Genomic DNA, 49,392 nt, shown 5'->3' with positions numbered 1-49,392 from the left:
CCCCTCCACCCACGATGACCGACGCCCCCCCGGCGCGCGAGGTTTTGCGGGTGCCCGGCCCCCGCCCCCCCCCCCCCCCCCCCCCCCCGGCCGCCGCCCCCCCCCCCCCGAAAACCCCACCCGAGCCGGCGTCAGAGACGGAACACCACGGCGTCGCCGACCTCCTCGCGGGTGATGCCGAGCTGGTCGACCGGCGCGTTGACGGTGACCTCCCACGGGGTGCCGACGATCTGGTCGCGCAGCAGCACCACGTTGCGGACGCCGAGCGTGCGCAGGTAGTCGACGCTGGTCTGGTCGGGGAAGGCCAGCGTCACCCGGCGCACGTCGTCGAGCTGGGTGGGGGTGAAGCCACTGCCCCCGTTGACCAGGTCCGGGAAGGTGCTGGTGGACCAGAGCATCACCGGCTGGTCGAGGTTCTGGCTGCTCGGCAGCACCAGCATCGGGCCGTCCACGGTCCGCATCGCCACCGGCTGCTCCGGGACCACCGGGTGCGGAGTGACGTTCAACCCCTCCAGCAGGACCAGCAGCACCGGTACCACCGCGGCCACCCGCAGCCACGGCGACGGCCGGTACGGGGCACGCTCCGCGGCGATCTCGCCGACCCGGTCGGCGAAGGCGCTCACCGCGCCGGCCGCGAGCAGGCCGAGCAGCAGCGTCGTCCAGAGCATCATCCGCCCCGGGGTGCGCAGCCCGTTCCAGCCCGGAAGGTGCTCGAAGAGCAGGCCGTAGGTGAAGGTGCCGTCGAAGAACCGGGTGCCCATGGCCAGCACCATGGTGACCAGCACCCCGGCGAGCAGCAGCAGCCGCTGCCGCAGCTTCCAGACCGAGAAGAAGAGGCCCCCGGCGGCCAGGGCGTAGAGCACGAAGCCGGGCAGCAGCGTCATCTCGGGGTGCCAGGGCAGCGTCGCGCGTGCCGCCTCGTGCAGCTCACCCCAGACCCGGGACTCCGACGGGGCGGTGAAGAAGCCCAGCGCCGGCGGCGAGTAGACCCCGATGTCGCCGAGCGTGCGGGCCGCGTTGGGGTGCAGCTCCGCGACCTTGAAGTAGGGGATGGCCAGCAGCGCGCCGACGCCGGCGAAGATCAGCCCGCCGACCAGGTCCGCGACGAACAGTCGGGTGCCGAACGGACGCTTCACCGGCCGGAGGACCCAGCGCCGCAGGAACCAGGTCGTGGCCGCGACCAGCACGATGCCGGCCAGGACGTACGCGAACGGCAGGCCGATCCCGAAGCCCAGGCTGAGCTGCCAGGCCGCCACCAGCCACCCGGTGTACGTCCAGCCCTCGTGCCGCCGTTCCGGGCGGTAGCCGTACCGCAGCGACCAGCCGTGACCCCGGGCCAGCATGGCCAGCGCCAGCGGGATACCGCCGTTGGAGACGATGTGCAGGTGCCCCGCCTGGGCGAGCAGCCACGGGGCGTACGTGTAGCTGACCCCGGCCACCGCGGCCCCCGCGCGGCCCGCTCCCAGCTGCCGGGCCAGCGCGTAAGCCCCGAGCGTGGCCAACGCGTGGGCCAGCACGAACATGATGTTGTAACGCAGCACGGCCGCCTCGGGACCGGTGCCGATCATGCCGGCCGGGGCGTAGCCGAGCAGCATGTCGGAGAAGGCGAAGCTCCACTGCTCCGGGAAGAACGTGTTGGAGTGGAACAACTGGGCCGGCTCGGTCCGCAGGGCGTGCCCCGACCAGGCCATCTGCCAGGCCTGCAGGCTCGGGTCCCAGTAGTCCTGCGGCAGCGTGTAGAGCGGGTAGCGCAGCGTCGGCCAGGTCATGCCGACGGCCAGGGCCAGCGCGGCCAGGGTGGCCAGCGTCCACTCGTGGACCAGGAGCCGACCGACGGCGCGCGCCGCGCGGCGCGGACGCCCCGGCACCGGGTCGGGCGCCGGAGCGAACGCCGACCAGCGGTCCCGCGGCTCTCCGTCGCCGTCCTTCTTCTCATCGCCGTCGCTCGCGGCCTTGGCGTCGGTGGCGCCGCTCTTCCCGGCGTCGCCGGTGGTGGTCTTGGCGGTGTCCGTGGTCGCGGGCTTCCCGTCGGTCGGGTCGTCCTTGGCGGTGTCGCCGATGGTGGTCTTCGCCGTGCCCGTGGTCGCGGGCTTCCCGTCGGCGGGGTTGTCCGCGTCGGTGTCGCCGGTGGTGGTCTTCGCGGCGTCCGTGGTCGTGGATTCCGCGTCGGCGGGGCCGCCCGTCCCTGAGGTTTTCGCGTTCGTGGTTGTCGACTTCGCGTTGGTGGCGTCGCCTGTTCCCGGGGTTTTCGCGGTGTCCGTGGTCGTGGACTTCGCGTCGGTGGCGTCGCCCGTACCCGGGGTCTTCGTGGTGGCCGTCGCGTCGGCGGCGCCGTCTTCAGCAGTGCCGCCCGGGGGCGTACTGCCCTGCTCGTCGGGCCCGTTGGTCTGCCCGGTCGGCTGGGCGCCGCCGGTCGCGTTCGTGGTCATCCGGGTCAGGCCCCCGTGGCGAGCTTGTCCCGCAGGAAGGCGATGTCCGCCCCCTGACCCGCGGCCCCGCCGGGCGTCTCCACGATCACCGGCGCGCCGGCGGCGCGGATCACCGCGACCACCAGGTCCGGGTCGATCGTGCCGCCATCGAGGTTGTCGTGCCGGTCCTGCCCGGAGTTGAAGCCGCCCTTGGAGTTGTTGGCGTGGACCAGGTCGATCCGACCGGTGATCGCCTTGACCCGGTCGACCAGGTCGAGCAGTTCCTCGCCGCCCGCGTACGCGTGGCAGGTGTCCAGGCAGAAGCCGACCTCGTGGTCGCCAACGGCGTCCCAGAGCCGGGCCAGTGCGTCGAGCCGTCGGGCGCAGGCGTTGTCACCGCCGGCGGTGTTCTCGATCAGCACCGGCACCGGGAAGCCACCGGAGTCCGCCGCGTACGCGAAGGTCTTGCGCCAGTTGTCGAAGCCGACGGCGAGGTCGTCACCGGCGTTGACGTGCCCGCCGTGCACGATCAGCCCCTTGGCGCCGATCTCCGCCGCCGCGGCCGCGTGCCCGAGCAGCAGCTTGCGGCTGGGAATCCGGATCCGGTTGTTCAGGGTGGCCACGTTGATCACGTATGGGGCGTGGACGTAGAGGTCCACCTCGGCGGCGCGCAGCCGGGCCGCGTCCTCGCGGGGTTTCGGGGCCTTCCAACCCTGCGGGTCGGAGAGGAAGAACTGCACCGCCTCGGCGGAACGGGCGGCCGCCTCCGCCAACGGGTCGGCCTGGTCGACGTGGGCTCCGATACGCATGCAGGCGAGCCTACGTCGCATCCCCGACGCTCGGGGTGACGGAGGCGGGGAGTCGGGGCACCGGATGCCGCCCGCTCGCGTCACCGTCGGGGCGGGCGTTCGTTTACCCGGGTGGGATCGATGCCGGGCTCTTCCGGCCTGCAGGGCCAGGGGCACCATGGTCGATCCCGGTGCGGGGTCACCCCCCGTCGTGCGGCCCGGCACGTCGGGGGCGGGACCCGCCCGATTTGGTCCACCGACCACCAACAGGAATCTCGGACTAATAGTTGCATTTCCACCAACTAGTGACGAGAGCCGTTGTACCGTCGGATAACAACAGGAAAGAGCTCCGCGGGGCGTCCTCGATCCAACCTCATCGGTGTGGTCGTTCCTCCCCAGGTCCCACCCAAGGAATGCGGACGGGACGCCCCGCGGTCCATGTGGACAGGGGTCCGCCACCGGCCTTCGGGCGTCGGGGCGGGCCCCTGTCGCCACGCCCGGCCGCGGGGTCCGACCTGCCCGGGCATGATCGTCCGGACCGGGTATCCTGGTCCGGTTGTCCGCGTCCGGCCGGGTCCCCCCGATCCCGGAAGCGGCAGCGACGCACGACCTCCTGCCACGGAAGGACCGTGGCCGCATAGCCCACAGGAGGTGAGCACGTCTTGCGTCATTACGAAGTCATGGTGATCCTCGACCCCAGCCTCGAGGAGCGCACCGTCGCCCCGTCGCTCGACACGTACCTGAACGTGATCCGGACCGCGGGTGGCTCGGTGGAGAAGACCGACGTGTGGGGCCGCCGGCGCCTCGCGTACGAGATCAACAAGAAGCCCGAGGGCATCTACGCCGTCATCGACCTCCAGGCGACGCCCGAGGCGGTGGCCGAGCTGGACCGTCAGCTGCGGCTCAACGAGTCCGTGCTGCGCACCAAGGTCATCCGGCCGGAGATGCGCTAAGCATTCAATCCCGGTTCGCCCGGATCAGCCTCATCGGCGCTGTCAGAGGGCTCTGAGAGCCTGTACGGCAGAGCAGATGAGTGCGCGAGGAGATGGTCATGGCAGGAGACACCACCATCACGGTCATCGGCAACCTGACCGATGACCCCGAGTTGCGGTTCACCCCGTCCGGTGCGGCGGTCGCCAAGTTCCGGGTCGCTTCGACGCCCCGGTTCATGGACAAGGCCTCCGGCGAGTGGAAGGACGGCGAGCCGCTCTTCCTGGCCTGCACCGTGTGGCGGCAGGCGGCGGAGCACGTCGCCGAGTCGCTCCAGCGGGGCGCCCGCGTGATCGTCTCGGGTCGGCTGCGTCAGCGGTCGTACGAGACCCGCGAGGGTGAGAAGCGCACCGTCATCGAGCTCGAGGTCGACGAGATCGGCCCGTCGCTGCGCTACGCCACGGCGAAGGTGCAGAAGATGTCGCGCTCGGGTGGCGGCGGCGGTGGCTTCGGTTCTGGTGGCGGTGGTGGCCAGGGTGGCGGCGGAGGCAACTTCGACGACCCCTGGGCTTCGGCCGCGCCGTCTCCGTCGCGCTCCGGTTCGGGCGGCGGCAACTTCGACGAGGAGCCCCCGTTCTAATGGCGCCGAGCGCCCGCGATCGCAAACCAGGAGCACGAGCAATGGCCAAGGCTGCGGCACTTCGCAAGCCGAAGAAGAAGGTGAACCCGCTCGACAAGGACGGGATCACCTACATCGACTACAAGGACACCGCGCTGCTGCGCAAGTTCATCTCCGACCGCGGCAAGATCCGCGCTCGGCGGGTGACCGGCGTGACCTCGCAGCAGCAGCGGCAGATCGCCCGTGCGGTCAAGAACGCCCGTGAGATGGCGCTCCTGCCGTACACCGCCACGGCCCGCTGAGAGGAGGCACCGACATGAAGATCATCCTGACCCAGGAAGTTTCCGGTCTCGGTGCCCCCGGCGACATCGTCGAGGTCAAGAACGGCTACGGCCGTAACTACCTGCTGCCGCAGGGCTTCGCGATCAGCTGGACCAAGGGTGCGGAGAAGCAGGTCACGGTCATCAAGCGGGCCCGCTCGGCCCGCGAGATCCGCGACCTCGGCCACGCCAACGAGGTCAAGGACCAGCTCGAGGGTCTGAAGGTCAACCTGAAGGCCCGCGCCGGTGACGGCGGTCGGCTCTTCGGCTCGGTCACCTCGGCCGAGATCGTCGACGCCGTCAAGGCGGCCGGCGGCCCGACCCTCGACCGTCGTCGGCTGGAGCTGCCCGGTCACATCAAGTCGACCGGCTCCTACCCGGTGCGGGTCAAGCTGCACCCCGAGGTGACCGCCAAGTTCGACCTCAACGTCGTTCAGGGCTGACACCCACCGCACGACGAAAGGGCCCGCACCGGACTCCGGTGCAGGCCCTTTCGCATGCGCCCTCGTAGCGGCGGGCTCAGCCGATCGGCTGGCCGGTCACCGCGCTGATCATGACGGTGGACAGGCCCCCACCGACCACCGCCGCGGCCAGCGCCACCGTCGCCGACCGCCAGGTCGTGCCCACCCGGCGCAGCAACCCCGCGACGACGAGGCTGCTCACCAGCGCCAGCCCGAAGCGCGGCGCCCCGGCCACCAGCGACGCGAAGGCGTGCGCCCGCGGCGAATCGCAGCCGCCGCCGCTGATGTCCGTCACGCACCCCGCCGGCGCCTGGCCGTCCAGGGTCAGCAGCCACCCGAAGACCAGCGCCGCCGGCACCAGATAGCAGGCGGCGGTGTAGAGCAGCGGACGCAGCGGACCACCCGGATCCGGGTCCAGCAGGTCGTCCTCCAGGCGCCGGTTCCACACCCCGCCGCCGACCGAATCGATCCGGTCACGCCACGACGCCGCGGCGACCGGCGCGGCCGGCTCCAGGCGACGACGGGGAGACGGGCGTGGCCGCGGTGCGGTGTAGGCAACCGCCGGCGACCGGGGCGCCGACGACGGCGGGTCCATCCACCGCGGATCGTCCCCGGCCAGCCGCGTGCCCGACCAGAACCCGTCCGGCTGCTCCGGCCACGACCAACTCTCACCGGTCACCGGCTCCGCCGACCGCGGCGGCTCGGTACGGTCCCAGCGGCTGACGTCGGTGCGGTCCTCCCACCGGCTCGGCTCCTCGTACCGGTCCCGCCGGGCCAGGTCGCCAGCGTCCCACTGCCCGGTGTCGGTGAACCGGTCCCACTGGCCGGTGCTGTCGCCCTGATCCCACCGGGTGGCCCCACCGGCGGCGTCCCAGCGGTCCTCGGGGCCCGAGCGCTGCCAGGCGTGCACCCCGGAGGCGTCCCACGGGTCCACCGCCGGCCGGTACTCCGGTTCCGGCTCCGCCACCGGCTCGGTACGGCTCCACGGGTCGACCGCCGGGCGGGACCAGGCGTCGGCCGAGGCGCGCCGGCTGCGCCGGGTCGGCCGCTCCACCTCCCGCGCGGCCGGCTCCTCGTCGGACTCCTCGACACCCGACCAGATCACCTGCGGACGGCGCGAGGCCGACCGGCGTGGACGGGGCGTCGGCGCGGCACCGGAGACCGGCTCGTCCTCCACGGAGTCGGCGCGCCGGCTCCCGACGTACCCCTGCTCCTGCGGACGGTCGAAGGTCCACTCCCGAGTGTGGTCGGACTCGGCCGCGGCGCCGATCGCCCGGGGCTCGCCCCAGCTGCGCCGCCCGCCCCCGGAGATCGGGCGGTCGTCGTACTCGTCGTCGTCCGGCGCGGCGTGCCGGCCCCGGCCGTCGGCGTGGGCGATGCCCGACTCGACGGCCCAGCGCGGCAGGTAGGAGTCGACCGGCTCCTGCTGGCCGCGCTCGACTGCTCGCCGTCGGCTGGGGGTGCGGTAGCCCTCGCCCGCGTACCGGTAGGGATCGGCCGGGACAGCCTCGCCGAAGTCGTCCCACGGGGCGACCGGCTGACGCTCGCGCGGGCTGCCCTCCCCGCGCTCCCAGTCCCGGTAACTCACGGCCGGAGCGTGACCCTTCTCAACCGAAAGCGCAATCCGCTGTCCAGGTGTAGCCGTTCCCAGCAGATAGTACGGGAAATCCGAACCCAAAGCCTTACCGGAAAATACCCGTCCACAGGGTGGGGACGATGTTTCCGCAGGTCAGCGCCGATCGGCCCAGAATTCCCCACCGGTTTTCCACAACCTGTGCACACGCTGCGCACATGCTCGTCCACTCCATCCACAGGTTGTCCCGAGGCTCGTCCACCGGCCTGGTTGGGGTCTGACCTCGGGTTCCGTATCGTGGGGCACCGACCGGTCGCGCGATCGCCCCCGATCGACCGGCCGGGTCGATCGGAAGTTGTCGCACCCGGCCGGTAGAGCTGGTATCGACCCGACGCAGTGGAGGGGGATCCGTGTCGGTCACCGACGACATGCGGGCGGAGCCCCGAGCCGGCGGGCAGGCGTCCGCACCGGCGCAGCGCGACGGGCAGTTCGACAAGACCCCGCCGCAGGACGTCGCCGCCGAGCAGTGCGTCATCGGCGGCATGCTGCTCTCCAAGGACGCCATCGCCGACGTCGTGGAGATCCTAAAGTCGAGCGACTTCTACCGGCCGGTGCACGCCACCATCTTCGACGCCATCCTGGACATTTACGGCCGGGGTGAGCCGGCCGACGGGATCACCGTCGCTGCCGCCCTGGCCGACTCCGGCGATCTCGCCCGGATCGGCGGCGCCCCCTATCTGCACACCTGCATGGCCGCAGTGCCGACAGCAGCGAACGCCGCGTACTACGCCCGGATCGTCGGCGAGCGCGCGGTGCTTCGTCGGCTGGTCGAGGCCGGCACGCGGATCGTGCAGCTCGGCTACGGCACCGCTGCTGGCGGTAGCCGGGACGTCGACGACGTGGTCGACCTCGCGCAGCAGGCGGTCTACGAGATCACCGAGCGCCGGGTCAGCGAGGACTTCGCGGTGCTGGCCGACATGCTCCAGCCGACGCTCGACGAGATCGAGGCGGTCGGGGCGCAGGGCGGGGTGATGACCGGCGTGCCGACCGGCTTCACCGACCTGGACCGGCTGCTCAACGGCCTGCACCCGGGGCAGCTCATCATCGTGGCCGGCCGGCCCGGTCTGGGTAAGGCGCTCGCTCTGGACACCCCGCTGCCGACGCCGGACGGCTGGACCACCATGGGCGAGGTTCAGGTCGGCGACCAGCTGATCGCCGCCGACGGGCGGCCGACGACGATCACCGCCGCCTTCGACGTCCGGTACGACCGTCCCTGCTACGAGGTCGAGTTCTCCGACGGCAGCGTCATCGTGGCCGACGCCGAGCACCTGTGGAAGACCACCACCCGGGCCAGCCGCCGTCAGCCCGAGCCGCGACTCCGGTCGCACTGGCCGCAGTCGTCCCTGGCGAAGGTCCGTGCGGCGGAGGCGGCCGCCGGTGCCGAGCCTCGGCGACCGGTCACCCTCGCGCAGACCCTCGAACTCGTCGGCCCCGAGTTCAAGAACGTGCTGCACACCGTCGCGCGTGAGGTCGGCGTCAACGGCCGGGTCAGCCGACCGGTCATCCGGGCGGGCAACACACGAAACTGGACGGCTCCGGGCTACCCGGCCGGCCCGCTCCTGACCAGGCTTCGGGAGCGCGCCGAACGCCCAGTCAACGCCGGTGCCCGGGTCCGGCACGACGGTGTCGTCACCACCGCCGAGATCGCGGCGACGTTGCGTACCGGCGGGGACGGCCGGCTCAACCACGCCGTCGAGAACGCCGCTCCGTTGCAACTGCCGGAGCGGGAGCTGCCGATCCCGCCGTACACGCTCGGGGTCTGGCTGGGGGACGGGCACTCCGACGCGAGCCGTTTCACCACCGCCGACCCGGAGTTGGTCGAGCACGTCGTGCGGGACGGGTTCGTGGTGCGTCCGAGCGGCCCGCTGATCTACACCATCGTGCTCCCCGAGGTGCCCGCTCCGGCCGACCGGCGCTGCGTCGACTGCGGCTCGTCCACCCGCGCCCTTCGGGAGAATCCGTCGACGCGGCGGTGCGCCGAGTGCCACGGGCGGCACGGATCGTTCCGCGCGCTGCTCCGGGCTCTCGGGGTGTCGCCGGAGAAGCACATCCCGCAGGAGTACCTGCGGGCGTCGGAGGCCCAGCGGCGCGCCCTGCTCGCCGGCCTGATGGACACCGACGGGACGGTCGCCCCCAACGGCAACCTGCAGTACACCTCGACGTCGAAGCGGCTGGCGGAGGGCGTCCGCGAGCTGATCGTGAGCCTCGGATACCGCTGCACGGTCAACGAGAAACCGGTACGCGGCCGCAGCGCCGCGTCGTCCATCGGGTACACGCTGAACTTCTCCACGCCCGACACGGTCTTCCGGTTGGAGCGGAAGCGGTCCGCCCACGCCGCACGGCGCCGGACAGCGTCCGACGTCCGGACCACCTCCCGCTACATCGTGGACGTGCGGCCGGTGCCCAGCGTGCCGGTCCGCTGCGTGACCGTGGACAACCCGGAGCACCTGTACCTGGCCGGCAGGTCGATGATCCCGACGCACAACAGCACCGCCAGCATGGACTTCGCCCGAAACGCGGCCATCCGCGCCAACCAGGCGGCGGCGATCTTCTCGCTGGAAATGAGCAAGGTCGAGATCGTCATGCGACTGCTCTCGGCCGAGGCGCGGGTTCCGCTGCACGTGCTCCGCAGCGGCCAACTTTCCGACGACGACTGGACCAAGCTGGCCCGCTGCATGGGCGAGATCAGCGAGGCACCGCTCTTCGTCGACGACACGCCGAGCATGAACCTGATGGAGATCCGGGCGAAGGCGCGCCGGCTCAAGCAGAAGCACGACCTCAAGATGATCGTGGTCGACTATCTCCAGCTGATGACCTCACCGAAGCGGACCGAGAGCCGTCAGCAGGAGGTCGCGGACCTCTCCCGTGGCCTGAAGCTGTTGGCCAAGGAGGTCGAGTGCCCGGTGATCGCGGTGAGCCAGTTGAACCGTGGCCCCGAGCAGCGCACCGACAAGCGGCCACAATTGTCTGATCTGCGCGAGTCTGGGTCAATTGAGCAAGATGCCGACGTTGTCATCCTGCTGCACCGGGACGACTACTACGACAAGGAGTCACCGCGGGCTGGCGAGGCGGACTTTATTGTTGCTAAGCACAGAAATGGGCCCACCGACAGCATCACCGTCGCCGCCCAGCTGCACCTCTCTCGCTTCGTCGACATGGCGATCGTCTGACCGTCGCCGCAGTTCAGCCGAGCAGCGGGAACCACCCGGCGGCCTCGCCCAGCGCAGCGCGGTCCCGGTCGGTGAGCCGCTCGCGGCCGGCGGCCTTGAGCAGGTACCCGGCGTCGTCCCAGTCGCTCGGGCGGACCGCGTCGTCGCTGAGCAGCCCGTCCACCGTGGTCACCGCGACGCGGCAGGCGAGCGGCCCGGGCGGCGGCGCGTCGGGCAGGTCGAGTACCAGGTCCAGGTGGTGGATGACGGCCTCGGTGGTCAGCGTGGCCAGGAAGTCGGGTACGCGCAGCACGTGCCCCTGGGTGCTGACGCAGCCGGCCGGGTCGGCGGCGGTGGCGGCGCGCACGGCGGCGGGGGCGGTGTCGGACCAGAGCCGGACCACCCCGCTGGGGCGGTCGAAGGCGGCGGCGGAGCGGCGGGCCCACCAGGCGTGCCGGACGGCGTCCTCGCCGTCCCCGCCGGGCGGGAAGGAACGCCAGTAGCTGACGTCGTCCACGTCGGGCGGCCCGTCGGCGGGGCTGGCCAGGGCGACCAGGGCGCGCTGGGCGTCGCAGAGCACGTGGAAGAGCAGGTCGGCGACGAGCCAGCCCCGGCAGCGGGTGGGCCGTTGCAGGTCGGCGTCGGCCCGCCCGGCGACCACGGCGGTGATCCCCTCGTACGCCTGAGCGAGCGCCTCGTGCTGCGCGATCGACGTCATGAGGGGGAGCCTGCCACGGGCCGCCCGGATCGGCAGGGCGGAAGGGCCGGGGCGGGTGCCCCGGCCCCGGTGGCGGTCAGCCGAACATCTCGTCGAGGAAGCTCTTGTGCTTCTTGCGCTTGTAGTGCCCGTGGTAGCCGTGGTGCTGCTGCTGGTGCCCGCTGTGGCCGTACGCCGGCTGCGGCGGGTAGGCCGGCGCGTGCGGCGGCGGGGGCGGCGCGGCCGGGTAGCCCGGCTGGTGCGGGGGCGGCGGCGGAGGCGGGGCGTACCCGCCGGCGACGTGGCCGGGCTGGGCGGGGCCGTGGCCCGCGGGCTGCCCGGGTGCCGGGGCGGCCTGCTGCTGGTTCCAGTTCGCCTCGGCCTCGAACAGCTTCTCGAGTTCACCGCGGTCGAGGAAGATCCCCCGACACTCGGTGCACTGGTCGATGACGACTCCGCTGCGCTCGTACTGGCGCATGTCTCCGTGACACTTGGGACAGGTGAGCTGCATCGCTCGACCGTACCCCGTCGGCGCGAGGTTCAGGCGGTGGCGATCAGCGCTTCGTTGACCTCGTCGTCGGAGACCTCGTGGAAGTCCTCGTAGTAGGCGCCGACCGCGCCGAACTCCGGCGGGCGCTGGGCGCAGATCACCTGGTCGGCCTCGGCGGCCAGCATCTCGTACGCCTCCTGGGAGCCGACCGGCACCGCGACGACGACCCGGCGGGCGCCGAGGTGGCGGGCGACCTGGACGGCGGCCCGGGCCGTCGCGCCGGTGGCCAGCCCGTCGTCGACGATGACGGCGGTCCGGCCGGTGAGGTCCAGCGGTGGTCGGCCGGCTCGGTAGCGGGCCTCCCGGCGTTCCAGTTCGGCCTGTTCCCGGCGCTGCACGTCGGCGACGTCGTCGGGACCGAGCCGGGCGGCGACCACGTCGTTGAGCACCCGGACCCCGCCGGGGCCGAGTGCGCCAAAGGCGACCTCGGGCGCCCAGGGCATGCCGAGCTTGCGGACCACCAGGACGTCCAGGGGCGCGCCGAGCCGGTCGGCGATCACCCGGGCCACCGGCACACCGCCCCGGACCAGCCCCAGCACGATGACGTCGGGTTCTCCGACCAGGCCGGTCAGCCGTTCGGCGAGCTGTCGGCCGGCATCCTCACGATCGCGGTAGGTGCTGCTCATGTCCTCAGGTCTACGCCCTGGGGAGGGCCGGTGTCGGCGACTCCGGCGAAACGGTGGTCGGCTGTCCGGTCAGCGCGGGTGCCCAGACGAGCAGGGCGAGTGGGTAGAGCAGGTAGCCGAAGCGGGTGGTGGGCATCAGCAGGATGGCCGCCAGCAGGCCGTATCCGCAGATCAGCGCGGTGGCGGTGGCGGTGCCGGGCGGGTGGCGCAGCAGTCGGAAGGCGATCCCCACGCCAGCGGCGACGAGCAGCGTCGCGGCGATCACCCGACCGCCGGGCAGTCCGGTCGCGATCAGATGCCCGGGGAAGGGGGACTGGGCGGGGCTGGTCACCAGCCCGTGGCCGAGCGGGAACCGCAGCACGTTCTCCACCAGCGCGTCCCGGTCGACCAGCATCGCCGGGACCAGGGCGAGCACCGGTAGGCCGAGCGCGCCGACGGCGACCCGGAGCCCGGCGCGCCGGGTGGCGCCCCAGAGGATCAGGACCAGGGCGACCGGCCAGGCGAAGAGCTTCAACGCGCCGGCGAGCCCGACCGCCACGCCGGCCGCGCCGGGCCGGCTGGCGGCGGCGCACGCCAGCGCCAGCAGGCAGAGCGCGAGTACGGGCAGGTCGTCGCCGCCGGTGGCCAGGGTGAGGGCGCAGATCGGCAGCACGGTCGCGGCCTGTACGCCGCGCAGCACCGCGGCCGGGTGGGGGCGGCCCGCCGAGGGGCGGCCGGCGGCGCGCAGCGCGACCACCGCGACGGCCAGCGCCAGCGCGGTGACCAGCGCGAACCACACCCGGGAGTCGGTCCACCAGGTGTCCACGCCGGCCCGGGGCAGCCCGAACAGCGCCATCCCCGGCTGGTACGGCGTGTAGCCGAGCAGCCGTTCGTCGACGGGGAGCGCGGCGATCGCGTCGGGCCCCAGGTAGGGAGTGCCGTGCTCGGCGAGCCGGATGCCGGCGTGCTCGATGACCACCACCTCCTCCTGCGCCCGGTCGGTACGCCCCGACGCCCGCTGGATGCTCTGGATCACCAGCGGCAGCAGGGCGGTGGTCGCCCAGGTCAGCGCGGTGACCGCCGAGCGCGCCGGCACCCCGGCCAGCTCGGGGCGGCGACCGCGGAGCAGGAGCTGGTCGACGACCAGCAGCGCGGCGATCAGGTAGCCGGCGGCGGCGACGCTCCCCCAGGCCCGGTGCGGCGCCAGGGTGGAGGTGGCGGCGGTGACCGCGGCGAAGGCGGCGGAGACCGTGTAGAGACCGAGGTCGAGGGCGAGGCCGCCGGCGGTGGAGTCCAGGGCGCGCCAGGTGCGGGAGGCGGCGGTCACGCCGGCAAGTGTGGCAGACCCGTCGGGCGGCTCCGGCCGGGCTGGCGGCGGCCGGGGGCGAGGCGGATGACCGCGCCGGTGTCGTGCAGCGGCGGGACGAGGGTGCCGGGCCGGCCGCCCGAGCCGCGTTGCAGGGCGGCGAGGAGACTGCCGGACGGCAGCGGACGGGCGAAGAGGTGGCCCTGGCCGGCGGCGCAGCCCAGCTCCCACAGTGCCCGGCGCTGCGGCTCGCTCTCCACTCCCTCGGCGACCACGGTGAGGTCGAGGCTGCGGCCGAGGTCGAGGGTCGAGCGGATGACCGCCGCGGCCTCCGCCGAGCCCTCCATCGCGGTGACGAAGCTGCGGTCGATCTTCAGCTCGTGCACCGGGATGCGGGAGAGCAGGGAGAGCGAGGAGTAGCCGGTGCCGAAGTCGTCCAGCGCCAGCCGGACGCCGGAGTCGCGCAGCCGGCTGAGCACCCGGTCGACCACGTCGAGCTGGCTCAGCGTCAGCGTCTCGGTCAGCTCCAGGACCAGCCGGTCGGGCGGGAGGTCGTGGGCGCGCAGCCGGGCCAGCACCGCGCCGGGGAAGCGGGCGTCGAGCAGGCTGCGCGGGGAGACGTTGACCGAGACCGGCAGGTCGAAGCCGGCCGCCCGCCAGCTCACGGCGGCGAGCAGCGCCTGGTCGAGGATCGCCTCGGCGAACGCGGGGAGCAGGCCGGAGCGTTCCACCGCCTCCAGGAAACGCAGCGGGTCGATCATGCCGTGGGTCGGGTGGTGCCAGCGGGCCAGCGCCTCCGCGCCGGTGACCTCGCCGCTGGCCAGGTCCACGATGGGCTGGAAGTTGACGGTGAACTCGTGGTCGGCCACCGCGCGGGGCAGCTCGCCGCCGAGGGTGAGCCGGCCGAGGTCGGCGGTGTCGCGGGTCGGCGCGTACGTGGAGACCCGCTGACCGGCCCGCTTTGCCTGGTACATCGCCACGTCGGCGCGGCGCAGCAGCTCCGGCATGCCGCCGCTGGCGGGGGCCACGGCGATGCCCCCGCTGGCCTCGACGCTGATCCGCATGCCGTCGACGTCCAACGGCTGGTGCAGGGTGCCGATCAGTGCCTCCGCCCGGTGCGCGGCGACGGCCGGGGCGGGCAGCCCGCGCAGCAGTACGGCGAACTCGTCGCCGCCGAGGCGGGCCACCAGGTCCTCGGCCTGCGCGGCGGCTCGTAACCGGTCGGCGACCTGCATCAGCACCTGGTCGCCGGCGGCGTGGCCGAGGGTGTCGTTGACCTCTTTGAAGTGGTTGAGGTCGATCAGCACCAGCGCGGTCACCCCCTCGGCGTGCCGAGTGCTGAGCTGCTCGGTGCCGCGCTCCAGCAGTTGCCGCCGGTTGGCCAGGCCGGTCAGCGCGTCGTGGGTGGCGGCGTGCGCGTGTTCGGCGGCCACCCGGGCCAGCTCGGCGTACGCCTGGGCGTTGCGGACCGCGGTGCACAGCGCCGAGGCGAAGGTACGCAGCGTGTACTGCTCCCGCTCGGAGAGCTGGACCGGTCCCCGGAAGCGCAGCCGCAGCACCCCCACGTCGGCGCTGCCGTCGTGCCCCTCCAAGGGTGCGGAGACGGCGGAGCCCTGGACGCTGCTCAAGTCCCCGGCGGGCCCGTCGTAACCGATGCCACCTCTGGTACCCCGAACCGCGCGGGGGCCGTCGCGCAGCTCTATCTCGACCTCGTCCGCGGAGAAGAGTTCGGCGGCCTGAGTGACGGCGGTGGTGAGCACCTTATCCAGGTCGACGACGTTCAGCGCGTCCGTGGTGCGGGCGAGGCGCTGCCAGGCCTGCTGCTCGGTGCGGGCCTTGACCCGGTTGGAGTACAGCAGGTGGAGGCTGAGCATCAGGGGTGGCACGGCGATGAGCAGGCGGCTGTCGCCGCGCAGGATGAGGAACGTCCCGAGGACCACCACCAGTCGGCCCACCGCGAAGGCGAGCCGGAGTTCCCAGTCCTCGCGGAACAGTTCCTGTACCCGTTCACCGGAGGCGATCGCGATGACCGGCAGTGCGACCAGCTCGTCCAGCAGCACCGCAGCCAGATAGGCGAGGGACAGCGGCAGGATCGTGGCCAGCACGCTCTCTTCGCCCACCTGCCAGCCGCTCGCGTGCAGCACCGTGCCCGCCGCCGTCGCCACCAGCATGTTCTTTCCGACGCCGAAGGCGGCCCGGATGGCGGGGATTCGAGCGAGGGTGGTGACCAGGACGAGGGCGCAGCCCGTGGCGAGGACCACGGTCGAGGTCGGGGCCACGGTGAGGCCGATGATGATTGCCGTCTCGGTCCACGCGATGTCGTGGTTGTTGGCTCTGATCCGGATACGCACCTTGACGGTGAAGCCGGCGGCGACCAGCGAGATCAGGGCCAGCCAGGTGACGGGGCCGACCCTGGGTTCGTCGTTGGCGAGACGAACCGCGGACACGATGGTGGCGACGGCCGCCAAAAAGACGACGAGACCGACTAGCGGCAGCAGCCGCCGATCGGTCCCATCACTCCGTCGTTGTGGAGTCACCCATCGACCTCATTCAGTAACCGATGGTTGTGCACTCCGCAAGTTTACTGCTCTTGAGCTGGTTGCAGAACGTTGCTCAGGTCCATTCGTGCGACGTCATCATGACCCCCAGTGCGATTGTTCCCGTGTACCAATGGGGGGAGCTTAAAGGACAGTTGCCGCTCTCTTGCACTGATGAATGTCGGTATGCGCGATATCAGCGAACTCACAATGATTTGTGACGTTGTGTCCATGGCTAATTGCGGAGCGCGTACGCCTCGTACCCGGTCTTGCAACGACGACCGAGTCTTCGCCGGTCACCGGCGTAGCACTGCCGTTTGCGAACTATCTTCAGTCTGGCCCTGCCTGCTTCCAATTCCATCGACGGATCGGACCATCTCCTGGCTGCCGCAGGGTGACGTGCAGGGGTATGCCGATCATCCGGACGGGCAACGGGATGTGCGGGCCTTGCATCGTCCCGCCCGGTCCATGATCTCGTAGAGTGATCATTCGAGCACTTGGGGAGGAGTCGTCGAGGATCTGGTGGAGATTCGAGTCCTGGGTAATCTTGAGGCGCTGATCAAGGGCGACCCAATAAACCTGGGTACGCCCAAGCAGCGGACCGTACTTGCCCTGCTGGTCATGCGAACCGGACGACTGGTGACTGTAGAGGATCTGGTCGACGAGTTGTGGCCCGACGGTCCACCCCCGTCCGCTGTCGCGAACGTACGTAGTTATGCCGCCAGCCTCCGTCGGGCGTTCCGGGCCGCCGATAACGGAACCGACCTCCTTGTCCGAGAGGGTGGTGGCTACAGGTTGGGCCTCGCCCCGGAGAACATTGACCTCATGCGTGCGTCGACGGAGTTCCGCCACGCTCGGGAAGCCGCCCAAGGTGGCGATCCTGATCTGGCGGTGGCAACTCTGACGCGCGGGCTGGATCGGTGGCGGGGCGACCCGTTCGCAGGACTACCGCTCGGCCCGGTACTCGCCGCACGACGGACGCAGGCCGAGGAGGAGCGCCTCGATGCCGTTGAGTTCCTGGCGGAGCTGCGTCTCGCCTCCGCCCGACCGGAGGGGGCCATCCCCCTGTTGCGTGAACTGGTGAGCATCCATCCGATCCGGGAACGCGCTCAGCTTCTCCTGGTACGGGCGCTACGGCAATCCGGCGACGTGACCGGCGCCATGTCGGCATACCTCAACGCCCGACAGGCCCTGCTGGAGCACCTGGGCATCGAGCCGGGGCCGGAGCTGCAAGAACTCCATCGGGACCTGCGGAAACGGCAGCCGGCAATTGCGCCGGATGGTTCCGGTACGGTGCGCGCCGGGGATCCTCCGTCCGTCAGCTGGCTACCACGCGCCGTACCGGACTTCGTCGGTCGGGACGAGATGGTGGACCGGATCCTGAAGGAGGTGCCGCCTCCCGACGGGACCGATCCATCGATCCAGGTCATCGACGGCATGGCGGGCAGTGGCAAGACGTCCCTCGTCGTCCACGTGGCTGCCCGACTCGCGAATCGCTACCCGAACGGACAACTCTTCACAGATCTGCGCGGGCATGCCGACGAGGCGCCCGTCACCCCGGCGGCGGCCCTGGTGACGCTGCTCCGTCAGCTCGGGGTGGCCGCCGGGCGGATACCGGCCGAGTTCCCGGAGCGGGTCGAACTCTGGCGGCGTCAACTGGCCTCTCGGCGGGTCGTCGTGATCCTCGACAACGCCGCTGACAGTCGGCAGGTGGAACCCCTGCTGCCGGTCAGCGGGGACGTTCTGGTCATGATCACGACCCGCCGTAGGCTGCTGGTATCGGGTGGTCGGCCACCGGTCTCGCTGCCTGTGCTGTCGGAGCAGGAATCCCTCATGCTGCTGACAGCGGTGGTGGGAGCTGAGCGCGTCAAAGCGGATCCCGCCGGGGCGGCCGAAGTGGGCCGACTTTGCGGGCACCTGCCGCTTGCCATCCGACTGGCCGGCACCCGGATGGCGCACCGGCCGTCCTGGCTCATGAAGGACATGGTGCACCGGCTCACCGAACAGCCACACCTCCTACCGCAGTTCAGGGCGGAGGACAGCACGGTGGTGGACGCTTTCGCCGCGTCTTACGAACCACTGGACGAGCGCGCAAAGAGGGTTTTCCGGACAATCGGCCTGCACCCCGGCGAGCACCTCGATGTGGCGATGACCGCCGCATTGACAGATCTCCCGCTTCACGAGGCGGCTGACGTGCTGGACGAGATGGTGGACCGGCACCTGGTGGAGGAGGTCAGAAGCGGTCGTTACCGACTCCACGACCTCATGCGCCGGTACTCCGTCCAGCTGGCTCTTCATACCGACCGCGCGCCGATGCGACGGAACGCGGCCGAGAGCCTGGTGGAACATATGGTGCACTCGGTCGCGCGGGTGGTCGAGCCACTGGAATCCGGCAGACTGCTCGGTCAGCTCCGCCTCTCCGATCCGTCACGGCCAGACCTACTGTCGGTACGCCGACCGGGCGATCTTGAATGGATCGAGTCGCAGCGTCACAACATTGAGGCGCTGGTGCGCCTGGCCGGACAGCAGGGGCTCGACCACCTGTCGTGGCGGTTGGCCCGATCCGGATGGCGGTTCTTCTACCTGCGTGGTTACTTCGACGACATTGCCGCCACTCATGGCGCGGGACTGGCAGCGGCACGACGGCTGGGTGACCGCGCGGCGGTTGCCCTCATGCACAACTACCTGGCTTCGGCCTGCGTCCGCACGGGTTCCTACCGGGAGGCACGCGGTCACTTGGAGGAGGTCGTGGCGATCCGGGTGAGCCTGGGCGACAGCGACGGCACCAACCAGGCCCGGGTCAACCTCGGTGTGGTCTTCTGGCTGATGGGACACCTCACCGCCGCGCTCGACATCCACCTTGCGCTCCTGCGGGACAGCACGATGGACAGCATGTTCTTCCTGCCCAACGTGGGTCTGATCCTACGCTCACTGGGCAGGTACGACGACGCTATGGCGGTTCACCGGCTCAATCTGCAGATCGCACGACATCGACAAAACTACTTCCACATCTCCAACGCCCTCGGTCACCTGGGCGGGGTGCGGTATCGGCTGGGGCAGGACCGGCAGGCTGAGCGGCTGCTGCGGGCGTCGTTGGCGCTGCGGGAGCGCACCGGCAACGGGTACGGCCGTGCCGAGACGTTGAACGATCTGGCTGGCACGTACCGGCACCTCGGCAGGATGGACGAGGCGCTGCGCCACCACGACGCCGCGCTGGAGACGGCACGCAGTTCGGGCGAACGTCAGGTGGAGGCCGAGGCACTCAATGAGATGGCTCGCACGCTTGCCCAACTCGGGCGTGTGGAGGAGGCGACCGAGACGCGGCGGCAGGCGCTGGCACTCGCGACCGCCATCCGTCATCCCTACGAGCAGGGACGGGCGCTCGCTGGCCTGGCCGACCATCTCGACTCGACTGAACCCGCTGAGGCTCGGCGGTACCGGCAGCGGGCGTTGACGATCTTTGATCGGATGGGCGTGCCTGAGCGATTTGAGGTGCGCCGCCTTCTGGGCCCCGAGGGCAATACGAGTTTTGCTTGAGCTGCCCGGTGACCACTTATCGGTTTCTTGTCGCCGCTCTCGTTAACGTCTCCGAACGTCGGTGAACGGGGGAGGTGCTGGCCGTGTCAGGACCAGACCGACGATGCCCCCGTGCGTCACGGTTTCCCCAGCGATCTTGACGGACGGGTAGGTGAGGGAGGAGCACGGCCATGGCACCCGGCTGTGCTCCTCCCGAACTCGTGATGCGTCCCGGTCGTACCCGGCGGATAGGCTGCGGTCGTGACCGATCCCGCGCAGCTCACCCACGTCGACCCGGCGGGCGCGGCCCGCATGGTCGACGTCTCCGCCAAGCCGGTCAGCGGCCGGCTCGCCGTGGCCGCCGGCCGGTTGCGCACCACCGCCGAGGTGGTCGACCTGCTCCGCCGCGACGGCCTGCCCAAGGGCGACGCGCTGGCGGTCGGTCGGCTCGCCGGCATCATGGGCGCCAAGCGCACCCCCGACCTGATCCCGCTCTGCCATCCGATCGCGCTGCACGGCGTGACGGTCGACCTGCGGCTCACCGGGGACACCGTCGAGATCACCGCCACCGCGCGGACCGCCGACCGGACGGGCGTGGAGATGGAGGCGCTGACCGCCGTGGCGGTGGCCGGGCTGGCCCTGGTCGACATGGTCAAGGCGGTCGACCCGGCCGCCTCCGTCGACGCGGTGCGGGTGCTCCGCAAGGAGGGCGGCAAGACCGGCGAGTGGGTCCGCCCGGAGGATCGGCCGTGATCCGGGCCCGGGTGGTGGTCGCCTCCAACCGGGCCGCCGCCGGCGTCTACGCCGACACCAGCGGCCCCCTGCTCGTCGCGGGCCTGCGTGAGCTGGGCTGCGCCGTGGACGAGCCGGTGGTGGTTCCCGACGGCGAGCCGGTGGGCGAGGCGTTGCGCAGCGCCCTGGCCGACGGGATCGACGTGGTGCTGACCAGCGGCGGCACCGGGATCACCCCCACCGACCGGACGCCCGACGTGACCCGCGCGCTGCTCGACTACGAGATCCCCGGCATCGCCGAGGCGATCCGGGCGCACAGCCGCGACCGGGTCCCCACCTCCGCGCTGTCGAGAGGGCTGGCCGGGGTGGCGGGCCGGATGCTCGTGGTCAACCTGCCCGGGTCGACCGGCGGCGCGCGCGACGGCCTCGCCGTGCTCGGCCCGATCCTCGTCCACGCCGTCGAGCAGTTACGCGGCGGCGACCACTGACGCCCGGTCCGGAGTCCACGGCGATAGGCTCGCCCGGTGAGCGCGCGGACGTGACGCGCGCACCGCAGTCGGTGAACGGAGGCCCCCGGTGAGCACGGAAACCGCCCCCGCCGCGGCACAGGTCGCGGCACCGCCGCCAGCCGGTTGGGAGGAGGCTCGCTCCCGGGTGTACGCGGTCGGCCTCGCCGCCGCGCTCCCCGCGGTCCGGCGGCCGCTGGCCGACACCGACGGGCACACCCTCGCCGAGCCGCTGACCACGCGGACCGACCTGCCCGCCTTCCCGACCTCCAGCGTCGACGGCTGGGCGGTGCGCGGCGAGGGCCCCTGGGACGTCGTCGGACGGGTGCTGGCCGGCAACACCCCGCCCCCGCTGACCGCCGACGGCACCACCGTCGAGATCGCCACCGGCGCGATGGTCCCCGAGGGCGCCACCGCCGTGCTCCGGATCGAGGAGTCGAGCCGGACCGCCGACGGACGGGTGACCGGCACGCCCCGGCCCCACCCGGAGTGGCGGGAGCCCGGCGAGGAGGCGTACGCGGGTGAGGAACTGCTCCCCGCCGGTACCCCGGTCGACCCGGCGCTGATCGGACTGGCCGCATCCTGCGGTCACGACCAGCTGCCGGTGCGCCGGCAGCCCCGGGCCGCGCTGCTGGTCTTCGGCGACGAGCTGCTGACCGCCGGCCCGCCCGGCGCCGGCCGGGTACGCGACGCGCTCGGCCCGGCCGTGCCGGCCTGGCTGCGCCGGTACGGCTGCCAGGTGCGCTCCTCCGACGTGGTCGGCCCGGTGGCGGACACCCTCCCCGCCCACGTGGCGGCGCTGCGGTCCGCGCTGGCCAACGCCGACCTGGTGTGCACCACCGGCGGCACGATGCACGGTCCGGTCGACCACCTGCATCCCACCCTGGAGGCGCTCGGCGCTGACTACGTGGTCAACACCGTGGCGGTCCGGCCGGGCTTCCCGATGCTGCTGGCCCGGCTCGCCGGCGCCGACGGCCGGGTCCGCTTCGTCGCCGGGCTGCCGGGCAACCCGCAGTCCGCGATCGTCGCCCTGGTCTCGCTGGTCGCGCCGCTGCTGGCCGGGTTGACCGGCCGACCGATGCCGGTGCTGCCGCACGCCACGCTCGCCGAGCCGGTGCCGGGTCGGGGCGACTACACGCACCTGGCCCTGGTCCGGCTGGACCGCGCCGCCGGCACCGCCCACCCGCTGCGCCACGTCGGCTCGGCGATGCTGCGCGGGCTGGCCGGCGCCGACGGTTTCGCGGTGATCCGTCCGGGCACCACCGGCGAGGCCGGGGCGCGGGTGCCGGTCGTACCGCTGCCGCTGCTGCCCGGGGAGCGCTCGTGGTGACCGCCGACCCGACGGTGGCCGTCCTCGCGGTCACCGACCAGCCGCTCGACCTCGCCGCGCACGAGGCCGCGGTCGCCGACCGGCGGGCCGGCGCGGTCGTCTCCTTCCAGGGCGTGGTCCGCGACCACGACCACGGCCGTCGGGTCACCCTGCTGGAGTACGAGGGTCACCCGAGCGCCGCCGACGTGCTGCGCGAGGTCGCCGCCGAGATCGCCGCCGAACCCGAGGTGTACGCGGTCGCGGTGTCGCACCGGATCGGCCGGCTGGAGATCGGCGACGTGGCACTGGTCGCCGCGGTCAGCACCGCGCACCGCGCCGCGGCCTTCGAAGCCTGCGCCCGCCTGGTCGACGAGGTCAAGGCGCGCCTGCCGATCTGGAAACGCCAGGTCTTCACCGACGGCACCGAGGAATGGGTCAACTGCCCCTGACCGCTCCCCTCATGACCGGGCCGGCGGGCGGTCAGCGGCGGGCGGTGGTGGCGGTGCGGGCCAGGCGGTCGGCGTAGAAGGCCGGCTCGGCGCCGGGACGCCAGGGCAACGCGGCGACCAGCACGATCAGCGCCAGCGCGAGGGAGTTCTCCATCAGCGCGCCGAAGAGCCCGTCCTGGTAGTGCGACACCTCGGGGAGTTGGTGCTCGTACGGCCAGATGGGCGAGACGAGAAAGAGCAGGTAGAGCCCCGCCGCCGCGACGGCGTGTCGCAGGCCGGTCAGCGTCGGGTACCAGATCGGCGGGCGCAGCCCGTTCACCCCGGGCGGCCCCCCGTACGACGACGCCTGGCCGCCGCGCGCCGCCAGGCCCCGGCTCGCCTCGCGACGGCGTACGGCGGCGTCGGCGAGCACGACGATCGCCGGGATGACCCAGACCAGGTGGTGCGTCCAGGAGATCGGGCTGATCACGTTGGCGGTCAGCCCGACCAGGGTGAACGCGGTCAACTCGTCGCCGTCGGCCCGGGCGGTGGCGGCGCGGGAGAGCCCCACCGCCAGGATCAGCACCGAGAACGACAGCCAGAGCAGGCCGGGCGTCTCGATCGAGTCGTAGAGCCGGGCGAGCAGGCCGGCCAGCGACTGGTTGGGGGTCATGTCGGCCGCGCCGACCCGCTCGGTCTGCCAGAGCACGCCGCCGAAGTAGGCCCGTGACTCCGTACCGACCAGCGCGAACGTCCCCAGCGTCACGCCGATGGTGGTGCCGACGGCGGTGGCCGCCGTCCGCCACTGCCGGGTGATCAGCAGGTAGGCGATGAAGAGCGCCGGGGTCAGCTTGACGGCCGTGGCCAGGCCGATCCCCATGCCGGCCCACGCCCCGCTGTAGAGGAAGCGCACGAACGGGCCGTCGGTCGGGCGGCCGTGGGTGCCCCGCCGGGACCGCCAGCGGAGCCCGATCAGGTCGGCCATGATCAGCCCGAAGAGCAGCACGTTGACCTGGCCGTACCCGAGGGTCTCCCGGACCGGTTCGATGGCGACGGACATCGACGTCGCGATGCCCACGGTGAACCAGAGCGGCCAGCCGAGCCGGTCCACGATCGGGCGCAGCAGCGCGGCCAGCACGAGAGCGAGGGCGGCGATGCTGCCCGCCGCGTTGATCCAGCCCGCCGCCTCGACCGGCAGGCGCGCCATCGGCAGCATCATCAGGCCGGCGAAGGGCGGGTAGGTGAAGCCGAGGGTGGTGGTCGGCGCGATGAACTCGTACAGTTCGTGACCGCTCGCCCACCACACCACCGCGCCGTGGTAGATCTTCATGTCGAAGAAGTTGTACGGCCGCCCGAATGCACCGATGGCGAGCCATGCGGCATAGGCGACGGCGGCCACGATGCCGGTCCGTACGACTGTCCTACGATCGATCCCACGCGTTGCGCGACGGACTGGGGCGAGGCGGTCCAGCCGTCTACCGACGATCGCCGGCATGGCGTGGCCACCCCCGTACCAAGGTCGTCCTACCCGTCCAGGTCCGGTACGGAGCCTAGAACGGCGCCTCACGTTGATGCCTCCCGCGTTATGCGACCGTGTCCGATCCCACACATGTTTTTGACATTTCCACCGCGTTAACGGCAGTCGGGTGGTTCAGGTAATTCGCGGCCTTGCGGGGGGTGGTGGCCGTATTGACGCAGGTCAGCCCGGAAGTCGCCGGGCCGTGGACGCGGAGAGGGCGGCGATCCGCGCTTCCCGACGGGCGGTACGCACCGCGCGGGTCACCGAACGTCGAGAGTGACCGATGCGATGACCGGCCCGCCAGCGCAGACCCGGCTTTCCCTCGGTGTCGGCGGCGGCGAGCAGCAGGCCGCCGAAGAGCCCGAGGTTCTTCAGGAAGTGGACCTGGTTGTTGTTGCGCGTCGCCGGGTCGTCGTTCTTCCAGAAGGGATGTCCGGCGATGGTGACCGGCACCAGCGTGCCGGCGAGCACGAGCGCGGCCGGCCGGGTGAACCTCCCGGTGGCCAGCATCAGGCCGGCGGCGAGTTGCACCGCCGAATTGGCGCGGACCAGTGTGGTGGTGTCGGTGGGAAGCTGCGGCGCGACGTTGGAGATCAACGGAGCGACCCGGTCGGTGAGCGGCTGGGCGGCCGGCACGAGGCGCTCGGGGTGCTGGAAGTTGCGGACCCCGCTGATCACGAAGATTCCGCTCAACATGACGCGGGCGAGGGAGCGCACGGGTTTCATGGATCAGTCATACCCCGTCGGGGCGTCCGCTACCCCGGCAACGGCCGATCCGGGACCTTCCGACATGGACGTGACGCCACGCCGATTCGAGCGACCGTTGCTGATGGACGTGCTCTGACCGGTAACGTCGCGCGGGTGACGACCCTGCGGCTGGGCCCCGAGGACCCGGCGGACATCGGTCCGGTCCGCACGGTGCTGGCCGCCGCCTTCGCCCGCCCGGACGCGGCGGTCCCCGGCGAGGTGGCGCTCGTCGACGAGTTGCGCGACAGCGACGCGTGGATCCCGGAGCTGGCGATGGTGGCCGAGTACGGCGGCGAGGTGGTCGGCTACGCCCTGCTCAGCCGGGTCTTCGTGCAGTCCGACGACGTCCGCGCCCCGGCGTTGGCGCTCGGGCCGGTCGCGGTGGCCCCGCACCGGCAGCGGGTCGGGCACGGCACGGCGGCGGTGCAGGCCGGGCTGGACGCCGCGACCGAGCTGGGTGAGCGCCTGGTGGTGGTGCTCGGCGACCCCGCGTACTACCGGCGCTTCGGGTTCGTCCGGGCGGACCGGATGGGACTGACCAGCCCGTGGTCCGGTCTGGGGGAGCCGTGGCAGGCGCTGGCGCTGCCGCCGAGCACCAGCGGCGAGGGACCACCGCCGCGCGGCGAGGTGCTGTTCCCGGCACCCTGGTCCCGCGTCTGACCGTCACCGGTGTGTCGTCGACGTGGCTGGTGCCGGGTGCCGCCGCAGAAGCCGGCCCGGCCGGCGGCGGTCAGGCCGGTTGGGTGCGCAGGTAGCGGCCGAAGTGCGGGACGGTGAAGGCGACCGTGCCCCGCTCGCCGGAGTAGATCAGGCCCTTCTTGATCAGCGCGTCCCGGGCCGGGGAGAGGCTCGCCGGCTTGCGCCCGAGCGCCCGGGCGATCTCCGCGGTCGGCACGGCCGCGTCCATGTCGTCCCGGCCGCCGCCGTCGGCCTCCCCTTCCACCAGGGACAACGTCGCCATCGCGCGCATGTACTCGCGCTCGGCCGGGGTGGCCCGCTCGAACCGGGAGCCGAAGAAGCCGACCGCCAGTTCGGCCTCCGCCTCGGGGGCGGCCACCCGCACGTCCGCCGCGGTGATCGGCGAGCGGGGCGCGTGGTCCCACGTCGCCTTGCCGTACGCCTGGACGAAGTAGGGATAGCCACCGGACTTCTCGTAGAGCAGGTCGAGGGCCTTCTGCTCGTACTCGACCTCCTCCCGCTCGGCCGGCGCGCAGAGCGCCTGGTCGGCGGCGATCCGGTCGAGCCGGTCGATGCGCTGGTAGCGGAACAGCCGTTCGGAGTAGGACTTGGCCGCGCTGAGCACGGCCGGGAGGTGCGGCAGGCCGGCGCCCACCACGATCAGCGGGGCGCCGAGCTGGGACAGCTCGTGGCAGGCGGCGCAGAGCGCCGAGACGTCCTCCGGGCCGAGGTCCTGCATCTCGTCGATGAAGACGGCGATCCCGGTGCCCACGTCGGCGGCCACCCCGGCCGCGTCGCTGAGCAGCTCGACCAGGTCGATCTCGATATCGCCGGAGTCGGCCCGGCCGCTGCTCGCCGGCACGTCGATGCCGGGCTGCCAGCGGTCGCGCAGCTTGGGGGCGGCGGCACCGCGCCCGGCGGGTGCGGAGCGCTGGGCGAACGCCTTGAGCACGCCGAGGAAGGCGTCGATCCGGTCCGGCGCGCGGTGCCGGGGAGCCAGCTCGCGGACGGCCATGTGCAGCGCGGCGGCCACCGGCCGGCGCAGTGACTGGTCCGGCCGGGCCTCGATCTTGCCGGTGCCCCAGAGATGGTTGATCGCCTGCGAGCGGAGGGTGTTGAGCAGCACCGTCTTGCCGACGCCCCGCAGCCCGGTGAGCATCAGGCTGCGCTCGGGGCGGCCCCGGGCAATGCGTTCCAGGACCACGTCGAAGACGTCCAGCTCCCGGCCCCGGCCGGCGAGCTCGGGCGGGCGCTGGCCGGCGCCGGGGGCGTACGGGTTGCGGACCGGATCCACGCATCGCAGAGTATCGGGCCGTCTAGCCGAGGGACTAGAGATGCGTAGACGGAGCTACCGGCGTGTCTGCGGGCCTCGACAGCAATCTTGCCCTGTCTAGCATGGACGCTAGACAGGGCAAGATTGACCTACTAGGAGTATTTCCGCAGGCAGAGCACGTAGTCCAAGAGGTCGACCGGGTTGTCGTGCACGTAGTTGACCGTCGACCTCGGCGAGAGGCTCCGGCACCGCTGCCCGTCCGTGGTCACCTGGATCCGCAGCAGCACCTCGAACGTGTCCGGGCCGCAGGGCACCTCGCGCAGCTCGGCCTCCTCGTCCGTGCCGTCGTTGACCACGCAGTCGCCCGCCACACCGCGAAGCCGGTCAGCCCGAGGCAGGGACAGAGCAGCGGGTGGGATCAGCGCTGCTTCAGGCAGAGGACGAAGTCGAGGGTGTCCAGTTCGCTGTCGAAGAAGTACCAGTTGGTGTAGCCGGTGACCTTGGCGCACTTGGCCTCGGCGTCCTTCTCACCGCTGGTCTCGCCGTCGAAACGCCGCAGCACCTCGTACGTCTTCGGGGCGCAGTCGCTGATCAGCAGCTTGGGCTTGCCGCCCGCCGGGCCCTCGTTGCGCACGCACTGCCCCGCCTTCACGAAGCGCGGATCGGCGGACGACGCCGGAGCGGGGGTGGTCGGCGCCGGTTCGCCCGGCCCGGGCAGCGCCGCGCTCGGCGCCCCGGAGGCGGTGGGCGTTGCGCTCGACGCCGGTTCGTCGTCCCGGCCGGCCAGGTACCAGAGCGTGGCGGCACCGGCGAGGACGAGCACCGCCAGCACGGCCAGCACCGCGATCAGCGGACCCCGACCCCGCTTCGGCTGCGGCGGCGTCGGGTCGCCGAGGTACGCGCTGGGGCCGGCCGACCGGTACGGCGCGGTGGACGGGTGGACCTCGGTGGCCGCCCACCCGGGCTGCGGGTACGGCTGGTGGGCGTGCGGGTCGCCCCACGCGGGCGGGCCGTGCGGATCCGGTGCGGCGCCGTACGCGTCGTCCGGGCGTCGCCCGCCCCAAGGCTCCGGGGCGCCGCCACCCGGTGGCCCGTAGTTCGCCATGCACGCCTCCTGCGTACTCGGTGCTGAGAGGCCGGACACCCGTGCGGGACACCGACGCCGTGGTCACCGTAGCGTGGTCCACCGATGAGCTCACCTCCCGCAAGTGCGACACCCACCAGGCCCGGCCTGATCTGGACGGCGCTGCTGCTGGTCTACGTCCTGTGGGGCTCCACCTACCTCGGCATCCGGGTCGCCGTGGAGTCCATGCCGCCGCTCGCCTCGGCCGCCCTCCGGTTCGCCGCCGCCGGGCTGGTGCTCGCCGTCGTCCTGCGGGTGCGACGCGGCCCGGGGGCGTTGCGGGTCGACCGGCGTCAGCTCGCCTCCGCCGCCCTGGTCGGGGTGCTGCTGCTGGCCGGCGGCAACGGCCTGGTGGTGCTCGCCGAGGCGGGTCCGCCCGGGGTGGCCGTGCCGTCGGGCATCGCCGCGCTGCTGGTGGCCACCGTCCCGCTGCTGGTGGTGCTGCTGCGCACCGCCACCGGCGACCGGCCGCGCGGCTGGACCTTCGCCGGGGTGACGCTCGGCTTCCTCGGCCTGGTGCTGCTGGTGCTGCCCACCGGCGGCACGGGCGCGGTGCCGCTGGCCGGCGCGCTCACCGTGGTCGCCGCGGCCACCTCCTGGTCGGTCGGCTCGTTCCTGTCCGGTCGGCTGGCCATGCCCGGCGACCCGTTCGTCGCAACCGTGTACGAGATGTTCGCCGGCGCGGCGGCCCTCGCCGTGGTCGCCCTGGCCCGGGGCGAGCTGCGCGACTTCTCGCCGGGCGAGGTGACGGGCCGGTCCTGGGCGGCGCTGGCGTACCTGATGGTGGCCGGCTCGCTGGTGGCCTTCACCGCGTACGTCTGGCTGCTGCACCACGCGCCCATCTCACTGGTCGCCACGTACGCCTACGTCAACCCGGCCGTCGCGGTCGGGCTCGGCGCGCTGCTGGTCGCCGAGCCGATCACCGCGCAGGTGCTGCTGGGCGGCGCGGTGATCGTGGCCGGCGTGGCGCTGGTGGTGAGCACGGAGCGACCCCGGCGGCCGGCGGCGGAGCCCGCCGACAGGGCAGCCGCGGAACCTGCGCACCGGTAACGTCCCGGCCCGTGTCCGTCGGGCTGCTGACCGTCGCCGCGCTCTGCGGCGGCCTCGTCGGCGCGGCGGCGCCGACCTTCGCCAACCGGTTCACCACGGACCGGTCCGCCACCGGCCGGTGGACGGTCGGCTGGGTGGTCGTCGGTGCGCTGGTGTTCGCCGGGCTGGCCGCCGCGCTCGGGCCGGACCCGGCGCTGCCGGCGTACCTGTTGGTGGCGGCCTTCGGTGTGGTGCTGGCGGTGGTCGACCTGGCCTGCCTGCGGCTGCCCGATCCGCTGGTCGGCGCGGCCGCCCTCGGCGGCGTCGCCGGCCTCGGGGTGGCCGCGCTCGCCGCCGGCACGCCGGGCCGCCTGGCGGTCGCCGTCGCCGGGGCCGCGCTCTCCTTCTCCGGGTACGTCCTGCTGGCGCTGCTGCCCGGCGCCCGGCTCGGCTTCGGCGATGTCAAGCTCGCCGCCGCCCTCGGCCTGCCGCTCGGCTGGCAGGGCTGGCCGACCCTGGGCTACGGGCTGCTCCTGCCGCACCTGCTGAACGGCGTGCTGGTGTTGGCCCTGCTGGCCGCCCGCCGGGTGCGCCGGGACACCGCCCTGCCGTTCGGCCCGGCGCTGCTCGCCGGGGCCTGGCTGGCCGTGCTGCTTGCCTGAGACCCCGCCGTCCTGCGGTCCGGTCCACTCGGCCGCCAGCTGGTGGGCGTGTCGGGAGCCTGGCTGGTGTCGCCGCGAGTGATATGCCTGCCAGGAATAAATATGCCTGACAGGCATATCGGTCACCGGGGGGTGATGCCGCCACCTCCCGTCACTGCGAGTGGTCGGCGTCGGTGCCAGGCCGCCTCGGACGGCGGCAGGTCGTCTGTGCGGCCCGGCGCGTCGGACACCTCGCCGTCCGCTGCAACCGCCCCCCGCGGTCGGAAGCCAGCCGGCAGCCAGCCAGCTAGCCAACCGATCAGGTCAGATCAGGCGGAGCTGGCGGTCCTTCGGTCGGCGGGGCTCGGTCTCACCGAAGCGCTCGAAGAGCCCGGCGTCGATCACGTCGAGGAATGGCGACGGCCGGCAGTCCCGCTCCGACCCGTGCCGGACCCGGCGGGCGGCGTGGCTGACGTAGAGCCGGTCCTGGGCGCGGGTCAGGCCGACGAAGAAGAGCCGCCGCTCCTCGGCGACCGCGTCGTCGTCCGGCTCGGTGCCGGGCCAGCGCAGCGGCAGCAGCCCGTCCTCGGCCCCGACCAGGAAGACCACCGGGAACTCCAGCCCCTTGGCGGCGTGCAGGGTGAGCAGGGTGACCGCCTCGGCGCGCGGGTCGAGCGCGTCCACCTCCGCGCCGGTGGCGAGCTGGGACAGGAACAGCCCGAGGTCGTCGCCGCAGCGGCGGGCCAGCGGGGTGAGCAGGTCGACCGCCGTACGGACGTCCTCGGGGCGTACCGCGGCGGCGCCGTCCAGCGTCGGCACGGCGAAGCGTTCCGCCAGCACCTGCCCGGCCAGCCGGACGCGGGCCGGCAACGAACCGTCCAGCCCGTCGGCGTGCCGCAGCTCCCGGGCGATGGCGGTCACCCCCGGCCGGTCCCGCAGCCGGTCGTGCGAGCGCTTCTGCACCGGGATGTTCGCCCGGGCGAGGGCGTCGACGATCGGGGCGGCCTGCGCGTCGGTGCGGTAGAGCACCGCGATGTCGGAGAAGGAGAGCGTGGTCGACCGGCCGTCGATCCGGCCCGAGTCCAGCGACCGGTGGGACAGGCCGCCGACCAGCTCGTCGATGGTGCGTACCACGAAATCGGCCTCGTCGGCGACGGAGGCCGCCGGGTAGCGGCCGACCAGCGGGGCCTCCGGGTCGAGCCGGGCCGGGTCGAGCCGGCGGCCCCGCACCAGCGACGACGGCGCGATGGCCTGCACGGCGGCGGCCAGGATGGGCGCCGACGAGCGGTAGTTGCGGTTCAGCCGGACCAGCCGGGCGTCGGTGAAGTCCTGCGAGAAGCGCAGGAAGTAGCCCACGTCCGCGCCGCGGAACGAGTAGATCGCCTGGTCCGGGTCGCCGATCGCGCAGAGGTTGCCGTCGGCGGGGCTGAGCAGGCGCAGCAGCTCGTACTGGACCGCGTCGACGTCCTGGTACTCGTCGACGAAGATCCACCGCCAGCGCTCGCGGTAGTCGCGCACCAGCTTCTTGTCGGCCCTCAGCAGCGCGACCGGCAGGGTCAGCAGCTCGTCCAGGTCGACCAGGTCCTGCTTGCGCAGCAGCGCGGTGTAGCGGTCCGGGTCGTCGCCGGCCTCGGCGCGGGCGGCCGCCCGGTCGGCGTCGTCGGCGATCCGGAAGTCCGCCGGCAGCCCGGCGGCGGCCGCGTTCTCGCGCAGGATGGCCAGCCCGAGCGAGTGGAACGTGCCGACGGTGACGTCCTCGGCCACCGGGCCGAGCAGCCCGTCGAGCCGGTGCCGCAGCTCCTCGGCGGCCCGTCGGGTGAAGGTGATCGCCAGGCACTGCTCGGGGAAGACGTTCAGCTCCGCGCAGAGGTACGCGATCCGGTGGGTGAGCGTCCGGGTCTTGCCGGTACCGGGGCCGGCCACGATCAGCAGCGGGCCACCCGGCGCGGACGCGGCCACCCGCTGCATCGCGTCCAACCGGTCGAGCAGGCCGGTGCCGACCTCCTCCATGCCGGCGAGCATCGGCTCGAACGGCTCGTGCGGCGAGGGCGCCGGCGCGATCGGCGGGGGAGGCGGCGGCGCGGCCTTCCGCTTCGGCTCGGCCTTCGGCGCCGCCGGGCGACGGGCCTTCGCCTTCGCCGCCGGCTCCGCGGGCCGTCGCTGCGCCGGCACGGGTACGTCGAAGAGCGTCTCCGCCTGCGCCCCGGTCGCCTTCCCGCCCAGCTCGGCGGGGTCGAAGAGGGTGATCACGCCGTACTCGCCGTCGTAGCCCGGCACCCGGCGGACGTCGCCGCGGCGCAGCCGGCCGATCCCCTCGGCCAGCAGTTCGCCACCGACCCGCCCGATCTCGTCGAGCGGGGTACGGGTGAGGATCTCCAGCTCCGGGCCGAGCGCGGCGACCAGCTCGTGGAGCTTCCCCTCGACCTTCTTGCTCCGCGCACCCACCTTGTTGATCTCGCCGAGAATCTCGGCCAGCGGCACCAGGTGGGTGACCTCGCGGGCGTGCGCGGGACGGTGCCCCGCTGGCCGGTCCGCCAGCTCCTCGACCCGGCTCAGCACGCCGACGGTCAGCGGCTTGCCGCACTCCGGGCAGCGTCCGCCGGCCTGCCGGGTCCGCTCCGGCGACCAGTTGACGCCGCAGAGCCGGTGCCCGTCCGCGTGGTACTTCCCCTCCTCCGGGAAGAACTCGATCGTCCCGGCCAGCCCGTCGCCGGTGCGCAGCGCCTCGCGGATCGCGAAGTAGTCGCGATCGGCGGAGAAGACCGTCGCCTCTCGGCCCAACGCCGGCGGGGAGTGCGCGTCGGAGTTCGAGACGAGCTGGTAGCCGTCCAGGCTGCCGACCCGCCAGTTCATCTCCGGGTCGGAGGAGAGGCCGGTCTCCACCGCGAAGACGTGCTCGGCCAGGTCGGCGTAGCAGTCGGCGATCGCGTCGAAGCCGGACTTCGAGCCGAGCGCGGAGAACCAGGGCGTCCAGATGTGCGCCGGGACCAGGTAGCCGTCGCCGCTGGCCTCCAGGGTGATCTCCAGCAGGTCCCGGGAGTCCAGGCCGAGGATCGGCCGGCCGTCCGACCCGAGGTTGCCGATCCGGCCCAGGGCCGTGTTGAACCGCGCCACCGCGTCCAGGTCGGGCAGGTAGATCAGGTGGTGGACCTTGCGGGTCCGGTCGTCCCGCTTGTAGATCGTGGAGATCTCCACGCTGAGCATGAACCGGACCGGGTCGGTCTCCGCCTCGCTGGCCAGCCGGGGCGGCAGCCGGCGGGCGATGTCCCGCTCCGCCTCGGGGGCGAGCCGGTGGAGCCCGGGCTCGGCCGGGTGCAGCGTCTCGCGCAGGTGGTCGTACCAGGCGGGGTGGGTGAAGTCCCCGGTGCCGAGCACGCCGATGCCCTTGCGCCGGGCCCACCAGCCGAGGTTGGGCAGGGTGAGATCGCGGCTGCACGCGCGCGAGTACTTCGAGTGGATGTGCAGGTCCGCGACGAACGGCGGGACGCCACCGGGGGGTGCGGCGCTGAACGGAGGCACGCCGCATCCTGTCACGGCCGGTCCATCACCCGCCCGCCGCCACGCGTACGCGTGACCTGAGCAATCCGGTGCTGGACTCCGCCGCCCGGTCGCGCTATGCGGCGCGCAGCTCCACCAGGGTGATCTGCGGCGGGGCGCCGACCCGCACCGGCGGGCCCCAGAAACCGGCGCCGTTGGTGACGTACACCTTGGTGCCGTCCACCTCGCCCAGCCCGGAGACGACCGGCTGCTGGAGCTTGACGGCCAGGTTGAACGGCACGATCTGGCCGCCGTGGGTGTGCCCGGAGAGCTGCAGGTCGACGCCGAACTTCGCCGCCTCGTGCGCGGCGACCGGCTGGTGGGCCAGCAGCACGACCGGGCGGCTCGGGTCGCGGTCGCCCAGCGCGGCCGCGAAGTCGGCGGGCGCGGCCAGGCCGGTGCCGGCGGCGGTCACGTCGTTGACGCCGGCCAGGTCCAGCACGCCACCCCGGGCGCGGATCTCCTGCCGCTGGTTCTGCAACACCCGCAGGCCGAGCCGGTCCACCTCCTGGACCCACTCCTCCACCCCGGAGTAGTACTCGTGGTTGCCGGTGACGAAGAAGTTGCCGTAGCGGGACCGCAGGCCGCGCAGCGGCGCCGCGGCCTCGCCCAGCTCGGCGACCGAGCCGTCGACCAGGTCGCCGACGACCGCGACGAGGTCGGCGTCGAGGCGGTTGATCGCGGCGACGATCCGTTCGGTGTGCTCCCGTCCGCGCAGCGGGCCGAGGTGGATGTCGGAGATGGTGGCGATCCGCAGCCCGTCCATGCTGCGCGGCAGCTTCGCCAGCGGGATGCGGACCCGGTCCAGCTCGGGCGGGCCTGTCGCCACCCGGACACCGTAGCCGGTGACGCCGGCCGCGGTGAGTCCGGCGAAGATCGCCGCGCCCCGGGCCAGCAGCAGCCGGCGCGAGGCGTCGTGGTCGGGCTGGTCCACGGCGTCGACGGCCGGCGGGTCGGCGGTGCCGGCCGCCGCCCCGACCAGCACCGGCTCGGGCGCGGCGGCGGTCGACTCGGCGACCGCCGACCGGCGGCGCAGCACCAGTCGGGCGACCGCCATCGGCACTTCCAGCACCAGCAGCAGGACCAGCAGGTAGAACATCACCGCCAGCCAGAGGTAGCCCGGCCAGGCCAGCCAGAACGCCCCGACCGCCCGGGTGCCGGCCATCGTCGCCGGTACGAGCAGCGCCAGCAGCAGCGCGGCGACCCCGCCGATCCGCCGCCCCCGTCCGGGACGGGTGGTGTCCTTGACCAGCCGCTTCCACAGGTAGAAGTGGATCAGGCCGATGATCAGGGCCAGGGTGGCCAGGAACGCCAGAGTCGCCAACATGCCAGCCCTTTCTCAGCCGCCCGCGAAGGGGGGCAGCACGTCGATCGTGACCCCGGCCGGCAACGGTGTCCCACGATCATGACAGCGCACCCCGTCGACCAGGAAACTCGCCACCTCCAGCACGGCGGCCAGCCCCGGCCCGTGCCGCTCGGCGAGTTCACCGACCAGTTCGTCCAGCGACCGGCCGGCGGATGCGGTCTCCTCGGTGCGGCCGGCGGCGGCCCGGGCCCCGGCGAAGTAGCGGACGGTGAGGTCCACGGCTCAGCCTCCGATCGCGGACATCGGCCGAGCCGGTTGCAGGAAGGTGGGGTCGTCGATGCCGTGCCCGGCGCGCTTGCCGCGCATTGCCGCCTGCCAGCGGCGGGCCAGCTCCGCGTCGTCCGCCCCGCCGCGCAGCGCGCCGCGCAGGTCGGACTCCTCGGTGGCGAAGAGGCAGGCCCGGATCTGGCCGTCGGCGGTGAGCCGGGTCCGGTCGCAGTCGCCGCAGAATGGCCGGGTGACGCTGGCGATCACGCCGACCCGGGCCGGTCCGCCGCCGACCAGCCAGGTCTCGGCGGGGGCCGCGCCCCGCTCCGCCGGGTCGGGCGTCAGGGCGAACGCGCCGGCCAGCGAGGCCAGGATCTCGTCGGCGGTGACCATGGTGGCCCGGTCCCAGCCGTGCTGGGCGTCCAGCGGCATCTGCTCGATGAACCGCAGCTCGTAGCCGTGGTCGAGGGCGAACCGCAGCAGCGCCGGGGCCTCGTCCTCGTTGACGCCCCGCATCAGCACCGAATTGACCTTGACCGGGGTGAGCCCGGCGGCGGCGGCGCCGGCCAGCCCGGCGAGCACGTCGGCCAGCCGGTCCCGCCTGGTCAGGCGGCTGAACCGCTCGCGGTCCAGGGTGTCCAGCGACACGTTCACCCGGTCCAGCCCGGCCGCGCGCAGGGTGGGGGCGAGTCGGTCCAGGCCGATGCCGTTGGTGGTGAGAGAGATCCGGGGGCGGGGGGTCAGCGCGGCCACCTCGGCGACGATGCCGGCCAGCCCCGGCCGGATCAGCGGCTCGCCGCCGGTGAAGCGGACCTCGGTCACCCCGAGCCGTTCCACGGCGACCCGGACCAATCGGACGATCTCGTCGTCGCCGAGCAGCTGCGGCCCGGCCAGCCAGGGCAGACCCTCCGCCGGCATGCAGTACGTGCAGCGCAGGTTGCACTTGTCGGTCAGCGAGACCCGCAGGTCCCGGGCGACGCGGCCGTACCGGTCGACGAGGACGCCCTCGGCGGGCGGGGCGACGGTCACCCGTCGACCGTAGCGCGGCCGGGCCCGCCCAGCGATGCTCGGGCGGCCTGGGTTACCGCATCCCGGTACGCCGCGCCGAAGGCGGCGGTGTGCACCAGCAGCAGGTGGAGCTGGTGCAGCGGCAGTCGTTCCCGCCAGCCGTCGGCCAGCGGCCACTCCTCCCGGTAGGCGCCGACGATCCGGTCGAGGTGCGGCGCGCCGCCGAAGAGGGCCAGTTGGGCCAGGTCGGTCTCCCGGTGCCCGCCGTGCGCGGCCGGGTCGACCAGCCAGGCCCGGTCGTCCGCGCCCCAGAGCACGTTGCCCGGCCACAGGTCGCCGTGCACCCGGGCCGGCGGCTCGTCGCCGCCGAACTCGCCGATCCGGGCGACGACCTGCTCCACCAGGGCGGCGTCCGCGCCGCCGAGCGCGCCGCCGGCCACCGACAGCGCCAGGTACGGCAGCAGCCGACGCCGGGCGAACCAGTCCGGCCAGGGCCCCTCGTCGGGGGTGTTGTCCTGACGCAGCGGGCCGATGAAGCCGGGCCAGTCGGCGCCGAAGGCGGACGCCCCGGCCCGGTGCATCCCGGCCAGCTCCCGGCCGAACCGCTCGGCCGCCTCCGGGGACGGCTCGCCCGGCTCCACCCAGTCCAGCGCCAGCAGCTCCGGCAGCGCCACCACCACCTCCGGTACGGCCACCGTGCCCGCCGCGCGCAGCCAACGCAGCCCGGCCGCCTCGCTGGCGAAGAAGCCCTCGGGCGCCGGTCGGTCGGCCCGCTCCGGCCAGCTCTTGGCGAAGACGGAGTGACCGTCGTCCAGGGTGAGCCGGGAGGCGGCACAGACGTCCCCGCCGGAGACCGGCGTCTCCCGGATCCGCTGGTGGGTCAGGAACGTCGGCAGGTGCTCCGGGTGCGCCCGCAGGTACGCCAGGTCCATCAGCGCAAGGTAGCCGCTCCCTGCCGCAACCGGGGGATTCCGAAGCCTGGCAAATCAATGACCTGCGGGAACACTCTCCGTGTCTGTGGACAACCCGCGTGTCGTCCACAGGGCCTGTCGGGCGCGTCCCCCGGGTCGCAGGCTGCCGGCATGACCGCGACCGACCGCCCCCGGCTCACCGTCCGCTCGCCCGCCGACCTGCTCGCCGCCGTGCCGTACCTGCTCGGCTTCCACCCCGCCGACAGCGTCGTCGTGGTGGCGATGCGCGCCCAGCGGGTCGTCTTCGCCGCCCGCGCCGACCTGCCCGACCGTGGCGCCGACCCCCGGCTGCCCGCCGACCACCTCGGCGGGGTCCTCGGCCGGCAGGACGCCGACGCCGCCACCGTCATCGGGTACGGCCCGGCCGACCGGGTCACCCCGACCGTCGACGCGGTACGCGCGGCACTGACCACGGCCGGCCTGACCGTGCTCGACGCGATGCGGGTGACCGACGGCCGGTACTGGTCGTACCTGTGCGCGGAGGCGGCCTGCTGCCCGCCCGACGGCACCCCGTACGACCCGGGCAGCAGCGAGGTCAGCGCCGCCGCGGTCTACGCCGGTCAGGTCGCGCTGCCCGACCGGGCCGCCCTCACCGCCCAGGTGGCCGCCGCCGACGGGCGGGACCGGGCGGCGATGCGGCAGGCCGGCGTCCGGGCTGAACGGCGGCTGCTCACCCTGCTGACCGAGGCGCCCGCCGCCGACCTGCTCGGCGGTCGCTCGATCCGGGCGGCCGGCGTCGCCGCCGTCCGGGACGCCCGGCGGGCGCACCGCCGGGGCGAGCGGCTCACCGACGACGAGGTGGCCTGGCTCAGCCTGCTCCTGACCCACCTCCCGGTGCGCGACCACGCCTGGGAACGCACCGACGGGCGGGAGGAGGACATCGACCTCTGGGGCGACGTGCTGCGCCGCGCCGAGGAGGAGCTGATCGCGGCGCCGGCGAGCCTGCTGGCCTTCGCCGCCTGGCGGGCCGGCCAGGGCGCGCTGGCCGCGGTCGCGTTGGAGCGGGCGCTGGCAGTCCACCCCGACTACTCCCTGGCCCAGCTCCTCGACGACCTGCTCCGCCGCGGCGTACCCCCGGCCGAGCTGGACGGCTGGCCGGCCGTCGGAGAGCCGGGCGTGGTCCGGCGGCGTCCCCGCCGGCGACGACACGTGCGGCGGGGCCTCGGATGAGGGTGGTGCGGGAAATTCTGCCGACATCGCTTCCGGCGGGCGTCGGTCGGCAGGTCAGTCGACCAGCATCCGGTGCCCGCCGGCGTAGACGTTCATCGTCCGGCCGCGCAGGAAGCCGACCAGCGTCATCCCGGCCTCCTCCGCCAGGTCGGCGGCGAGCGAACTGGGCGCGGAGACCGCCGCGAGCAGCGGTACGCCGGCCATCCACGCCTTCTGGGTCAGCTCGAAGCTGGCCCGACCGGAGACCAGCAGCAGGTGCCCGGCCAGCGGGAGGCGACGTTCCCGCACCGCCCAGCCGACCACCTTGTCCACCGCGTTGTGCCGGCCGACATCCTCCCGCAGCACCACCGGCTCGCCCTCGGCGGTGAACAGCCCCGCCGCGTGCAGGCCGCCGGTGCGGTCGAAGGCCCGCTGGGCCGCCCGTAACCGGTCGGGCAGCGCGGCGAGCACCTCGGCCCGGACGGTGAGCGGATCGTCCACCACCGGGTACGGCGACCGGGTCCGCACCGCCTCGATGCTGGCCTTGCCGCAGACCCCGCACGCGCTGGTGGTGTAGAAGTTCCGGGACGGGTCGGTGGTGGGTTCGGGCACGCCCGGGGCGAGCACCACGTCCACCACATTGTAGGTGTTCGGGGTCTCCGCCCCGGCGCAGAGCTGGGCGGTGAGCACGTCCTCGGTCGACCGGATCAGCCCCTCGGTGAGCAGGAAGCCGATCGCCAGGTCGATGTCGTCGCCGGGGGTACGCATGGTGACCGCGAGCGGCCGGCGTCGACCGGGACCGGCCGGGCCGACCCGGATCTCCAGCGGCTCCTCCACCGAGAGGGTGTCCGGCCGGCGTACCGGGGCGCGTCCGTCGGCCACCGCGTCGAGGTCGATGCGGAGCACACTCCGCCGGTCAGTCGCCCGTCCCATCCCGCCATCCTCCCCCGCCCGCCGAGCGACCCGCACCGCGACGCCGGCCGGCGTGGGGGGCCGCCGATCCCGCGGCATCGGCGGCGGAGGGCAGCCGCGCGCCGACCCGGACGACGACGCCGGCCGGGCGGACGGGTCGGCGCGAGGCTACGGTTGCCCGGTGACGGCGTACGCGGCGGTGGTGCTCGCGGGCGGCGCGGCGCGCCGGATGGGCGGGCGGGACAAGCCGGCGCTGCCGGTCGGTGGAATGCCGATGCGGGAGCGGGTGCTGGCGGCCGTCGCCGACGCGGCCCCGCGGATCCTGGTCGGGCCGGCCGACGCGGTCCCCGGCGACGTGCTGGTGACCCGCGAGCGACCGCCGGGCGGTGGCCCGGTGGCGGCGACCGCGGCCGGGCTCGCCCTGCTGCCCCCCGACACGACCACCGTCGCCCTGCTCGCCGCCGACCTGCCGCTGCTCACCCCGGAGGCGGTCGGCGTGCTGCTGCGCGCGCTGCACCCGGAGCCCGACGGGGCGCCGCCGCGCGGTCACGTGGCCGACGGGCCGGACGGGGTCTGCTTCCTCGACGACCGGGGCCGGCGACAGCCGCTGTGCGGTGTGTGGCGGACGGCGGCGTTGCGGGACGCGCTGGCCCGCCTCGTCGGGCGTCGGGGCGGTACGCCCGACGGCGCCTCGATGCGCGAGTTGCTCGCCGAGCTGAGGGTGCGTGACCTGCCGTGGTCCGGCAGCGGCCCGCCGCCGTGGTTCGACTGCGACACTGACTCAGACGTACGCCGGGCGGAGGAGTGGACGCGATGACGGTGATGGACGACTGGCTGACGGCGGCCTGCGCCGAGCTGGGGCTCGACCGGGCCGAGGTCCCGGTGCCGACGGTGCTCGACCTGGCCAGGGACGTCGCCCACCAGGTGCTGCGGCCGGGCGCGCCGGTGAGCGCGTACCTGCTCGGGGTGGCGGTCGGGCGAGGCGCCGACCCGGCGGGCGCCGCCGCGCGGCTGAGCGCCCTGGCCGCGACCTGGCCGGTGGAGCTGGGCGGCGACCGTCCCGACTGAGTCGCACTCGCCGCGTTGTCCGATCCCGGTCGCGGTGGATTCGACACCGGGTGGGCCTGGGTAGGGTGACCTTGACGGACGGAGGCGATCATGACGGCAGACCACCCCTCGAAGCCGACCGGTGATCAGCCCGGCAGCTCGCCGGAGCAGCACGAGTCGGTCCTGCTGGACGAGCCGAGCACGGCCGACCTGCGGGCCAAGGTGACCGAGGCGTGGCGGGAGTTCGCCCGCGCGCTGGCCGAGCGGCTGCGCGCGCTGCCCACCGGGGCGCACGTCGAGCTGACCCTCGATCCGACGGCCTCCGGTACCGGCAACGCCGTCTACTCGATCAGCGTGGACGTGGGCGACGGGGGGCGGGTCTCCGCACGGGCGGTCGGCAACGCCACCCTGCCGCAGGGCTACCGGCTGGACCGGGCCGCCGTCGCGGACATGATCGCGCTGGGCTGGTCGCCGCCGGGCGTGCTGGAGGGCTCCCGGGACCAGTTCGGCCTGGAGGGCTCGACCGCCGACGCCAGCAAGGTGGCCGCGCTGCTCTCCCGCACCCTGCGCGACGTCTACGGCGCCCCGCACCCGGCCTTCCTCGTCTACCTCGTGCACGACGCCGAGGGGGAGCCGCTGCCGGCCGAACCGCTCGGCACCGCGCGCAGCGAGTTCGGCCCGGACCGCGACGTCGAGGCGGACCTCGACGAGGCGCTGGCCGCCGCCGCGAGCGCGCAGAAGAGCGAAGAGGGTGAGGATGTGCTCGCGCTGGAGGAGCGGGTCCGCACTGTCGTGTCGACCATGCTCAAGTCGAAGTCCGACCAGCTCCAGGTGGACTCGGACGGCGACATCAACATCCGCGCCGGCTCGGCGATGGTGTTCGTCCGGGTACGCGACAACCCGCCGCTGGTCGACGTCTTCTCGCCGGTGCTCACCGAGGTCGAGCCGACCGAGCGCCTCTACGTGAAGCTCTCCGAGCTGACCAACCGGATGCCGATCGGCCGGCTCTACTGCGCCGACGACACCGTCTGGGCCTCCATCCCGGTCTTCGGCCGCAACTTCCAGGCCACCCATCTGATGCTCGCGGTGCAGGTGATGACCGGGCTGGCCGACGAGCTGGACGACCGGCTGCACGGCGAGTTCGGCGGCAAGCGGTTCTTCGGCGAGGGCGACAAGCCGAGCCGGCCGGCGGACTCCGAGCACCGGACGGGCATGTACCTCTGACTCTTCCGTTCGGCGCGGCCTGCGGGAGCGGTCGGCGACGCCTGCGGATCCGCCGGGCGACGTCGAGCGCCGGTCGACGGGTGAGCGTCAGCGGCAGCGAGCGTCAGTGGACGTCGAGCAGGGTCTTGCCGACGGTGGCCCGCGACTGCATCGCGGCGTGCGCGTCGGCGGCCCGCTCCAGCGGGAACCGCTGCCCGATCCGTGGGTGCAGCCGGCCGGCCGCGCCCTCGGCCAGCGCCCGGACGGTTAGCGCGCGCAACTCGTCCGGGCCGGCGGTCGGTCGCAGCAGGGTCACCCCGCGCGCCGTGGCGGTCTCCGTCGGCACGTCGGTCCAGCTGCCGGAGGCGAGCCCGAAACTGAGCATCCGACCGCCGGGGTCGAGCAGGTCGAACGCCGCGCGGCCCACGTCGCCGCCGACGCCGTCGAAGACGACGTCCACCCCGCCGGTCGCGGCGCGTACCCGGTCGGCCCAGTCGGGCTCCCGGTAGTCGATCACGACGTCGGCGCCCGCCGCCCGGACCAGTTCCGTCTTGCGGGGGCCGCCGGCCAGGCCGACCACCCGCGCTCCCGCCCGCGCGGCGAGCTGGACCAGCAGGCCGCCCACCCCACCGGCGGCGGCCTCGACCAGTACCCGTTCGCCCGCCTTGAGCGAGGCGGCGTCGGTCAGCAGCAGCGCGGTACGGCCGTCGGCGAGCAGCGCCACCGCGTCGTCCAGCGCCAACGCGTCGGGTACCTCGACCGGCGCGGCCCGGTCCACCACGACCCGTTCGGCGTACCCGCCGGAGCCGCCGGTGCCGCTGACCACCCGCCGGCCGATGAGCCCGGGGTCCACGTCCGGGCCCACCGCGCCGATCACGCCGCCGACCCCGTTGCCGGGGATCACCGGCAACGGGCCGCGGAACGGCCCGAACCCGGTGGCCCGGAACATCGTCTCGACGAAGGTGAGGTTGACGTGGGCCACCTCGATCAGCACCTGCCCCGGCCCGGGCGTCGGATCGGGCGCCGTTCCCGGCACCAGCACCTCCGGCCCGCCGAACTCCCGCAGCCACACCGCCCGCACGATCCCCCCTCACGCCGCCGTCCGGCCCAGTCGACGACATGAAGTGGGGTTGAGGTCAAGCGCGGGTCAGCCGGTGGACGGCCCGACGCCGGGGGACTCGACCAGGCGGGAGAGCACGATGGTGCTCCGGGTGGAGGTCACGAACGACTCCGCCCGCAGCCGCTCCAGCGCCTCCTCCAGGTGGGCGATGTCGGCGGCCCGCAGGTGCACCAGGGCGTCCGCCTCGCCCGAGACGGTGTACGCCCCGACCACCTCCGGGTGCCGCCGGGCGGCCACCCCGATCTGCGCGGGGGTGGTCCGGCCGGCGCAGAAGAGCTCGACGAAGGCCTCCGTGGTCCAGCCGACGGCGGCCGGGTCGACCACCGCGGTGAAGCCCCGGATCACCCCGGCGGAGCGGAGCCGGTCGACGCGTCTCTTCACCGCCGGAGCGGAGAGTGACACCCGGCTGCCGATGTCGGCGTACGACGCGCGAGCGTCCGCCACGAGCAACGCAATGATTCGCTGGTCAACCGCGTCAATCTGCAACGTTCCGCCTTCAGAAAGCAAGAGTTCTGGCTGTTACCAAAGTTCTACGCTACCTACTCTTGGTCACCGTGAACCAGCAGCGAGTGCCGCGAAAGCGGACATATCTCATGTGCTCGCCCGAGCATTTCGCCGTCGAGTACGCCATCAACCCGTGGATGGACGTCACCACCGCAGTCGACGCGGAGCTGGCGGTCAAACAGTGGGACCGGCTGCGGGAGACGCTGGTCGGCCTCGGCCACGACGTGCACCTGCTCACCCCCGAGGCCGGGCTGCCGGACATGGTCTACGCCGCCAACGGTGCCTTCGTGGTGGACGGGACGGTCTACGGCGCCCAGTTCAAGCACGAGCAGCGCACCGCCGAGGCCGCCGCGCACCGGGCGTTCTACGAGTCGCAGGGCTGGCGGTTCATCGCGCCGAGCGAGACCAACGAGGGCGAGGGCGACTTCGCGTACCTGCCGGAGGCGCACGGCGGGCTGGTCCTCGCCGGCCACGGCTTCCGCACCGAGCTGCCGGCGCACGCCGAGGCGCAGGAGGCGCTCGGCCGGCCGGTGGTGTCGCTGCGCCTGATCGACCCGCGCTTCTACCACCTCGACGTGGCGCTCGCCTCGATCGACGACGAGAACATCGTCTACTTCCCGGGCGCCTTCTCGGCGGCCAGCCAGAAGGTGCTCACCCAGCTCTTCCCCGACGCGGTGATCGCGGACGACGAGGACGCGATGACCTTCGGCCTGAACCTGGTCAGCGACGGGCTCAACGTCGTGCTCAACAGCGAGGCGACCCGGCTGGCCGGCAAGCTCAAGGCGGCCGGCTACCACCCGGTGCCGGTCGAGCTGGCCGAGCTGAAGAAGGGCGGCGGCAGCGTGAAGTGCTGCATCGCCGAGCTGCGTCACTGACGCCACCACGGCGTACGCCGAGGGCCGGCCTCCCCGCGGGGAGACCGGCCCTCGGCGCGTACGGGGCCCGGCGCTCAGCCGAGCGTGGCGATCTCGTTGAGCATGACGTTGGACAGCAGCCGGCCGTCGAACTGCACGGTGCGCAGGTACCACCGCTGCTGCGGCGTGCGGGGCTGGTTGAACTGCCACACCCCGCGCGGGCTGTCGATCTGGCCCACCTTGCCGAGGGCCAGGTTGACCTGCTGCGGGGTCGGGTTCGCCCCGGCGATCCGAATCGCCCCGTCGAGCACCTGGGCGGCGTCGTACGAGGCCATCGCGTACGTGCTGGGCGATACGTTGAACGTCTTGCGGTACGCGGAAGCGAAGATCCGGTTGGCGTTGTTGTTCAGGTCGGCCGAGTAGTTCGACACGGTCTGGATCGGGCCGGGCAGCAGCCGTTCGGTCTTGTCGTCCACCAGCACCCCGCGTGCCTCGTTGAGCACGCTGCCCTCGGTGAGGAACCCGGGCGCGTAGATCGGCCCGGTGTAGGCCGGGCGGTGCCGGCGCAGCTGCTTGATGAACTGGATGGCCGCGGTGCCGGAGAAGTGGCAGAAGATCGCGGTGGGCCTGCGGTTGAGCGCCTGCCGGATGTCGGAGACGTACTCGCTCTCGTCCGGGTCGGCGGTGGGGTTCGTCCAGACCGGGTCGCCGGCGATCCGCGGGTCGTCGACGCCGAAGCCCTGGCGGAAGCCCTGCACGACGTCGAGGCTGGCGCCGCCTTCCGGGGCGATGATCACCACCCGGCTGCCGGCCGGCAGCCGCTGCTTCAGGTACGCCCCGAGCGCCCGGCCCGGCTCGTCCAGCACGTACGAGGTGCGCCAGATGTAGACCACGCTCTGCAGGCTGACCGGCGAGGCGTTCGACCCGATCAGCGGCACCCGGGCCTTCTCCACGATGTCCCGGATGCCGGACATCACCGTCGGGTTGACCACCCCGGTGAGGGCGAGCACGCCCTGCTTGAGCAGGCCGTTCACGGCCTCCTGACCGGTCTTGGCGTTGTCGCCCTCGTCGGCCTTCACCAGGGTCACCGGGTGCCCGCCGAGGCGCTGGCCGTGGGTGGCGAGGTAGAGCTCGAAGCCGTTGACGACGTCCTCGCCGATGGTCCTGCCCGAGCCACTCTCGGGGGCGACGAGACCAATTTTGATCGGCGAGCCGGTCGCGGTGGGTTCACCCTCGTCGTCCGTGCCGCAGCCGGCGACCAGCCCGGTGGTACCGAGCGCGGCCAGCAGCTGCAGGGCGCGCCTGCGGTTCATCTGCGACACCAAAATCCTTCCGGAGCGTTGCGGGGCGTCACCGCCCCCTCGGCGTTCTACCTGGTTGACGACGCTGCGTCAATGGCTATTGATCTTTGTGCAGCGACTGCAACGCAGCTCTGACGCGCGGCCAGGCGGCCGACTCCGGGTCGATGAGCCCGAAGTGCTCGCATTCTGGCACTTCAACGAGGCTCACATCGCCCCCGGCCGCCTTGGCCGTAGCCGCGTAACCCCGGCTGATCGTGACCGGCACCTGCAGGTCCTGGACCCCGTGCACGATCACGATGCGTGTCCGAAGCGGCACCAACTCCCGCGGATCGGCCGCCGCGTACCGGTCCGGGTGTTCCGCCGGGCCGCCGCCGAGCAGCGCGGCCACCGCCCCGCCGTCCAGGTCCAGCCGGTACGCCTCGGCGAGGTCGGCGACCGGGGCCAGCGCCAGCACCCCCCGTACGGTGGCCGGGGCGTGCGCCGCCGCGTAGAGCGCGAGGTGCCCGCCGGCCGAGTGCCCGAGCAGCAGCGGTGGCCCGGCGGCCACCCGGCCGGGCAGGGCGCGGGCGGCCACCGCGGGCAGCGCCGCCACGCCGGCCAGCACATCGGTGAGGGTGCCCGGCCAGCCGCCGCCCGGCTGCCCGGTCCGCCGGTACTCGAGCTGCGCCACCGGCCAGCCCAGTGCCGCCAGCGCGGTGGCCAGCGGGCCGGTGTGGGTCCGGTCGTACTCGGCGCGCCAGAAGCCACCGTGCAGCACCGCGACCAGCGGTCGGGCCGGGCCGTCCCCGGCGGGACGGCGCAGGTCGACGATCTGATCGGGGTGGTCGCCGTAGGCGAGGGTCTCATCGGGGGGCGGAGCGGGCCGGGTGAGCACGGCGCGCGGGTCGGCGGGCATGTCGGCGACGGTAGCGCGACCGCCACCGGCCGGGGGGCGTGACCGGTCCCACCGCGTGTGGCTCGCGGGCGTGGGTAAAGATGGGTGCCATGACCGTTGCGCACTCCGCTGGACAGAACGACGAGCCGGGCACCGAGGACACCGGGCACTCGGGCACCGTGGTGGTGATCGGCCCGGACGGCCGCCCGGTCGGCACCGTGCAGACCGACGAGGCGGCGGGCGAGGACCCGACCCGCCTGGTCGAGCAGCCGGCCAAGGTGATGCGGATCGGCAGCATGATCAAGCAGCTGTTGGAGGAGGTCAAGTCGGCCCCGCTGGACGACGCCAGCCGGCACCGGATGCGGGAGATCCACGAGCGGTCGATCGTCGAGCTCAAGGAGGGCCTCGCCCCCGAGCTGCGCGAGGAGCTGGAGCGGATCTCGCTGCCCTTCACCGAGGACAAGGCGCCCAGCGAGGGCGAGCTGCGCATCGCCCACGCCCAGCTCGTCGGCTGGCTGGAGGGGTTGTTCCACGGCATCCAGGCCGCGCTGGTCGCCCAGCAGATGGCCGCCCGGGTGCAGCTGGAGCAGATGCGTTCCGGCCGGCAGGCGCTGCCGAGCGGTCCCGGCGGGATGGTGCCGGGCATGCCGGGCATCGGCCAGCCGCAGGGCGGCGAGGGGCATCCCACCGGCCAGTACCTCTGACCGGCCGGTCCGCTCAGCCCACCCCGAAGACCTTCTCCAGGTACGCCGCCACGCCGTCGGCGGAGTTCGCTCCGGTCACCTCGTCGGCGATCTCCAGGACGGCGGGGTGTGCGTTGGCCACCGCCACCGCCCGACCGGCCCAGGTCAGCATCGGCAGGTCGTTGGGCATGTCGCCGAACGCGAGCACGTCGCGTTCGTGGATGCCGAGGCGGGCGGCGTACCAGGCCAGCCCGGCCGCCTTGGTCACCCCGGCGGCGGAGATCTCCACCAGCCCGCTGTACGACGAGTGCGTCGCCTCGGCCAGCCCCTGGAGCGCCCCGGCCACCACCCGGACGAAGACGTCCGGGTCCTGCTCCCCGGCCCGGGCCAGCAGCTTCACCGCCGGTACGGAGTGCAGCTCCTCGGGCGACTCGACGGCCCGGATGGCGTCGTGGTCGGCGTCCCAGCGCAGCGGGTAGTGCGCCTCGTGCCGCATCTGCCGGCTGTCGACGATCTCCACCGCGAAGCTCACCTCGGGCACCGCGGCGCGCAGCCGGCGGGCCACCTCGGCGAGGAGTTCCGGGGCGAGCGGGTCGGCCCGCAGCACCTCGTCGGCGACCGGGTCGTACACCACCGCGCCGTTGGCGCAGATCGCCGGCAGCGGGGCGGCGAGCTGGTCGTACACGAGCTGGAGCCAGCGGATCGGGCGGCCGGTGACCAGCACGACCGGCGTGCCCTGCGCGCAGATCCGCTCCAGCACCGTCGCGGTACGCGCGCTGAGCGTCCGGTCGTCGCCGAGCAGCGTGCCGTCGATGTCGGTCGCGACCAGTCGGGGTGTCTCTCCCATCACCGGGAGAGTAGCCGGTCCAGGTAGATCGCGACCCCGTCGTCGTCGTTGCGCAGGGTGATCTCGTCCGCGGCGGCGCGGACCGCGGGGTGCGCGTTGGAGACGGCCACCCGACCCCAGCCGGCCCAGGCGAACATCGGCAGGTCGTTGGGCATGTCCCCGAAGACCAGCACCTCCGCCGGGTCGACGCCGAGCCGTTCGGCCACCACGCTGAGCCCGGTGGCCTTGTCCACCCCCGGCGGGCAGATCTCGACGAAGCCCAGCCCGGCCTGGGTGAGCGTGGCCACCTGCGGCGGGACGATCCGGCGGGCGGTGGCCAGCAGCTCGTCCACGTGGTGGTCGGCGGTCCGGACGAACGCCTTGATCACGTCGCAGGAGAGGCACTCGGCGCGGCTGCGCGCCTCGAACCGGTCCTGGTACGGCCAGCTCGGGTGGTAGTCGCCCCAGAGCGGCGCGTCCTGCTCGGCGGACGCCTCGACCATCACGGTCAGCGGCCCGACCTCGGCCTCCAGGTCGGCCAGCAGTCCGGTCAGCACCTCACCGGGCAGCCGCTCGTCGCGCAGCACCACCGGGCCGGCCGGGTCGCTCTGGTCCACCACGCAGCCGCCGCCGGCCATCACCAGGAAGTCGGCGGCGCGGATGTCGTTTCGGGTGAGTTCCTTGAGCCGGGGGCCGCGACCGGTCGCGCCGACCACCGGGATGCCGGCGGCCCGCACCCGGTCGAGCACCTGGTGGGTGTACGCGGAGACGGTCTCGTCGCTACGGACGAGCGTCCCGTCCAGATCGGTGGCGATCAGCTTGGGCAGGCCCGGGCGGATCATGGTTCCTCCTTCGCCCGCCGCCGTCGCAGCCAGCCGTTTCGGTCATCGGTGCCTCGACCCGGAGTGACGGCGGGCAGCAACCGTACCTCGCGGTACCGGTCCCGACCACGGCGTTCCGGCGAATCCGGCGCCAACGCCGGGTGACGTCCGGGCCCCGTCCCGGCGGGCGCCCCGGCACCGGCGCGGCCCGGTCGGGACGGCCGGTCAGCCGGCCGACTCCCGACGGGCGAACGGCACGGTCGGCGTGACGGTGAGGTCGGCCGGGCCGTCGTCCTCCGCGCGGCCGGGCCGGCGGTAGTCGACCGGCTCCGCCTCCGGGTCGGTGTCCCCCTCCGACGGCTCCGCCGGCTGCCGGCCGACGAGCTGGAGCGCGGCCCCGGCCAGCGCGGTCGCCACGAAGGCCATCACCAGGCCCCGCCCGTAATCCACCCGGAAGCCGTCCTCGGACGAGTAGAACAGGGCCCGCTGTCCGGAGTTGTCCAGCGAGAAGGCGGTCGCCGTCAGCAGCGCCAGCAGCGCGCCGGCCACGGCCAGACCGGCCAGCCGCGCCTCCCGGCGGACGGCCGGGCGGCCGCGCAGGGCCAGCGCCGTCACGGCGGCGAGCAGCAGCAGCCCCACCAGGTACGCGACCCCGAAGCCGTCGACCTCGGCCACCCCGCCGGGCACCCGGACGGTGACGTTGCCCTCCGGCCCCCCGTTGGGCAGCGTCATCACCAGCCACTCGCCGACCAGGGAGGCCATCGCCGCGACCGCGCCGAGGACGGCCAGCACCAGCGGCAGCCGGCGGTCCCGGCCGAGGCCGCCGAGGGCACGACCCCACCGTCCGGCCGGGGCGGGGGACGGCGAGCCCCACTCGACGACGGCTGTGCCGTCGGAGCGGTCCTCCTGGCGCGGGACGGGGAGATCCTCGGACATCGGCCACCTTCCGCCGTCGCGGGCCTGAACCGCATCATGACACGCCCGGCGGCGCCGGTCGGGGCACGACGTGGCGGCGGTGGGTACGCCGGGTCGGTCGCCCGACGGTGCGGTTTCGGTTAGCGTCGGGTGCATGCCTATCCGTACCGCTTCCGCACGTTGGCAGGGCAACCTCACCGAGGGTTCCGGGACCGTCCGCACCGGCAAGGGCGGACTCCAGGGGAACTACTCCTTCAAGTCGCGTTTCGAGGAGGGCGAGGGGACGAACCCCGAGGAGCTCATCGGCGCCGCGCACGCCGGCTGCTTCTCGATGGCGCTCTCCAAGCAGCTCGCCGACGCGGGCGCCACCGACTCGTCGGTGGACACCACTGCCAAGGTCCACTTCGACAAGACCGACGCGGGCATGTCCGTGACCCGGATCGACCTGGAGACCGTCGGCCAGGTGCCGGGCATGGACGAGGCGCAGTTCACCAAGCTGGCCGAGGCGGCCAAGGAGAACTGCCCGATCTCGCGGCTGCTCTCCCCGGGCGCGCAGATCAGCCTCTCCGCCCGTTTGGCCTCCTGACCCC

At 73.3% G+C, this 49,392-nt stretch carries 46 protein-coding genes; 20 read left to right on the top strand and 26 right to left on the bottom strand.

Annotation, left to right across the window (positions count from 1 at the left end; all coding sequences use genetic code 11):
* Positions 1-131: 131 nt before the first annotated feature.
* Positions 132-2,429: a hypothetical protein gene (locus tag M2302_RS18515; protein ID WP_280839110.1), complete on the bottom strand. Its 2,298-nt coding sequence runs from the start codon at positions 2,427-2,429 to the stop codon at positions 132-134.
* Positions 2,430-2,434: 5 nt separating this feature from the next.
* Complete coding sequence (locus M2302_RS18510; protein WP_280839109.1) at positions 2,435-3,217, bottom strand: deoxyribonuclease IV; 783 nt, start codon at positions 3,215-3,217, stop codon at positions 2,435-2,437.
* A gap of 641 nt (positions 3,218-3,858) precedes the next feature.
* On the opposite strand from M2302_RS18510, the gene rpsF reads away from it, so the two are divergent.
* The 4 genes from rpsF to rplI all read left to right on the top strand — a co-directional run bounded on the left by rpsF (position 3,859) and on the right by rplI (position 5,508).
* Positions 3,859-4,149 (top strand): 30S ribosomal protein S6, encoded by a 291-nt coding sequence (gene rpsF, locus M2302_RS18505; protein ID WP_210773971.1) that lies wholly within the window; start codon positions 3,859-3,861, stop codon positions 4,147-4,149.
* 80 nt (positions 4,150-4,229) lie between these two features.
* Positions 4,230-4,766: a single-stranded DNA-binding protein gene (locus tag M2302_RS18500; RefSeq protein WP_179802407.1), complete on the top strand. Its 537-nt coding sequence runs from the start codon at positions 4,230-4,232 to the stop codon at positions 4,764-4,766.
* Positions 4,767-4,807: 41 nt separating this feature from the next.
* Positions 4,808-5,047, top strand: a complete 240-nt coding sequence (rpsR, locus tag M2302_RS18495; protein WP_007073789.1) for a 30S ribosomal protein S18 — start codon at positions 4,808-4,810, stop codon at positions 5,045-5,047.
* 14 nt (positions 5,048-5,061) lie between these two features.
* Positions 5,062-5,508, top strand: coding sequence for a 50S ribosomal protein L9 (gene rplI / locus M2302_RS18490; RefSeq protein WP_154941082.1), 447 nt, complete (start codon positions 5,062-5,064; stop codon positions 5,506-5,508).
* Positions 5,509-5,584: 76 nt separating this feature from the next.
* Here the strand turns inward: rplI and M2302_RS18485 are convergent, their stop codons facing one another.
* Positions 5,585-7,114, bottom strand: a complete 1,530-nt coding sequence (locus M2302_RS18485; protein ID WP_280839108.1) for a hypothetical protein — start codon at positions 7,112-7,114, stop codon at positions 5,585-5,587.
* A gap of 395 nt (positions 7,115-7,509) precedes the next feature.
* Here M2302_RS18485 and dnaB point away from each other — a divergent pair, with 395 nt between their 5' ends.
* Entirely contained in the window at positions 7,510-10,329 is a 2,820-nt protein-coding gene (dnaB, locus tag M2302_RS18480; RefSeq protein WP_348529429.1) for a replicative DNA helicase, read from the top strand.
* Positions 10,330-10,342: 13 nt separating this feature from the next.
* Here dnaB and M2302_RS18475 read toward each other — a convergent pair whose 3' ends face one another.
* From M2302_RS18475 to M2302_RS18455, 5 genes are all read right to left on the bottom strand, one after another.
* The gene (locus M2302_RS18475; protein WP_280839107.1) at positions 10,343-11,026 is read right to left on the bottom strand and encodes a maleylpyruvate isomerase N-terminal domain-containing protein; all 684 of its coding nucleotides are present in this window, start codon (positions 11,024-11,026) and stop codon (positions 10,343-10,345) included.
* 76 nt (positions 11,027-11,102) lie between these two features.
* Positions 11,103-11,516, bottom strand: a complete 414-nt coding sequence (locus M2302_RS18470; RefSeq protein ID WP_280839106.1) for a zf-TFIIB domain-containing protein — start codon at positions 11,514-11,516, stop codon at positions 11,103-11,105.
* Positions 11,517-11,545: 29 nt separating this feature from the next.
* Positions 11,546-12,181 (bottom strand): phosphoribosyltransferase family protein, encoded by a 636-nt coding sequence (locus M2302_RS18465; RefSeq protein ID WP_154941091.1) that lies wholly within the window; start codon positions 12,179-12,181, stop codon positions 11,546-11,548.
* 10 nt (positions 12,182-12,191) lie between these two features.
* Positions 12,192-13,487 carry a glycosyltransferase family 87 protein gene (locus M2302_RS18460; RefSeq protein WP_280839105.1) on the bottom strand — a complete coding sequence of 432 codons (1,296 nt, stop codon included), beginning with the start codon at positions 13,485-13,487 and terminating at the stop codon, positions 12,192-12,194.
* The gene (locus M2302_RS18455) at positions 13,484-16,003 is read right to left on the bottom strand and encodes a bifunctional diguanylate cyclase/phosphodiesterase (RefSeq protein WP_280839104.1); all 2,520 of its coding nucleotides are present in this window, start codon (positions 16,001-16,003) and stop codon (positions 13,484-13,486) included. The genes M2302_RS18460 and M2302_RS18455 overlap by 4 nt, the downstream gene beginning before the upstream one ends.
* Before the next feature lie 522 nt (positions 16,004-16,525).
* Between M2302_RS18455 and M2302_RS18450 the strand changes: the two genes are divergently transcribed.
* The 5 genes from M2302_RS18450 to M2302_RS18430 all read left to right on the top strand — a co-directional run bounded on the left by M2302_RS18450 (position 16,526) and on the right by M2302_RS18430 (position 22,515).
* The gene (locus tag M2302_RS18450) at positions 16,526-19,540 is read left to right on the top strand and encodes a BTAD domain-containing putative transcriptional regulator (protein ID WP_280839103.1); all 3,015 of its coding nucleotides are present in this window, start codon (positions 16,526-16,528) and stop codon (positions 19,538-19,540) included.
* A 240-nt stretch (positions 19,541-19,780) separates the two neighbouring features.
* Entirely contained in the window at positions 19,781-20,272 is a 492-nt protein-coding gene (gene moaC, locus M2302_RS18445) for a cyclic pyranopterin monophosphate synthase MoaC (RefSeq protein WP_154941095.1), read from the top strand.
* Positions 20,269-20,739, top strand: a complete 471-nt coding sequence (locus M2302_RS18440; RefSeq protein WP_280839102.1) for a MogA/MoaB family molybdenum cofactor biosynthesis protein — start codon at positions 20,269-20,271, stop codon at positions 20,737-20,739. The genes moaC and M2302_RS18440 overlap by 4 nt, the downstream gene beginning before the upstream one ends.
* Before the next feature lie 88 nt (positions 20,740-20,827).
* Positions 20,828-22,087, top strand: coding sequence for a molybdopterin molybdotransferase MoeA (locus M2302_RS18435; RefSeq protein ID WP_280839101.1), 1,260 nt, complete (start codon positions 20,828-20,830; stop codon positions 22,085-22,087).
* Complete coding sequence (locus M2302_RS18430; RefSeq protein WP_280839100.1) at positions 22,084-22,515, top strand: molybdenum cofactor biosynthesis protein MoaE; 432 nt, start codon at positions 22,084-22,086, stop codon at positions 22,513-22,515. The genes M2302_RS18435 and M2302_RS18430 overlap by 4 nt, the downstream gene beginning before the upstream one ends.
* A gap of 31 nt (positions 22,516-22,546) precedes the next feature.
* Here M2302_RS18430 and M2302_RS18425 read toward each other — a convergent pair whose 3' ends face one another.
* Together M2302_RS18425 and M2302_RS18420 are read right to left on the bottom strand one after the other, a co-directional pair.
* Positions 22,547-23,989, bottom strand: a complete 1,443-nt coding sequence (locus tag M2302_RS18425; RefSeq protein WP_280839099.1) for a glycosyltransferase 87 family protein — start codon at positions 23,987-23,989, stop codon at positions 22,547-22,549.
* A gap of 204 nt (positions 23,990-24,193) precedes the next feature.
* The gene (locus M2302_RS18420; protein WP_280839098.1) at positions 24,194-24,739 is read right to left on the bottom strand and encodes a DoxX family protein; all 546 of its coding nucleotides are present in this window, start codon (positions 24,737-24,739) and stop codon (positions 24,194-24,196) included.
* Positions 24,740-24,874: 135 nt separating this feature from the next.
* On the opposite strand from M2302_RS18420, the gene M2302_RS18415 reads away from it, so the two are divergent.
* The gene (locus M2302_RS18415; protein ID WP_280839097.1) at positions 24,875-25,420 is read left to right on the top strand and encodes an N-acetyltransferase; all 546 of its coding nucleotides are present in this window, start codon (positions 24,875-24,877) and stop codon (positions 25,418-25,420) included.
* 70 nt (positions 25,421-25,490) lie between these two features.
* Here the strand turns inward: M2302_RS18415 and M2302_RS18410 are convergent, their stop codons facing one another.
* From M2302_RS18410 to M2302_RS18400, 3 genes are all read right to left on the bottom strand, one after another.
* Entirely contained in the window at positions 25,491-26,732 is a 1,242-nt protein-coding gene (locus M2302_RS18410) for an ATP-binding protein (RefSeq protein WP_154941106.1), read from the bottom strand.
* 131 nt (positions 26,733-26,863) lie between these two features.
* Positions 26,864-27,082: a hypothetical protein gene (locus M2302_RS18405; RefSeq protein WP_280839096.1), complete on the bottom strand. Its 219-nt coding sequence runs from the start codon at positions 27,080-27,082 to the stop codon at positions 26,864-26,866.
* A gap of 47 nt (positions 27,083-27,129) precedes the next feature.
* Positions 27,130-27,816: a hypothetical protein gene (locus M2302_RS18400; RefSeq protein WP_280839095.1), complete on the bottom strand. Its 687-nt coding sequence runs from the start codon at positions 27,814-27,816 to the stop codon at positions 27,130-27,132.
* Positions 27,817-27,900: 84 nt separating this feature from the next.
* On the opposite strand from M2302_RS18400, the gene M2302_RS18395 reads away from it, so the two are divergent.
* Both M2302_RS18395 and M2302_RS18390 read left to right on the top strand, forming a co-directional pair.
* Positions 27,901-28,884 (top strand): EamA family transporter, encoded by a 984-nt coding sequence (locus tag M2302_RS18395; RefSeq protein WP_280839094.1) that lies wholly within the window; start codon positions 27,901-27,903, stop codon positions 28,882-28,884.
* A gap of 11 nt (positions 28,885-28,895) precedes the next feature.
* Entirely contained in the window at positions 28,896-29,525 is a 630-nt protein-coding gene (locus M2302_RS18390; RefSeq protein WP_280839093.1) for an A24 family peptidase, read from the top strand.
* A gap of 303 nt (positions 29,526-29,828) precedes the next feature.
* On the opposite strand, the gene M2302_RS18385 is transcribed toward M2302_RS18390, so the two are convergent.
* The 5 genes from M2302_RS18385 to M2302_RS18365 all read right to left on the bottom strand — a co-directional run bounded on the left by M2302_RS18385 (position 29,829) and on the right by M2302_RS18365 (position 36,554).
* A complete protein-coding gene (locus M2302_RS18385; RefSeq protein WP_280839092.1) occupies positions 29,829-33,023 on the bottom strand; it encodes a UvrD-helicase domain-containing protein in 3,195 nt (1,064 codons plus the stop codon).
* A gap of 94 nt (positions 33,024-33,117) precedes the next feature.
* Positions 33,118-34,368, bottom strand: a complete 1,251-nt coding sequence (locus tag M2302_RS18380) for a metallophosphoesterase (RefSeq protein ID WP_280839091.1) — start codon at positions 34,366-34,368, stop codon at positions 33,118-33,120.
* A 12-nt stretch (positions 34,369-34,380) separates the two neighbouring features.
* On the bottom strand, positions 34,381-34,626 hold the full coding sequence (locus M2302_RS18375) for a MoaD/ThiS family protein (RefSeq protein ID WP_154941116.1): 246 nt from the start codon (positions 34,624-34,626) through the stop codon (positions 34,381-34,383).
* 3 nt (positions 34,627-34,629) lie between these two features.
* Positions 34,630-35,643 (bottom strand): GTP 3',8-cyclase MoaA, encoded by a 1,014-nt coding sequence (moaA, locus tag M2302_RS18370; RefSeq protein WP_280839090.1) that lies wholly within the window; start codon positions 35,641-35,643, stop codon positions 34,630-34,632.
* Entirely contained in the window at positions 35,640-36,554 is a 915-nt protein-coding gene (locus tag M2302_RS18365; protein ID WP_280839089.1) for a fructosamine kinase family protein, read from the bottom strand. Before M2302_RS18365 ends, moaA begins: the two co-directional genes overlap by 4 nt.
* A 150-nt stretch (positions 36,555-36,704) precedes the next feature.
* Between M2302_RS18365 and M2302_RS18360 the strand changes: the two genes are divergently transcribed.
* Entirely contained in the window at positions 36,705-37,763 is a 1,059-nt protein-coding gene (locus tag M2302_RS18360; protein WP_280839088.1) for a DUF4192 domain-containing protein, read from the top strand.
* Between the two features lie 54 nt (positions 37,764-37,817).
* Here the strand turns inward: M2302_RS18360 and fdhD are convergent, their stop codons facing one another.
* A complete protein-coding gene (gene fdhD / locus M2302_RS18355; protein WP_280839087.1) occupies positions 37,818-38,675 on the bottom strand; it encodes a formate dehydrogenase accessory sulfurtransferase FdhD in 858 nt (285 codons plus the stop codon).
* A gap of 160 nt (positions 38,676-38,835) precedes the next feature.
* Here fdhD and M2302_RS18350 point away from each other — a divergent pair, with 160 nt between their 5' ends.
* The 3 genes from M2302_RS18350 (at position 38,836) to M2302_RS18340 (ending at position 40,925) form a co-directional block, all read left to right on the top strand.
* Complete coding sequence (locus M2302_RS18350; protein WP_280839086.1) at positions 38,836-39,471, top strand: NTP transferase domain-containing protein; 636 nt, start codon at positions 38,836-38,838, stop codon at positions 39,469-39,471.
* Positions 39,468-39,722: a DUF6457 domain-containing protein gene (locus tag M2302_RS18345; protein ID WP_280839085.1), complete on the top strand. Its 255-nt coding sequence runs from the start codon at positions 39,468-39,470 to the stop codon at positions 39,720-39,722. The genes M2302_RS18350 and M2302_RS18345 overlap by 4 nt, the downstream gene beginning before the upstream one ends.
* 90 nt (positions 39,723-39,812) lie before the next feature.
* Positions 39,813-40,925: a hypothetical protein gene (locus M2302_RS18340; protein WP_280839084.1), complete on the top strand. Its 1,113-nt coding sequence runs from the start codon at positions 39,813-39,815 to the stop codon at positions 40,923-40,925.
* 103 nt (positions 40,926-41,028) lie between these two features.
* Here M2302_RS18340 and M2302_RS18335 read toward each other — a convergent pair whose 3' ends face one another.
* Both M2302_RS18335 and M2302_RS18330 read right to left on the bottom strand, forming a co-directional pair.
* Positions 41,029-41,985 (bottom strand): zinc-binding dehydrogenase, encoded by a 957-nt coding sequence (locus tag M2302_RS18335; protein ID WP_280839083.1) that lies wholly within the window; start codon positions 41,983-41,985, stop codon positions 41,029-41,031.
* A gap of 66 nt (positions 41,986-42,051) precedes the next feature.
* Positions 42,052-42,510, bottom strand: coding sequence for an Lrp/AsnC family transcriptional regulator (locus tag M2302_RS18330; protein ID WP_088959726.1), 459 nt, complete (start codon positions 42,508-42,510; stop codon positions 42,052-42,054).
* Between the two features lie 59 nt (positions 42,511-42,569).
* On the opposite strand from M2302_RS18330, the gene ddaH reads away from it, so the two are divergent.
* Positions 42,570-43,403, top strand: a complete 834-nt coding sequence (gene ddaH, locus M2302_RS18325; protein ID WP_348529428.1) for a dimethylargininase — start codon at positions 42,570-42,572, stop codon at positions 43,401-43,403.
* A 74-nt stretch (positions 43,404-43,477) separates the two neighbouring features.
* On the opposite strand, the gene M2302_RS18320 is transcribed toward ddaH, so the two are convergent.
* On the bottom strand, positions 43,478-44,704 hold the full coding sequence (locus M2302_RS18320; RefSeq protein WP_280839082.1) for an ABC transporter substrate-binding protein: 1,227 nt from the start codon (positions 44,702-44,704) through the stop codon (positions 43,478-43,480).
* 76 nt (positions 44,705-44,780) lie between these two features.
* Entirely contained in the window at positions 44,781-45,578 is a 798-nt protein-coding gene (locus M2302_RS18315; RefSeq protein ID WP_280839081.1) for an alpha/beta hydrolase, read from the bottom strand.
* Between the two features lie 80 nt (positions 45,579-45,658).
* Here M2302_RS18315 and M2302_RS18310 point away from each other — a divergent pair, with 80 nt between their 5' ends.
* On the top strand, positions 45,659-46,261 hold the full coding sequence (locus M2302_RS18310; protein WP_280839080.1) for a bacterial proteasome activator family protein: 603 nt from the start codon (positions 45,659-45,661) through the stop codon (positions 46,259-46,261).
* A 13-nt stretch (positions 46,262-46,274) separates the two neighbouring features.
* Here the strand turns inward: M2302_RS18310 and M2302_RS18305 are convergent, their stop codons facing one another.
* The 3 genes from M2302_RS18305 to M2302_RS18295 all read right to left on the bottom strand — a co-directional run bounded on the left by M2302_RS18305 (position 46,275) and on the right by M2302_RS18295 (position 48,823).
* Positions 46,275-47,087, bottom strand: coding sequence for an HAD family hydrolase (locus tag M2302_RS18305; protein WP_088959731.1), 813 nt, complete (start codon positions 47,085-47,087; stop codon positions 46,275-46,277).
* A complete protein-coding gene (locus M2302_RS18300; RefSeq protein ID WP_280839079.1) occupies positions 47,087-47,908 on the bottom strand; it encodes an HAD-IIB family hydrolase in 822 nt (273 codons plus the stop codon). The genes M2302_RS18305 and M2302_RS18300 overlap by 1 nt, the downstream gene beginning before the upstream one ends.
* 204 nt (positions 47,909-48,112) lie before the next feature.
* On the bottom strand, positions 48,113-48,823 hold the full coding sequence (locus tag M2302_RS18295) for a hypothetical protein (protein ID WP_280839078.1): 711 nt from the start codon (positions 48,821-48,823) through the stop codon (positions 48,113-48,115).
* A gap of 133 nt (positions 48,824-48,956) precedes the next feature.
* Between M2302_RS18295 and M2302_RS18290 the strand changes: the two genes are divergently transcribed.
* Positions 48,957-49,388 (top strand): OsmC family protein, encoded by a 432-nt coding sequence (locus M2302_RS18290; protein WP_088959734.1) that lies wholly within the window; start codon positions 48,957-48,959, stop codon positions 49,386-49,388.
* The last annotated feature ends 4 nt before the right edge of the window (positions 49,389-49,392 follow it).

The sequence above is a fragment of the Micromonospora sp. A200 genome, assembly GCF_029893845.1.
In the GTDB taxonomy this organism is placed as follows: domain Bacteria; phylum Actinomycetota; class Actinomycetes; order Mycobacteriales; family Micromonosporaceae; genus Micromonospora; species Micromonospora purpureochromogenes.
This window is presented reverse-complemented; position numbering and strand designations above follow the sequence as displayed.

Bases quoted from the DNA above. Each gene is read 5' to 3' on its own strand.
- M2302_RS18515 (WP_280839110.1), bottom strand. From the start codon at position 2,429: ATGACCACGAACGCGACCGGCGGCGCCCAGCCGACCGGGCAGACCAAC.
- M2302_RS18510 (WP_280839109.1), bottom strand. From the start codon at position 3,217: ATGCGTATCGGAGCCCACGTCGACCAGGCCGACCCGTTGGCGGAGGCG.
- rpsR (WP_007073789.1), top strand. From the start codon at position 4,808: ATGGCCAAGGCTGCGGCACTTCGCAAGCCGAAGAAGAAGGTGAACCCG.
- rplI (WP_154941082.1), top strand. From the start codon at position 5,062: ATGAAGATCATCCTGACCCAGGAAGTTTCCGGTCTCGGTGCCCCCGGC.
- M2302_RS18475 (WP_280839107.1), bottom strand. From the start codon at position 11,026: ATGACGTCGATCGCGCAGCACGAGGCGCTCGCTCAGGCGTACGAGGGG.
- M2302_RS18470 (WP_280839106.1), bottom strand. From the start codon at position 11,516: ATGCAGCTCACCTGTCCCAAGTGTCACGGAGACATGCGCCAGTACGAG.
- M2302_RS18465 (WP_154941091.1), bottom strand. From the start codon at position 12,181: ATGAGCAGCACCTACCGCGATCGTGAGGATGCCGGCCGACAGCTCGCC.
- M2302_RS18425 (WP_280839099.1), bottom strand. From the start codon at position 23,989: ATGCCGGCGATCGTCGGTAGACGGCTGGACCGCCTCGCCCCAGTCCGT.
- M2302_RS18420 (WP_280839098.1), bottom strand. From the start codon at position 24,739: ATGAAACCCGTGCGCTCCCTCGCCCGCGTCATGTTGAGCGGAATCTTC.
- M2302_RS18400 (WP_280839095.1), bottom strand. From the start codon at position 27,816: ATGGCGAACTACGGGCCACCGGGTGGCGGCGCCCCGGAGCCTTGGGGC.
- M2302_RS18395 (WP_280839094.1), top strand. From the start codon at position 27,901: ATGAGCTCACCTCCCGCAAGTGCGACACCCACCAGGCCCGGCCTGATC.
- M2302_RS18380 (WP_280839091.1), bottom strand. From the start codon at position 34,368: ATGTTGGCGACTCTGGCGTTCCTGGCCACCCTGGCCCTGATCATCGGC.
- M2302_RS18365 (WP_280839089.1), bottom strand. From the start codon at position 36,554: ATGGACCTGGCGTACCTGCGGGCGCACCCGGAGCACCTGCCGACGTTC.
- M2302_RS18360 (WP_280839088.1), top strand. From the start codon at position 36,705: ATGACCGCGACCGACCGCCCCCGGCTCACCGTCCGCTCGCCCGCCGAC.
- fdhD (WP_280839087.1), bottom strand. From the start codon at position 38,675: ATGGGACGGGCGACTGACCGGCGGAGTGTGCTCCGCATCGACCTCGAC.
- M2302_RS18345 (WP_280839085.1), top strand. From the start codon at position 39,468: ATGACGGTGATGGACGACTGGCTGACGGCGGCCTGCGCCGAGCTGGGG.
- M2302_RS18340 (WP_280839084.1), top strand. From the start codon at position 39,813: ATGACGGCAGACCACCCCTCGAAGCCGACCGGTGATCAGCCCGGCAGC.
- M2302_RS18315 (WP_280839081.1), bottom strand. From the start codon at position 45,578: ATGCCCGCCGACCCGCGCGCCGTGCTCACCCGGCCCGCTCCGCCCCCC.
- M2302_RS18310 (WP_280839080.1), top strand. From the start codon at position 45,659: ATGGGTGCCATGACCGTTGCGCACTCCGCTGGACAGAACGACGAGCCG.
- M2302_RS18305 (WP_088959731.1), bottom strand. From the start codon at position 47,087: ATGGGAGAGACACCCCGACTGGTCGCGACCGACATCGACGGCACGCTG.
- M2302_RS18300 (WP_280839079.1), bottom strand. From the start codon at position 47,908: ATGATCCGCCCGGGCCTGCCCAAGCTGATCGCCACCGATCTGGACGGG.
- M2302_RS18295 (WP_280839078.1), bottom strand. From the start codon at position 48,823: ATGTCCGAGGATCTCCCCGTCCCGCGCCAGGAGGACCGCTCCGACGGC.
- M2302_RS18290 (WP_088959734.1), top strand. From the start codon at position 48,957: ATGCCTATCCGTACCGCTTCCGCACGTTGGCAGGGCAACCTCACCGAG.